The sequence below is a fragment of the Rathayibacter sp. AY1C4 genome, assembly GCF_002932195.1.
Taxonomy (GTDB): domain Bacteria; phylum Actinomycetota; class Actinomycetes; order Actinomycetales; family Microbacteriaceae; genus Rathayibacter.
Window position 1 is genome coordinate 57,672 of record NZ_PSWE01000007.1, and the last position, 56,225, is coordinate 113,896.

The window sequence follows — 56,225 nt, forward strand, 5'->3', positions numbered from 1 at the left end:
GCGGGTCGTCCTTCACTCCGTTCGTCGTGGTGACGGTCTTGACGGAGGTGGCGATGCGCCCGCCGGGCACGGCGAGGGTGCTGTCCCACGCGTAGGTCTGCCCGGCGACGGCTGCCTGGAGGCGGACGGCGACGGGAGCGGTGAGGCCCGAGAGGTTCACGGCGCCGGTGGAGGAGACGCGCGCGGCGCCGGCGCCGGAGGCGGTCCACGTCACGGTGTTCCCGAGGACCTGCGCGGGCAGGTCGCCGAGCACGGTCGTGGGGACGTCGAGGGCGGCGCGCAGGTCGGTCGCCACGGTGCTGCTCGTCGCGCCCAGCTCGGCCCCGGTCAGGGCGCGGTCGTAGACGCGCAGATTGTCGAGGAGTCCGGTGAAGTACTCCCCGCCGCCCCAGTTGGCCTTGCCGATCTGCAGGACTCCGCCGGTCGATCCGAGGACCGTCGCGAGCGAGGGGCCGGCCGTCGTGACGGCGACGGGCTTCGCGTCGACGTAGAGGCGGGCGGTGCCGGCGCTCAGCACGAGATCGACGTGCTTCCACTCCGTGCTGCTCGGGCCGGTGAGGTTGCCCGAGGAGTCGCGGGCGCCGCTGTTGGCGTACCGCTCGACGGTGATGCCGTTCGTCCTGTCGAGGACGCCGACGTACTTCTCCTGGGCGTAGTCCTGGGTCGCGGCCGAGCGAGCGGCGAAGACCGACCAGCCGACGTTGTCCGCGGCGGCGGGCTTGGAGTCGTACGACAGAGTGACGGAGTCGCGACCCTTCAGCAGCGGCTGCCCGTCGGTCGCGGTGAGGTCGAGCCAGAACGAGGACGACAGCGAGACGGCGCTGCCCTGCCCGGTGCGGCCGGCGACGAGGGTCGGCGTGCCCTTCACGGCGGCGCGGGTCGACCTGTCGGTGAAGGCGCCTCCGCTCGGGGCGGTGTCGAAGGTGAAGTCCGCGAGCAGGCTCTGCGCGGGAGTGGTCGCCGCTGTCGCGGCGACGGCGACCGGCACGGCGGCGCCGGCGGCGAGGGCGATCGTCGCGGATGCGGCGAGGGTGGCGGCGAGCAGGCGCGAGGGCCTGCCTCCGCCCGGGGGTCGTGACGTCATCGTCGACGTGTCCTCTCGGGTTCTGCAGCGAACCGGTGGGCGGACGGGGGATCCCGCCTGCGGTGTGGTCTTCGCACGGTACCGGCGATTGTTCACGGTAACAAGGGAGCACGACCGACAGTTGCGAAATTCCCACACCCGTCGGTCGGCCCTTTCACGCAGAAAGCCGTAGCGGGCGGACCGACAGCTCCGCGCCCGCCCCCGCCCCCGCCCCGCCCGGTCAGTGCCCGCGCGCGATCCACTCCTCGCGGTGCGGCGCCTCCGCTCCGATCGTCGTCGAGTCGCCGTGGCCGGTCCGGACCACCGTCGCGGCGGGCAGCGTCAGCAGGCGCTCCGTGATCGAGTCGATGATCGTCGGGAAGTCGCTGTACGAGCGGCCGGTGGCCCCCGGCCCGCCCTGGAAGAGCGTGTCGCCGGTGAACACCGTGCCGAGCGCCTCGGCGACGAAGCAGACGGCGCCGGGGGTGTGGCCCGGGGTGTGCCGCACCTCGAGCTCGACGCCGGCGACGGGCACGATCCGCCCGTCGACCAGACCGCCGCTCGGGGCCGTGCCGGGGTGCACGGCGTCCCACAGCATCCGGTCGGCCTCGTGGAGCAGCACCGGGGCGCCGGTCGCAGCGCGGACTCCCTCGACCGCGTCGAGGTGGTCGTCGTGCCCGTGGGTCAGCAGCACGGCGAGGAGTCGGCGCTCGCCGACGGCCGCGAGGATCGCGTCCGCGTCGTGGGCGGCGTCGATGACGACGCACTCGGAGTCGTCGCCGACGATCCAGACGTTGTTGTCGACGTCCCAGGTGCCGCCGTCGAGGCTGAAGGTGCCGCTCGTGACGAGCTGCTCGATCCGCGCGCCCATCAGAGCACCACCACCGAGCGGAGCACGTCGCCGCCGGCCATCGTGGCGAAGGCCTCCTCGATGTCCTCGATCCCGATCCGCTCGCTCACGAACTCGTCCAGGGGCAGGCGGCCCTGGAGGTAGAGGCCGGTCAGCATCGGGAAGTCCCTCTCCGGCAGGCAGTCGCCGTACCAGCTCGACTTCAGCGAGCCGCCGCGGCCGAAGACGTCGAGCAGGGGGATCTCGAGCGTCATCTCGGGAGTCGGCACCCCGACCAGCACCACGGTCCCGGCGAGGTCGCGGGCGTAGAACGCCTGGCGCCAGGTCTCGGGGCGGCCCACGGCGTCGATGACGACGTCCGCTCCGAAGCCGTTCGTCAGGGCCTGCACCGCCGCGACGACGCCCGCCTCGTCGAGGCCGCTGGAGTCGATGACGTGCGTGGCGCCGAGCTTCTCGGCCGCGACCAGCTTCTTGGGGTCCCGGTCGATCGCGATGACCGTGCCGGCGCCCGCGAGAGCGGCGCCGACCACGGCGGCCGTGCCGACTCCTCCGCAGCCGATGACCGCGACGGAGTCGCCGCGCGTCACGTTCCCGGTGTTCATCGCCGCGCCGAGGCCGGCCATGATCCCGCAGCCGAGCAGGCCCACCGCGGCGGGGTCCGCCTCCGGATCGACCTTCGTGCACTGCTTCGCGTGCACGAGGGTCTTCTCGGCGAAGGCGCCGATCCCGAGGGCGGGGCTGAGCTCGGTGCCGTCCTCCAGGGTCATCCGCTGCGTCGCGTTGAAGGTGTCGAAGCAGTACCAGGGCTCGGCCCGGGTGCAGGCCCGGCACTCGCCGCAGACCGCGCGCCAGTTGAGGACCACGAAGTCGCCGACCGCGACATGGGTGACTCCCTCTCCGATCGCGCTGACCCGTCCGGCCGCCTCGTGACCGAGGAGGAAGGGGAAGTCGTCGCTGATCCCGCCCTCGCGGTAGTGGAAGTCGGTGTGGCAGACACCGCAGGTCTCGATGTCGACCACGGCCTCGCCCGGGCCCGGGTCGGGGACGACGATGTCGACGAGCTCCACGGGAGCGCCCTTCGACCGGGCGATGACGCCGCGCACAGTGGTGGGCATGGGGGCTCCTTCGACGGGGGCGTGCAGGTCCGCTCCACAGTAACGACCGCGGGAGGCGGGTGCGCCGGATGGACGCGGGCGCTCCCGCCCACTCCTGGGCCGGGCCGCCCGCCTCGCGGACCGCGACCCTGACAGTCGGTAGGGTGCGGGCCATGCGCACTCTGTACCCCGAGATCGAGCCCCACGACTCCGGCATGCTCGACGTCGGCGACGGCCACTCGCTCTACTGGGAGGTCTCGGGCAACCCCGAGGGCAAGCCCGTCGTGTTCCTGCACGGCGGCCCCGGAGCCGGCACCTCGCCCGCCCACCGGCGGCTGTTCGACCCCGAGAAGTACCGCATCGTGCTGTTCGACCAGCGGATGTGCGGCCGCTCCACCCCGCACGCCGGCGAGCCGGAGGCCGACCTCTCGACCAACACCACCTGGTACCTGGTCGCCGACATCGAGCGCCTCCGCGAGCACCTCGGCGTCGAGCGCTGGCTCGTGCTCGGCGGCTCCTGGGGCTCGACCCTCGCCCTCGCCTACGCCGAGACCCACCCCGAGCGGGTCAGCGAGATCGTCCTCCGCGGGATCTTCACCCTCCGCCGCGCCGAACTCGAGTGGTTCTACGAGGGCGGCGCCGCCGCGGTCTACCCGGACCTCTGGGAGGGCTACACCTCCGTCGTCCCGGCCGACGAGCGGGGCAGCCTCATCGAGGCGTACTACCGCCTGCTCCACGACGCGGACCCCGCCGTGCACGGCCCCGCCGGCGTCGCCTGGACCACCTGGGAGGCGTCGACCATCACCCTCCTGCAGAAGCCGGAGCTGATCGCGGACTGGTCCGATCCCGTCTTCGCGCTCGCCTTCGCCCGCATCGAGAACCACTTCTTCGTGCACAGGGGCTGGTTGGAGGAGGGGCAGCTGATCCGCGACGCCGGCGTCCTCCGCGACATCCCGGCCGTCATCGTGCAGGGCCGCTACGACATGTGCACCCCGGCCTTCACGGCCTGGGACCTGCACCGGGCCTGGCCCGAGGCCGACTTCCGGATGATCGCCGACGCGGGCCACGCCTTCGACGAGCCGGGGATCCTCGACGCGCTGATCGAGGCGACGGACCGCTTCGCGTCCTGACGGGCGGGGCGGTCCGCGCCTCGCGGCCGGGATGCCCGGGCGCCCGTGCCTGAGCGTCCCGCGCCCGGTGCCGTCGTGTCCCGGGAGCGGGTCTACCCTGATCAGATGCGCGCGGACGACACCTCCGGGATGGAGGACTGGCCCACCGGCCGGCTGCTCTCCACCGCCTCCCGGATGGTCGAGCACGCCTGGCACGGCGCCCTCGCCGAGATCGGCCTCACCCACGCCGGCCTGATCGTGCTGCACCTCCTGCAGGCGGGTCCCGTCGCGCAGAAGGAGTTGGCCGCCGCGGCCCACGTCGAGGTGCAGACCATGTCGCGCACCATCGAGCGCCTCGAGCGCGAGGGCCACGTCTCGCGCACCACGGATCCGTCGGACCGCCGCCGGCAGCTCGTCGCGCTCACCGACGCGGGCGGCGAGGCCTGGCGCCGGGCGCACCGCCTCGAGGTCGACATGTTCCCGGGCTCGCTCGAGCACGGCCCCCTGCGCGAGGCGCTGCTCGAGATCATCCGCTCGGCCAGCGAGTCGCGCTGGGGCTGACCGCAAGCCCGAGCGGAGCCCGTCCGCGGAGCGCTAGCTTCGTCGGCATGACCTTCAACGACGACTCCCAGCTCAGCGGCGGCAAGGTCCGCCGTCGCGGCCGCACCACCGGCATCGCCGTCGGCGGGGGCGCGGTGGGCGTGGTCGTGCTCGCGCTGCTCTCGCAGCTGCTCGGCGTGAACCTCTCGGGCCTCGGCGAGGTGTTCGGCGGAGGCGGGTCCTCGCCGGAGGGCGTCACCTCCACCGCGGTGGCCTGCGACAGCGGCGCCGACGCGAACACGCAGGTCGACTGCCGCCTCGAGGGTGCGGCGGAGTCGCTCGACCGCTACTGGGGCGAGCAGACGCCGACACTCGGAGTCGCCTACACGACCCCGACCGGCGTCGACCTGTTCGAGGCCAGCACCACCACCGGCTGCGGGAGCGCGACCGCCGCGGTCGGCCCGTTCTACTGCCCGCCGGACCGGACGATCTACCTCGACACCGACTTCTTCGACGAGCTGCGCACCCGGTTCGACACCTCGGGCGGATCGCTCGCGCAGATGTACATCCTCGCCCACGAGTGGGGCCACCACATCCAGAACCTGACCGGCGCGATGGAGTCGGCGGACCGCTCCGGAACCGGTCCCGAGTCGGACTCGGTGCGCCTCGAGCTGCAGGCCGACTGCTTCGCCGGAGCCTGGGTGGGCGACGCCTCGACGGTGCCCGACGAGACCGGCACGCCCTACCTCAAGCCGGTGACGGCGCAGGAGTACCAGGACGCGCTCGGCGCCGCGGCCGCCGTCGGCGACGACCGCATCCAGGAGCAGGCCACCGGCACCGTCGATCCGGAGGGGTGGACGCACGGCTCGGCCGAGCAGCGCCAGCGCTGGTTCCAGGCCGGCTTCGAGGGCGACGCCACCAGCTGCGACACCTTCGCGGCCGCGCAGCTCTGACCGGACGCCGCTGAGGGCTCCTCGCCGCTGCCTGCGGACCCCCGCGGGTCAGGACACGGAGTCGGCCGGCTCCTCCATGTACCACTCGGTGAACGAGCGCGCCCGCCCGTCGGGGGCGAAGCGGATGACCCAGAGGTTCAGGTAGGTGCGGTCGCCCGGGTAGACGGTGCGCGCCTCCACCACGGCGGTCTCCTCCGTCAGCGCGACCAGGCCCCACGCGAACGTCGGGTCGGCGGGCTCCTCCTCCGCCAGCCACCACTCGACGATCGCGTCGCGCGGAGTGATCGCGTCGCGGTGCGGCGCCGTGAAGTACTCGGCGTCCTCGGTGAACAGTGCGGCCACGTCGGCCGCGTCGTCCGTGGCCCAGGCCTTCTCGTAGCCGGTGATCCAGCTCTCGATGTCGATCATCCGCCCATCCTCGTCCTGCCCGACGCGCGCGGGAAGGAGGAGGAGGGAACAAAGCGGCGGCCCGCGCTGTTGAGCCCCGAGCCGGTCGAAAGCAGAGCCGAGCGATACGATCCCGCCGACGACGGCCCGCCCGCCGCCGCGGTCCGGGTGCACGTCCGCCGCCGACACGAAGGACAGCCGTGCCCGACTCCGACAGACGCTCCCTGACCCGCTCGCCGGACCCGCGCCTCATCACCGCCGTCCTCGCCTTCGCGGGGATGAGCGCCTCCTTCATGCAGACGCTGGTCGTCCCGATCCAGTCCGAGCTGCCGACGCTGCTCGGCGCCGACCGCACCGAGACCGCGTGGGTGATCACCGCGACGCTGCTCAGCGCCTGCATCCTCACCCCGGTCTCCGGCCGCCTCGGCGACCTCTACGGCAAGCGGCGGATGGCCGTGGCCGCGCTGGTCGTGCTCGTGATCGGCTCGATCGTGTGCGCCTTCGCGGGGGACGTGTGGACGCTGGTCGTGGGCCGGGCCCTCCAGGGCGCGGTGATGGGCGTCATCCCGCTCGGCATCTCGATCCTCCGCGACACCCTCCACCGCGACCGGCTCCCCGGTGCGATCGCCCTGGTCAGCGCGACCCTCGGCATCGGCGGCGCGCTCGGCCTGCCGCTCAGCGCCCTCATCGCGCAGAACACCGACTGGCACGTCCTGTTCTGGATGTCCGCGGGCCTCGGCGTCCTCGACATCGTCCTCGTCCTCCTGGTCGTGCCGGTGTCGACTCTGCGCTCGCCGGGCACCTTCGACGTGGTCGGCACGATCGGCCTCGCCCTCGGACTGAGCGGCGTGCTGATCGCCGTCTCGCGCGGCAACGACTCCGGCTGGACCAGTCCCGCGATCCTGGGCTCCGGCCTCGGCGGCATCGCCGTCCTGCTCCTCTGGGGCTGGTACGAGCTGCGGCAGGAGAGCCCGCTCGTCGACCTCCGGGTGGCCGCCCGCCCCGCCGTCCTCTTCACCAACCTCGCCTCGGTGGCGGTCGGCTTCGCGTTCTTCGGCGCCCAGATCACGCTGCCGCAGCGCCTCGAGCTGCCGACCGCGTCCGGCGTCGGCTTCGGCCTGAGCCTGATCGTGGCGAGCCTCGTGCTCGCGCCCTCGGGCCTGGCGATGATGGCGACGTCCCCGCTCGCCGCCCGCCTCTCGGCGCAGTCCGGGCCGCGGCTCGTGCTGATCGCCGGCTCCGGGCTGATCGCGGTCTCGTACCTGCTGATCCTCCCGTTCGGCGGCGAGGTGTGGCAGATCCTGGTGATCAACGCCCTCATCGGCGTCGGCCTGGGCCTCGCCTACGCCGCGATGCCGACGCTCATCATGCACGCCGTCCCCGCCTCGGAGACCGCCGCCGCGAACGGGCTGAACTCGCTGATGCGCACCCTCGGCACGACGCTCTCCTCCGCCGTGACCGCGGGCGTGCTCGCGCAGCTGACCGTGTCCGTCGGCGACGTGCAGCTGCCGAGCTCGCAGGGCTTCGAGACCACGTTCGTGATCGGCGCGATCGGAGCGCTGGTCGCCGTCGCCCTCGGCCTGCTCATCCCGCGGGCGCCCCGCCCTGAGGCGCGACCCGCTCTGCCCTGACCGGACCGCGCGTCGTCGGCCGCGAGTGCTCCTCGCCGAGGAGACCTGGTCTCGGCCGGCGACGCGCGTCCGCTACTCGTCCTCGAGAAGCATCCGCTCGATCTGCAGCTCGCGCAGCCGCGTCGAGGCCTGCAGGTTCTCGCGCGCGGCGAGCACCAGGCGGCACAGCAGCACCAGCAGCACGATCGCGAGCACCGCGACCGCCGTCACGACGACTCCGTACAGCGCGGTCAGGACTCCCCAGGTCTGGATCATCCCTCGACGCTACGGAGCCGCGCCCGCCCTCGCGTCCCCCGCTCGGCGGAGAGCGCGGGGCGGGGCGGGCAGCCGGTGCAGGGGCAGTGGACGCGCAGAGCCCGGCCCGCGACGGCTCAGCCCGCGAACGCCCCGCGGTACGCCCGCGCCGGGTGCGTCGCCGGCAGCTCGTCCGTCCCGAACAGCTTGCGGCGCAGCGTCCCCTCGGCGTACTCGGTCTGCGCGAGGCCCCGCTCCTGGAGCACCGGCATCACCCGGTCGACGAACTCCTCGTAGCTGCCGGGCAGGATCCAGTTGACGACGTTGATCCCGTCGATCCCCGCGTCGCGCCAGCCCGCCAGGTGGTCGGCGATCTGCTCGGGAGTGCCGACGACCCGTCCGCGCAGCTTCGCCGAGAGCCGGGCCAGGTCGCGGACGGTCGGCTCGCGGTCGGGGGAGGCGTCGCGGATCCACTGCAGGTGGCTCTGGCCGGCGTAGGTCTCGATCGCCGAGAGCGGCAGGTCGGGGTCGAGCTTCTCGCCCGTCGCCGGGTCGAAGCCGAGGTTCGAGTGCACGAGGAAGGCGTCGGAGGAGAGGTACTCGTCGATCTCGCGCTCAGCGCGTCGCGCCTCCTCCTCCGTGTCGCCGGTGATGAAGGAGAGCCCCAGGTAGAAGGAGGGCGCACCCGCTCCGCGACCGGCCGCCGCGGCGAGGGCCCGCGTGTCCTCGATCAGCTCGCGGGTCTTCTCCGGCGACCCCGAGAACACGAACTGCGCCTCCGCGTTCCGCGCGGCGAAGCGCCGGCCCGCGGGGGAGGAGCCGGCCTGGAAGAGCACGGGCGTGCGCTGGGGCGACGGAGCCGAGAGGTGCGGCCCCTGCACGCGGTAGCGCTTCCCGACGTGGTCGATGCGGTGGATGCGCGCCGGGTCGGCGAAGGAGCCGCTCTTGTCGCGCAGGAGCGCGCCGTCGTCCCACGAGCCCTCCCACAGCTTGTAGACCACGTCGAGGTACTCCTGCGCCCAGGCGTAGCGCTCGTCGTGCTCCTCGAGCCGGTCGTAGCCGAAGTTGCGGGCCGCGCCGTCGAGGGCGCTGGTGACGATGTTCCAGGCGATCCGCCCCTTCGAGAGGTGGTCGAGGGTCGAGACCTTCCGGGCGAAGTCGAACGGATGCGACTGCAGCACCGAGCTCGTGAACGCGAAGCCGAGGTGCTCGGTGCTCACCGCCAGGGCCGAGAGCAGCACGGACGGGTCGTTGCTGGGCAGCTGCAGCCCCTCGCGGGCGTTGACGTCCCAGTCGCCGTCCGCCGGACCGTAGAGCCCCGCCACGTCGGCGAAGAACATCGCGTCGAAGCGGCCGCGCTCCAGCGTCCGGGCGAGGTCGATCCAGAGCTGCACGTCGTCGAACTCGTGCTGCCGGGCGTCGGGGTGGCGCCAGAGGCCGTGCTGGATGTGGGAGGCGGTGTTCATGACGAACGCGCAGAAGCGCAGCGGGCGGGGCTCGGTGATCACGCTCCCAGGCTAGGCCGGGTGCCTCCCACCGGTCTCGAACGACTCCGCGCGTAGGGTGTCCGACTGTGGAATCCCGCATCCCCGAACCCGCGCACGCCGTCCCTCCGCTGACGGACGCCGTCGCCGAGGCGCTCGACGCCACCACCGTCGCCGAGATCCGCGCACTGCGCGACGACTTCGCGCGCTTCATGCTCCAGTACAAGTTCGGGATGGACGAGATCGTCACGAAGGTGTCGATCCTGCAGGAGGAGTTCCGCGAGCTGCAGGAGTACAACCCGATCGAGCACGTCACGAGCCGGCTCAAGTCGGCCGACAGCCTGATCGAGAAGATCGAGCGCAAGGGCTGCGAGACGACCTTCGAGGGCATCGCCGACGCGATCACCGACATCGCCGGCGTGCGGATCACCTGCAGCTTCGTCTCGGACGTCTACCGCGTCTTCGACCTGCTCACCTCGCAGTCCGACGTGACGGTGCTCGAGGTGAAGGACTACATCGCCGAGCCGAAGGAGAACGGCTACAAGAGCCTGCACGCGATCGTCGAGGTGCCCGTGTTCCTCTCCGGCGGATCGGTCGACGTCTGCGTCGAGGTGCAGTTCCGGACCATCGCGATGGACTTCTGGGCGAGCCTGGAGCACAAGATCTACTACAAGTACGACCGCCAGGTCCCGCAGGAGCTCCTCGACGGCCTCGCCGACGCGGCCCGCACCGCCGCCACCCTCGACGCCGACATGGAGCGCCTCCACCGCCAGGTCCGCGGCCCGCTGCCCGGGGCGCGCACCTACGACGTCTGACGCGCCGCCCCACGCCCCCGATCGGGCCGCCCCGACTCCTGCCGATCGAGCACCCCGCGCAGCGGGCCTCTCGAGATCCCCCTACGGCGTCAGCAGCGGCAGCAGCGCCAGCAGCAGCACCGCGGAGCCGTTCAGCGTCGCGTGCGAGACGATCGCCGCTCCGAGCCGCCCGGTGATCGTCGCGATCCAGCCGTGCGCGAGTCCCGCGGTGACCGTGGTCACGCCGAGCGTCACGATCGTCGCCGGGTTCACCATCTGGTGCCCGTGCAGCAGGGCGAAGACCGCCGTGGACGCCAGGATGCTGAACACCATCGCCCAGACCCGGCGGCCGCGGGTGGGCGGCGCCGACTCCGCGGAGCCCCGGAGCATCCGGTTCCGCACCGCGCGCATCACGACGCCGCGGCAGAGGACCTCCTCGACAAGCGGCGCGACGACGACGGGGATGAGGACCGAGCTCAGCACGAACCACAGCGGGTCGGGGTCGATGTCGAGGTTCCCCTGCGCGTCCTGGAGGAGCGGAGCGAACGCGGCGAGCACGAACAGGATCACGACGCGCACCGCGATGCCGAGCCCGATCCCGATGGGCACGTCGATCCAGCGGAACCGCAGCCCGAAGTCGGCCGCCATCGTGCCCAGCCCGCGCAGCCGAGACGCCGCGAACGGGACGATCAGCGCGACGAGGTAGCTCGCGAGCGCCCCCGCGAAGGCGAGTCCGGCGGAGTAGGGGAGCACGCCGAACCCGAACAGCAGGATGAGCACGGCCAGCGGCAGGACGATCCCGACGATCGTGAGCACGGCGGTCGGCAGGCCCCAGCGGACCCGAGGATCGGGCAGGTAGAGGAGGGAGGAGTAGGGCGCGTGGACCGAGGGGAGGGGCTCGGCCGGCCACGACGTCGTCGCAGCGGAGTCGGGCGCGAGCGTCGCGGGATCGGGCGGCGGGAAGGCGTCGGGTTGCATGGCCGGGCCAGCCTACGCAGACCGCCTGGACAGGATCCGGGCTGCCGTCACTGCTCGGCGCGGGCCGGAACGGGAGGGATGTGCGGCGGATCGCGGCGGCGGGGACCTCCGGGTACGAAGAAACCCCCGCCATGTAGAAGCTAGGCGAGGGTTCCAGTGGCTCCGACGGGCGTCGATCCCGTGACCTCACGATTTTCAGTCGTGCGCTCTACCAACTGAGCTACAGAGCCGTTGCGACGTGATGTCGCTGGAGAGGTGATCTCCTGAAAAAGGCCCTTCCTCTCGGAAGGGCCTCTTTGCGACCCTGACGGGACTTGAACCCGCGACCTCCGCCGTGACAGGGCGGCACGCTAACCAACTGCGCTACAGGGCCTCGTTGCGAAGACAAGCATACTGCCTTCGAGGCTGTTCTATTTTCACGCCCCGACCCTCTCGAGCCGATGCACTTTCCGGTGGTGCTGTTACTTCTGGTGGTGCTGGTAGTACCGACCCATCCGTGACCCCAACGGGATTCGAACCCGTGCTGCCGCCGTGAAAGGGCGGTGTCCTAGGCCACTAAACGATGGGGCCGGAGACTCGCGGGGCGACCCTGCGGCCGACCCCCCATGACTACCGACACGCAAGCATAGGGGGCCGCGGCGCAGGATGCAAAATCGACGGTTCCGCAGGCGGCGTGCACCCCGTCCGGGGTTGACCCGGGTCTAGGAGATCGGGCAGGGCCGCGGTTAGGGTGGGGCGGAATCGCTCTTCCCCCCACCCGCGCGCCGGAGCCGCACCGCCGCGGAGGGAGGGCCCCCTATCCCCGAGGTCCCATGCCCTACTCCCTGCGCCGTCCGCGTTCCGCTCGCCTCCCCGGCGCGCCGCGACTCGGGCGACTCCGAGGTGCTGCCCTGGCCTCCGCCGTCGTCGCGCTCGTCGCCGGCCTGCTCGTCGCCACTCCCGCCCAGGCGGTCGAGTACCCGTCGTGGGCCGACGTCGAGGCGGCGAAGGGCGACACCGCCGCCGCGGCCGCTCAGGTCGACCGGATCACGTCCCTGATCGGCGACCTCCAGAGCGAGGTCGCCTCCGCTCAGCAGCTCGCGCAGCAGCGCGGCGACGAGCACTTCGCCGCTCAGCAGGCGTTCGACGAGGCCTCGGACCAGTCGAAGAAGCTCGAGGACCGGGCCGCCGCCAGCGCCGAGGAGGCCGACAAGGCCTCGCAGCAGGCGGGCCTGCTCGCCGCGCAGCTCTACCGCAGCACCGGCACCGACCTGTCCGTCAACATCTTCCTCGACCAGAAGGCCGGCCAGGCCGACCAGCTGCTGTCGAAGATCGGGAGCATGACCAAGCTGGTCGAGCGCTCCTCCGCGATCTACGAGCAGGCCAGCACCGCCCGGAACACCGCGTCGTCCCTCGCCGACCAGGCCGAGGTCGCGCAGACGGAGCGCGAGCGCCTCCGCGTCGCCGCCGAGCAGAAGCTGGCCGAGGCGACCGCCGCCCAGGAGGCGTCCGAGGCCGCGCTCGCCGAGCAGCAGGAGCAGAGCGTCGTGCTCGAGCAGCAGCTCGCCGCGCTCCGCGACACCGAGTCGAAGACCGTGGCCGAGTACGAGGCCGGCGTCGCCGCCCGCGAGGCCGAGCGCCTCCGGAAGCTCGCCGAGGAGGAGGCCGCCCGCCAGGCCGCCGCCCAGGCCGAGGCCGCGCGCCGCGAGGCCGCCCGGGCCGCGTCCAGCGGCGGCAGCGGTGGCGGCGGCGGGTACGTCGCCCCCTCGGGCGGCGGCGGCTCCAGCGCCGTCAGCGACTCCGGCTGGGTCCGCCCTGCCGGAGGCCGCATCACCGGCACCTTCGGCCCGCGCGACAGCATCTCGACCGGCGGAGGATCCTCCGGCTCGTACCACCGCGGCACCGACCTCGCGGGCGGCTGCGGCATCCCGATCTTCGCGGCGCACAGCGGCACCGTCTCCTACGCGGGCCCCAACGGCACCTACGGCAACTGGGTTCTGATCGACCACGGCAGCGGCATCAGCACCGGCTACGCCCACATCATGTCCGGCGGGATCTACGTCCGCGTCGGCCAGCAGGTCCAGGCGGGCGAGCAGATCGCCGCCGTCGGCTCGACCGGCGCCTCCACCGGCTGCCACCTGCACTTCGAGACCCGCGTCAACGGCTCCGCCGTCGACGCCCAACCTTTCATGGCCCAACGAGGAGTCACCCTTGGCTGACGCACAGACGACCGCACGCACCTTCACCCCGGCACCCCGGGAGCGCGCCTGGAAGGGCCGCCTCCCGCTCGTCATCTCCGCCGCCTTCGCGGTCACGGCGGTCACCGCGTCCCTCGGCATCACCCCGGCCCTCGCCGACGACGCGAAGTACCCCACGTGGGACGACGTGCAGAACGCCAAGAAGGACGAGGCGAGCAAGCAGGCCGAGATCGACTCGATCACCGGCCTCATCGCGAGCCTGCAGACCGCGGTCGACGAGAAGTCGATCACCGCGATGAAGAAGGCCGAGGCCTGGCGCCAGGCCAAGGAGGCGCTCGACGCTGCTGCGAAGGCCGTCGCCGACCTCGAGGAGAAGGCGACCACCGCCTCCGCCAAGGCCCAGACCTCGAAGATGCGCGCCGGCCTGCTGGCCGCGCACCTCTCTCGCGCCGCCGGCGGCGACCTCTCCGCCAGCCTCGTGGCCAAGGGCAAGGACGCGGGCGACCTGCTCTACCAGCTCGGCGCGATGTCGCAGCTCTCGGAGCAGTCGCAGAAGGTCTACGCCGACGCCCTCGCCGACAAGCAGAACGCGGAGTCGCTCGGCGACCAGGCCGACCGCGCTGTCACCGAGCACCAGGCGCTCTCGGACGAGGCCGACGCCGCCCGCAAGGACGCCGACGCCGCCGCCGAGTCGGCCCGCGCGTCGCTCTCGGCGCAGGAGGAGAAGTCGCAGGAGCTGGTCGCCCAGCTCGCGCTGCTGAAGGACTCCTCGGTCGAGGCCGAGACCCAGTACCTCGCGGGCGAGCAGAAGCGCCAGGCCGACGAGGCCGCCGCCCAGGCGCAGGCCGAGGCGGAGGCCGCCGCTCAGGCGCAGTCCACCGCCCGCTCCGCCCAGCAGCAGTCCTCGGCGCAGGCCGACACCGCCGCCCCGTCGCGTCAGACCGCGTCCCTCCCGCAGCCCGCCGCTCCGCAGCCCGCGCAGCAGCAGCCGGCTCCGGCTCCGGCTCCGGCCCAGCCCGCTGCTCAGCCGATCGCCCAGCCGGCGGCTCAGCCGCTCCCGCAGCCGGTCACCGCTCCGGTCCTGGTGCCGACCAGCGGCGCCGTCGAGAACGCGATCTCGTACGCGATGGCGCAGCTCGGCGAGGAGTACGTCCTCGGCGGCATGGGTCCGGACCAGTGGGACTGCTCGGGCCTCACCAAGGCCTCGTACGCGTCCTCGGGCATCTACATCGGCACCCACTCGGCAACGAACCAGTACAACACCATGGCCGGCGCCGGCAAGCTCGTCCCCTACAGCCAGCGCCAGCGCGGCGACCTGATCTTCTGGGGTGGCGGCGGGGACTACTACCACGTGGCCATCTACCTCGGGAACAACCAGATCATCGAGGCCGCCGACTACGGCAAGCCCGTGCGCATCTGGAACACCTGGGGCACGCCCGCCGGCATGGTCGGCCGCCCGGCCGCCTGAGCCGCGGCCGCACAGCACAACGAGAGAACCCCCTCCTGTCGAGACGACGGGAGGGGGCTCCTTCGTTGATGCGAGGGGTCAGTGACCCTCTTCGGCCAGCTTCTTGATGCCGTCCTGGACGATCTGCTCCGCCTCGGCGGCGTCGCCCCACGCGTCGACCTTGACCCACTTGCCGGGCTCGAGGTCCTTGTAGCGCTCGAAGAAGTGCTTGATCTCGTTCTTCGTCTGCTCCGGGACGTCGCCGATGTCCTGGATGTGCTGCCAGCGCGGGTCCTTCGCGGGGACCACGATCACCTTCGCGTCGGAGCCGGCCTCGTCGCTCATGTTGAGCACGCCGACCGGGCGGACGGAGACGCCCACGCCCGGGAAGACGGGGTACTCGAGCAGCACCAGCGCGTCGACGGGGTCGCCGTCGAGGCCGAGGGTGTTCTCGAAGTACCCGTAGTCCGTCGGGTAGACGAAGGAGGTGAAGAGCACGCGGTCGAGGTAGACGCGACCGGTCTCGTGGTCGACCTCGTACTTGTTGCGGCTCCCCTTGGGGATCTCGACGACGACGTCGTATGCGGCCATGCTCTCTCCTTGAGTCGGTGGCGCCGTGAGCGGCGCATCGGCGGACGGATCGGCCTCCGGAACGCTCGCGCGGGTGCGCGCGCGGGAGGGGCGGATCGCTGGCATTACGTTACTTGATGTGCCCGATCGCCCCCGCCTGACCCCCGCCGTCGCCGATCTGCGGCGGGCGGTGCGCGAGAGCCTCGACGGGCTCGACCCCGGAGCGCTCGTGCTGGTCGCGCTGAGCGGGGGAGCGGACTCGCTCGCGCTCGCGGCGGCGGTCGGCTTCGAGGCCCCGCGGGGCGGGAGGCGGGCCGGCGCGGTGATCGTCGACCACGGGCTGCAGGAGGCGTCGGCGGAGGTCGCGCGGCGGGCCGCGGAGCAGGCGCACGGGCTGGGGCTCGCGCCGGTGCTGCGCGAGGTGGTGACGGTGTCCGCCGAGGGCGGTCCGGAGGCGGCCGCCCGCAGCGCGCGCTACCGCGCCTTCGACGACGCGCTGACCGCGACGGGCGCCGCCGCGATCCTCCTGGGCCACACCCTCGACGACCAGGCCGAGACGGTGCTGCTGGGGCTCGCCCGCGGAGCCGGTGCGGCCTCGCTGCACGGGATGGCGCCGGTCAGCGGGCCGCTGAGGCGGCCGCTCCTGGGCCTGCGGCGCGAGACGACCCGCCTCGCCTGCGCCGACCAGGGGCTCGTGCCGTGGGACGACCCGCACAACGACGACCCCCGCTACTCGCGGGTCCGGGTGCGGAACCGCGTGCTGCCCGTGCTGGAGGACGAGCTCGGGCCGGGAGTGGCACAGGCTCTGGCGCGCACGGCCGAGCAGCTGCGGGAGGACGGGGACGCGCTCGACGCGCTCGCCCTCGACTGGGCGCTCGAGCTGGTGGGCCAGGACGAGGCGGGGCACGTCACGGTCGACGCGCGCGGGCTCGCCGCGGACCCGCCGGCGCTGCGGCAGCGGATCATCCGCCTGGTCGTGGCGAACGAGTTCGGAGTCGCGCTCTCGCGCTCGCAGACGCTGGCGGTCGCCGCGCTGGTCACCGACTGGCACGGCCAGAAGGGCGTCGACCTCCCCGGCGTCCTCGCCACCCGCCGCGGCACCACCCTCGTCTTCGCACCCGCCTCCTCCTGACCCCGTTTCCACGAGGCCGGTCCCCGCGGGGCGCCCGACCCCTCCCCGCGAGATGCCGCTCCGGCACGCGACTCGCCGACGGAGGTGTACGAGAGCGGAGTCTCGCGGAGGGGAGACGGGGGCCGGTCACCCGTAGAGTGGCCGGGTGGAAGCAGCCGACATCGCCGACGACATCACCGAGGTCCTCTACACCGAGGCCGAGATCCACGAGCGGATCCGCGACCTGGCCCGCGCCATCGAGCGCGACTACGCGGGTGAGAACCTGCTCATCGTCGGGGTGCTGCGCGGCGCCGTGATGGTGATGGCCGATCTGGCCCGCGAGCTCAAGCTCGACATCGTCATGGACTGGATGGCCGTCTCGTCCTACGGGAGCGGCACCAAGTCGTCCGGCGTGGTGCGGATCCTGAAGGACCTCGACTCCGACATCACGAACCGCAAGGTGCTGATCGTCGAGGACATCATCGACTCCGGCCTCACGCTCTCGTGGCTGCAGGGCAACCTCCGCAGCCGCGGCGCCGGGTCCGTCGAGATCTGCGCGCTGTTCCGCAAGCCCGCGGCCGCCAAGGTCGAGGTCGACGTGGCCTACGTCGGCTTCGACATCCCGAACGAGTTCGTGATCGGGTACGGGCTCGACTACGCCGAGCGCTACCGCAACCTCCGCGATGTCGCCGTCCTCGCCCCGCACGTCTACGAGTAGCCCCGCGGACACTGCGCAGGAGAGCCTCGAGCGGCTCTTCGCGGTGCCGCTGCTGGGCTATCACATGAGCTACCCGACCTCGCTGCGGGCCGACCTCGAGTTCAACTACTGGTGGCTCGCGCACGCGATCGACGCGGCCGTCGACGCCTTCGAGCGCACGGGCGACGAGGCGCACCTGGAGCGGGCCCGGCGGATCCACCGCGCGATCCGCCTCCGCAACGGCGGGCGCCTGGTGAACGGCTACTTCGACGACATGATGTGGCTCGGCGGCGCGCTCGCCCGCCTCGGGGAGGCCTCCGGCGACCCGCGCTTCCTCGACCGGGCCGACCGCCTGTGGCGCTTCGCCGTCGCGAAGGGCTGGAACATCCGCCACGGGGCGAGTCTCGCCTGGCGCCGCCGGCAGCTCGACTACAAGAACGCGCCCGCGAACGGCCCGTTCGCGATCCTCGGCGCGCGCCTGGAGCGGCTGCGGCCGGACGGCCGGGAGGAGCTCTCGCGCGCCGCCCTGGACTGGATGCACGTGCGCCTCCGCGACGACGACACCGGCTTCGTCGCAGACGGCATCGGCCGCGAGGGAGGTTCCGCGCGCGACGACTGGGCCTTCAGCTACAACCACGCCGTCTACATCGGCGCGGCGCTCGCCCTGCACCGCCTGCGGCCCGACCCCCGCCTGGTCGCCCACGCCTCCCGCACGGCCGAGGACCTGCTGGACCGGCTCGCCCCCGATGGCGTCTTCGTCGACCAGGGATCGGGGGACGGCGCCCTCTTCGGCGGCATCGCCTACCGGCACCTCGTCGACCTCGCCACGACGCGCGGAGTCGCGCCCGCGGTGGCCGCCCGCCTCCGCGGCTTCGTCGCCGGCAGCGTCGCCGCACTGCAGAGCTCGAGCGTCCGCCGCGGGGTGCTGCTGGCCGGGCCCCGCTGGGACGCGCCTCCGTCGCTGCCCGCCACGCTCTCGGCCGAGATCGGCGCCGTGCTCGCCCTGGAGGCGTCAGCGCGACTGGACCGGTCGCCGGTGCCGTCAGACTGACGGGGTGAAGGCACCCGAGAAGCGCACCGTCGCCGTCGTGATCAACCCGAGCAAGTTCGACGACGTCGGCGCCGCGGAGGACCTGGTCGCGACGATCGCGCGCCGCCACGGCTGGAACGAGCCGCTCTGGTTCGAGACCAGCCCGGGCGACTCCGGTGCCGCCGCGGCCCGCGCCGCACTCGAGGCGGGCCCGGACCTGGTCTGCTCGATGGGCGGCGACGGCACCGTCCGCGCCGTCGCCACGGTGCTGCGCGGGACCGGCGTCCCCTACGGCCTGCTGCCCAGCGGCACCGGCAACCTCCTCGCGCGGAACCTCGGGATCCCGCTCGGCTCGCTGCCCGAGGCGGTCGAGATCGCCCTGCTCGGGCAGGACCGCGCCATCGACGTGGGCACGGCCGCGTTCGACGACGGCGAGGAGCGGGTGTTCATGGTGATGGGCGGGGTGGGCCTGGACGCCGAGATCATGGACAAGACGGACGAGGAGCTGAAGAAGCGGGTGGGCTGGGGCGCCTACTTCGCGGCGGGCGCGCCGGCGATGTTCAAGGCCGGATTCGAGGTGACCCTCACGATCGACGGCGCTGAGGAGCCTCCGCAGCGCTGCTTCATGGTGCTGGCCTGCAACTGCAGCTCCGTGGTCGCGAACATCGAGCTGGCCGCCGGAGCCGTGCTCGACGACGGCGACCTGGAGCTGGTGCTGCTGCGTCGGCGCTTCGGCCTCGCGCTGGATGTCGCGACCGGCAACCGCAACGGGCTCGCCTCGCTCCGGCAGTGGCCCGGCCGCGAGTTCTCGTTCGAGCTCGACCAGCCGGTGCTCGCCGAGCTGGACGGCGATCCGGTCGGCCGCACCCGCTCCGGGCGCTTCGGCGTGGATCCGGGCGCCCTGCTCGTGCGCCTGCCGGTGCCGACGCCGCGGAGCCCGGGACTGACTCCGCACGACTCGGTGATCGTCGACACGTCCGCCATCGCGACGCTGCTCCCGGAGCCGCCCTCCTCCTGACGCTTGCGCGCTCTTCTTTACGGTTGTAAGTTATCTGACGGACGTAAAGAAGGCGCTCCTCGCGCCGGGAAGAAGGACCCCGTGACCGATCCGCGGCTCACCCGCTCGCGCGAGCTCCTGCTCACCGCGATCACGACGGCCCTCGACCGCCCGGGCGACGACCAGCCCTCCATCACGGAGCTCTGCGGCGCCGCGGGCGTCAGCCGCCCCACGTTCTACCAGCACTTCGGCGATGTGCCGTCCCTGATCGAGGCCGCCGCGGTGGAGCGGATGCACGCGCTGTTCGGCGACGTCGCTCCCGGCACCGCCCCCGCCGACTGGGAGGGCGCGGTCCCCCGCATCGTCCGCGGGCTCCTCGAGGGCCTGCTCGTGCACGCCGACTTCTACCGCCGCGTGCTGAGCGGAGGCACGGCCCGCGCCGTGCAGGAGTCGGTCGTCGCGTTCCTCGCGCAGCGGCTCCTCGCCTTCTCGCCCCTCGCCGAGCGCGGATCGGGCGGCGGCGACCACGACCGCGTCGAGCGCTTCGCCGTCCTCCTCGCCGCCGGCACCACCTGGCTGGTCGTCGGCTGGCTCCTCGACGGCGACGCCCGCCGTCCCGTGGCCTCGGCCTCCGCCGACATCGCCGAGCTCCTCGTCACCGGAGTCGCCTCGCCGCGGCTCGCCGCCCTGCACTCCACGAAGTAGAAGGACCATGACCACCTCCCCGCTCCGCCGCGCCCTGCGCGCCGTGAACCCGCGCCTCGTCGTCGTCTTCGCCGCGATCGCGCTCATCCCGCTGATCTACGCGGGACTGCTGACCTCGGCCAACCTCGATCCCACGCACCACCTCGACACGGTGCCCGCCGCGATCGTCAACGAGGACACCGGCGCGACCGCCTCGGACGGCTCCGCGCTCGCCCTCGGCGACGACCTGACCGAGCAGCTCACCACCGACACGTCCGGCTCGGACTTCGCCTGGACGGCGACCGGTGCCGACGAGGCGTCCCGCGAGCTCGCCTCCGGCGACGTCCTCGCCGTGCTGACGGTGCCGGCCGGCTTCTCGGCCGACGTCGCCTCCGTCGGCGGCGACGACCCCGCCGCGGCCGTGCAGGCGAAGCTGTCGATCGAGACGAACGACGCGGCCAACCTGATCGTCGGCAACATCGCCTCCACCATCGGCACCACCGTGACGAAGACGCTGGAGGAGAAGGTCGGCGCGACCTACCTCGAGAACGTCTACCTCGGCTTCACCGACGTGCACTCGAGCCTCGAGCAGGCGGCCGACGGCGCCGCTCAGCTGGCGGACGGCGCCGGGACCGCCGCGTCCGGCTCCTCCGAGCTGGTCGTCGGGCTCGCGCAGCTGCAGGACGGCACCGCGCAGCTGGCGACCGGCGCCGACTCCCTCCGCTCGGGCGCGGGGAGCGCGGCCTCCGGAGCGTCCGACCTCTCGTCGGCACTCCAGCGGATCGCGAGCGGGACCGGTCAGCTGCCCGACCAGGCGGCGGCGCTCGACATGGGAGCCCGCACGGTCGCCGACGGCGCCCAGCAGCTCGACGGCGGAGCGGCGTCGCTCGCCTCGGGCGCCACCGACCTCGCCGCGGGGACGTCGACCCTGAAGGACGGCGCGGTCTCGGCGGCATCCGGTGCCGCGGCGCTGGCCACCGGTTCCGCCTCCCTCTCCGACGGAGCGGGGAAGGCCCTCGCAGGAGCCCAGCAGCTCGCGACCGGCGCGGGAGCGCTCGCGACCGCCACTCCGCAACTCGCCACCGGAGCGACCGGAGTCGACTCCGGCCTCGCCTCCCTGCTCTCGCGGTACGACTCGCTGTCCGACGCCCAGCGCGTGGCCGAGCTGACCGCCCTCGAGCAGGGTGCGGCCGCTCTCGCGGGCGGAGCCGCCTCGGCGGACGCGGGCGCGCAGACGCTCGCCGCCGGTGCGACCGCGCTCGTCGGCGACGACGGCAGCGGACTGACCGCGCTCGCCGCCGGTGCCGCCACGGTCTCGGGCGGAGCCGCCGACCTCGCGACCGGCACCGCCGCTCTGGCCACCGGGGCGACCTCCGCCGCCGACGGCGCCCAGAAGCTGCAGACCGGAGCGCAGGCCCTCGCCCAGGGAGCTGCGACCCTCGACGGCGGAGCCGCGCAGGTCGCCGGCGGAGTGGACACCCTCTCCGGCGCGGTCGGCCCGCTCACCAGCGGCATCGCCTCCGCGGCTGCCGGCGCCTCCGACCTCGCCTCCGGGACGGCCGCCCTCGCGACGGGCGCCTCGGACCTCGCGGACGGCGCCGAGACCGCCGCGACCGGCTCGGCCGACGCGGCCACCGGTTCGCAGGACCTCGCCGACGGGATCGACTCGCTCGCCTCCGGATCGCGCACCCTCGACACGAAGCTCTCGGACGGCGCGGACGACGTGCCCACCTACACCGGCGAGCAGGCGCAGGAGCTCAGCACCGTCGCGGCCGCCCCGGTCGGGATCGACGCCGAGCGGATGAACCGCGTGCCGTCCTACGGCTACGGCCTCGCCCCCTACTTCATGGCGCTCGCGCTCTGGGTCGGCGCGCTCGCCTTCTACCTGATGAGCGCCCCGCTCAGCTCCCGCCTCCTCGCCGCGCGCCGTCCCGCCTGGGTCATCGCGCTGCGCAGCTACCTGCCCGGCGCGCTGATGGCGGTCGCCCAGGGCGTCCTGGCCGCGCTCGTCATCCGCTTCGGAGTGGGCGTCGAGGCGTCGAACCTGCCCGGGCTGATCGGGATCGCCGTGCTCACGAGCCTCACCTTCGTGGCGATCAACCAGGCGCTGATCGCGCTGCTGGACGCCCCGGGCCGGTTCCTGGCGCTGCTGATGATCGTGCTGCAGCTGTCCTCGGCCGGAGGCACCTACCCGGTCGAGACCGCTCCCGCCTTCTTCCAGGCGATCCACGGAGTGCTGCCGCTGACCTGGACGGTGGAGGCGTTCCGCTCGCTGATCGCCGGCGGCAGCATCGGAGTCGCGCACGCGGTCCTGGTGCTCGTGCTCTGGCTGGTCGGGGCGCTCGCCGTGACCGTGCTGGCCGCCGCCCGCCGCCGCCGCGGCCTCGTGCCCGTCCTCCGCGACCCGGAGCCCCTCCTCGAGTCGGCCTGACGCGGGCCGGGCGGGCCCGTCCGTCCGTCCGCGCCTGCTGCCCCTCGTCGCGGCACGCCCCGCCCGGACACCTTCGCCCCCTCCGAGACCGCCGTAGTCGTCGCTGTCGAGCTCGAGTGCGACAACTCCTGCGTTCTCGCGGCGCGCCCCGCTCGAACACCTTCGCCCCCCACCGAGACCGCAGTAGTCGTCGCTGTCGAGCTCGAGTGCGACAACTCCTGCGCTCTCGCGGCACGCCCCGCCCGGACACCTTCGCCCCCTCCGAGACCGCAGTAGTCGTCGCTGTCGAGCTCGAGTGCGACAACTCCTGCGTTCTCGCGGCGCGTCCCTACCGCCGAAGCGCCGATCCCCGCGACCTCCACCCGCAAGGCAGAGGACGCGGACCGGGAAACGCGTGCCAGCGTTTCCCGGCAGTCCGACGCACCCCGCTCTGCGGAACGCACCATCTCGCGAAGCCGACCGCGCGCGGGGATGCGGCCCGCCGCATCCCCGCCAGACCACACAGCCCGCGGCCGTTCGGCCCACGGCGAACGCGTGGGCGGCGCTCAGAGTGCGGGAGGTAGCCTGGCAGGCACAATCTCCTCGTCAGAAAGGCGCCGGGTGTCGCACCCGCAACAAGCATGAACGTGAAGCGCATCTTCCGGGGTCCCATCCTCTACGTCGTCCTGGCGATCGTCGCGGTGTGGATCGGCTCCTCGCTGATCACCATGTCCGGCTTCCGGCCGGTCACGACGCAGGAGGGTCTCGACCTCCTGAAGGACGGCAAGGTCGACTCGGCGAAGATCGTGGACGGCGAGCAGCGCGTCGATCTCACGCTCAAGCAGGCCGACGGCGACAACGGCACGCAGGTGCAGTTCTACTACGTGGCCCCTCGCGGCGCGGAGGTCGTCGACGCGGTGTCCGCGGCCGATCTCGGCAGCACCGGCTACAACGACGAGGTCCCGCAGACCAACTGGTTCCTCTCGGCTCTCGGCTTCCTGCTCCCCATCCTGCTGATCGGCGCGTTCTTCTGGCTGATGCTCTCGGGCATGCAGGGCGGCGGCAACCGCGTCATGCAGTTCGGCAAGTCGAAGGCGAAGCTCGTCTCGAAGGAGTCGCCCAAGGTCACGTTCGGCGATGTCGCCGGCGCCGACGAGGCGATCGAGGAGCTGCACGAGATCAAGGAGTTCCTCAAAGAGCCCGCGAAGTTCCAGGCCGTCGGCGCCCGCATCCCGAAGGGCGTCCTGCTCTACGGCCCTCCCGGCACCGGCAAGACCCTGCTGGCGCGCGCGGTCGCGGGCGAGGCGGGCGTCCCCTTCTACTCCATCTCCGGATCGGACTTCGTCGAGATGTTCGTCGGCGTCGGCGCGAGCCGGGTCCGCGACCTGTTCCAGCAGGCGAAGGAGAACTCGCCGGCCATCATCTTCGTCGATGAGATCGACGCCGTCGGCCGCCACCGCGGCGCCGGCATGGGCGGCGGTCACGACGAGCGCGAGCAGACCCTCAACCAGCTGCTGGTCGAGATGGACGGCTTCGACGTCAAGACGAACGTCATCCTGATCGCGGCGACGAACCGTCCCGACATCCTCGACCCCGCGCTGCTGCGTCCGGGCCGCTTCGACCGCCAGATCGGCGTCGACGCCCCCGACCTGCTCGGCCGCAAGCGGATCCTCGAGGTCCACGGCCGCGGCAAGCCGCTCGCCGGGGGAGTCGACCTCGAGGTCGTCGCCCGCAAGACCCCGGGCTTCACCGGCGCCGACCTGGCCAACGTCCTCAACGAGGCCGCGCTGCTCACCGCCCGCTCCAACGCGCAGCTGATCGACAACCGCGCGCTCGACGAGGCCATCGACCGCGTCATCGCGGGGCCGCAGCGCCGCACGCGGGTCATGCGCGACAAGGAGAAGCTGATCACCGCCTACCACGAGGGCGGACACGCTCTGGCGGCGGCGGCGATGCGCCACACCGACCCCGTGACCAAGGTCACGATCCTTCCGCGCGGTCGTGCCCTCGGCTACACGATGGTGCTCCCGCTGGAGGACAAGTACTCCACGACCCGCAACGAGCTCCTCGACCAGCTCACGTACGCGATGGGCGGCCGCGTCGCGGAGGAGATCGTCTTCCACGACCCCACCACCGGAGCGTCGAACGACATCGAGAAGGCGACCTCCATCGCCCGCAAGATGGTCACCGACTACGGCATGTCCGCGAACGTCGGAGCGGTCAAGCTCGGCCAGTCGTCAGGCGAGATGTTCCTCGGCCGCGACATGGGCCACCAGCGCGACTACTCCGAGCAGATCGCCGAGACGGTCGACGCCGAGACGCGCCAGCTCATCGAGCAGGCGCACGACGAGGCGTGGCAGGTCATCAACGACAACCGCGACATCCTCGACCGCCTCGCGATGGAGCTGCTCGAGAAGGAGACGCTCGACCACGACCAGCTGGCCGAGATCTTCAAGGACGTCCGCCGCATCGACGAGCGCCCGCAGTGGCTCTCGAGCGACAAGCGCCCCCTGTCCGACCTGCCGCCCATCGCGGTCCCGGTCGCCAAGGCGCCGATCGACTCGGGTGCGACCGACGGGGGAGTCTCCTCCGCTGGTGCCGACGAGGTCGCGCCGAAGCGCCCGCCGCTGATCAACCCGCGCCCCGCGACGGCGTAGCGCGCGCGTGCCCGTCGACAAGGCGCGCATCGAGGCGGCCGTCGCCGAGATCCTCGCGGCCATCGGGGACGACCCGGGCCGCGAGGGACTCCTCGACACGCCGCGGCGGTTCGCCGAGGCGTACGAGGAGTTCTTCGGCGGGTTCGACGACGACGCCGCAGCCCAGCTGACCGAGACGTTCGCGGTGGTCGAGGGCGGCCAGGAGTCGCCGCTCGACCAGACGGTGATCGTGCGTGACCTCGCCTTCCGCTCCGTCTGCGAGCACCACCTCCTGCCGTTCCTCGGTGTCGCGCACATCGCCTACCGGCCGCGCGAGCGGGTCGTCGGCCTCGGCCGGCTGCCGCGCGTGGTCGAGACGGTCGCATCGCGACCGCAGATCCAGGAGCGGATGACCGAGCAGATCGCCGACGCGCTCGAGCAGGGCCTCGCTCCCGAGGGAGTGCTCGTCGTGGTCGACGCCGAGCACGGCTGCGTGCGGATGCGCGGGCCGCGCCAGACCGCGAGCTCGACCGTGACGGTCGCCGCCCGCGGCTCCCTCGCCGACCCGGCCGCCCGCGCCGAGATCGTCGCGCTGATCGGCGCCGCGCGGGGGGAGTGACGTGGACACCACCGTCGCCGACCTCACGCCGACCGGACGCGCCGCGCTCCTCGGGATCCTCAACGTCACTCCGGACTCGTTCAGCGACGGCGGCCGCTGGCTGTCCGTCGACGACGCCGTCCGCCACGGCCTCGACCTGACCCGGCCCGCCGGGGACGGACCCGCCGCGTTCGGCGCGGACCTGGTCGACGTCGGCGGCGAGAGCACCCGCCCCGGTGCGGCGCGCGTCGACTCCGCCGCCGAGCAGGGCCGCGTGCTGCCCGTCGTCCGCGCCCTCGCCGCGGAGGGGGTGCGCGTCAGCATCGACACGATGAGCGCCGCCACAGCGGAGGCCGCTCTGGACGCGGGCGCCGTCGTCGTCAACGACGTCTCCGGCGGCCTCGCCGATCCGCGGATGCTCCCGCTCGTCGCCGAGCGCGGCGCCGTCTACATCGCGATGCACTGGCGCGGGCACAGCGCGGGCATGACCGCTCTCGCGTCCTACGGCGACGTGGTGGCGGACGTCCGCGGCGAGCTCGAGCGCCGCGTCGACGCCGCCCGTGAGGCCGGGATCCGGGACGACCGCCTCCTGCTCGACCCGGGCCTCGGCTTCGCGAAGGTCGGCGCACACGACTGGGCGCTGCTGGCCGGCCTCGACGCGATCGTCTCGCTGGGCTTCCCGGTCCTGGTCGGCCACTCGCGCAAGCGGTTCCTCGCTCCGTTCGCCCCCGCCGGCGCCCCGGCCGCCGAGCGCGACGAGGTCTCCGCCATGCTGAGCCTCGTCGCAGCCGAGCACGGCGCCTGGGGCGTCCGGGTCCACGACGTCCGCTCGTCCGCCCGCGCCCTGGCCCTCGCCGCCCGACTCCAGGAGGAGACCCCGTGACCGCGATCGACCCCGCCGCCCTCGCCGTGCGCGACTCCATCACCCTCACCGGGCTGCGCGTGCGCGCGCACCACGGCGTCTTCGACTTCGAGCGCGAGAACGGCCAGGACTTCGTGATCGACGCGACGGTCTGGCTCGACACCGCGCCGGCGGCCGAGGGCGACGCGCTGGCCGAGACGGTGCACTACGGCGACCTCGCGATCGCCCTGGCCGACGCGGTGACCCGCGACCCGGTCGACCTCATCGAGACCCTGGCCGAGCGCCTCGCCCGGGTCGCCCTGGGCTTCGCCGCCGCCGACGTCGTCCGCATCACCGTCCACAAGCCGGACGCGCCGATCCCGCTGCCGTTCGAGGACGTCGCCGTGCAGATCACGAGGACCCGCTCGTGAGGCCGCGGCAGGAGCGCGTCCGCCCGGTGCGCCACGTCGTGCTCGCGCTCGGCAGCAACCTCGGCGACCGCCTCGCGCACCTCGAGGAGGCGCTGCGGGCCCTCGCCACGACGCCGGGCCTGCGCATCGAGGCGGTGTCCAAGGTCGTCGAGTCGCCCGCGTGGAAGCCCGAGGGCGTCGACGAGGACGGGCCCGGGTACCTCAACGCGGTCGTGACCGGCTCGACCGTCCTCGAGCCCGACGACCTGCTCGCGGCGACGGCGGCGATCGAATCGGCCGGCGGCCGGATCCGCGGCGAGGGCGAGGAGCGCTGGGGCGACCGGACCCTCGACATCGACGTGATCGCGGTCGGCGGCGTGCTCCGCGACGACCCGCACCTGACCCTCCCGCACCCGCGGGCGGCCGAGCGGGCGTTCGTGCTCGAGCCCTGGCTCGACGTCGAGCCGGCGGCGGTCCTTCCCGGAGCCGGACCTGTGGCCGAGCTGCGCGCACGGGCGACCGACCGCGTGACCGACCACCCGGCCGGGCTGACCTGGCCGGGGCGCGACTCCGCCCGCGGCAGCACCGCCGACCCCGAGAGCAGGACCCCGTGAGGCGCACCCGCATCAGCACCCTGCTCGGACTCGGCCTCGCCGGGGCCGTCGCGGGGTTCCTCCTCGACCTCGCGATCGCCGCCGCCGGCCGCCCCGTGCTCATCCCGCCGCTGACGGTTCCGCTGACCCTGATCGTGGTCGCGGCCCTCGTGCTCGGCTTCGCCGTCCCGATCCACCGCGCCACGAAGGGCACGCTGCGCCGGCCCATCGATCCGTTCCGGGCGATGCGCGTCGTGGTGCTGGCGAAGGCGTCCAGCCACGTCGGTGCTCTGCTGCTCGGAGCCTCCGGCGGCATCCTGGTGTACCTGCTGAGCCGTGCGATCCCTTCGCTAGGCTCCGTGTGGCAGGACGTCGCGACCATCGTGGGTGCGCTCGTCCTGCTGGTGGCCGGCCTGGTCGCCGAGCACCTGTGCACCATCCCGCCGAGCGACGACGACGACACCGCCGTCGGCGAGGTGAACCACGCCTGACGCCGACGCCCGGATCGCCGCGGGCAGTGAGGACGACGCCATGCCCGCCGAGCCCGAGGACGCGTCGCCGACGACCCGCCGCGACGCGAGGGGACGCCGGCGGGACCGCCTCGACATCACGGGGGAGTGGCGCCGCGTCTCGCCCCGGTACGTCGCGGTCGAGATCGTGTCGGCCGTCGTGTCGAGCGTGCTGCTGCTCGCCGTGCCCGTGGTGCTGATGCTGATCGGCCTGCCGTGGGGCTGGATCCCGCTGGCCGCCGCGGCCGCCCTCGCGGTGACCCTCCTGATCGTGGCCCCGCGCCGTGCGCGCGCCTACGGCTACCTCCTGCGCCAGGACGACCTCCTCTTCCGCCGCGGCATCATGTTCCAGCGCTTCGTGTCGGTGCCGTACGGGCGGATGCAGCTCATCGACGTCAACCGCGGGCCGCTCGCCCGGGCGCTCGGCCTCGCCGACCTCCGCTTCGTCACCGCCGCCGCGGCGACCGGCGTCAGCATCCCGGGCCTGGCCGAGCAGGACGCGGAGGAGCTCCGCGACCGCCTGGTCGAGCTCGCCGAGTCGCGCCGGGCCGGCCTGTGACCGAGCTCCGCGCCGTCGAGACGGACCTCGCCGACGGGGAGTGGCACCGCCTCCATCCCGCGACCCCGGTCCTCAAGGGCGGGATCGGCCTGCTGGTCGTCCTCGGCATCGTGATCACGAACCTCCGCGAGCGCCTGGTCGAGCTGTTCCTGCCCGGGCCGGAGGGGTTCGAGAGCGGCGATCCGGTCGATGAGCTGCTGCGCCGCGGCCTCGTCGGCTGGGCGCTGCTGGCGGTCGCGGTGGGCCTGGCGGTCGCCGTCTTCGCGTTCTGGCTGTCCTGGCGGATGCACACCTTCCGCATCACCGACGAGGTCGTCGAGGTGCGCTCCGGCGTGCTCTTCCGGACCAACCGGCGGGCGCGGCTGGACCGCATCCAGGGCATCGCGGTGCAGCGTCCGCTGTTCGCCCGGCTGTTCGGGGCCGCGAAGCTCGAGGTGAGCGTGGCCGGGCAGGACGCGAACGTCCAGCTGTCGTACCTCGGCTCGCGGCTGGTGGACGCCCTGCGCCGCGACATCCTGCGGCTCGCCTCCGGGGTGCGCGAGCGGGAGGCGACGGTCGACGGCGCGGCGCCCGCGGGCGGGTTCCTGGCGCGGCGGCTGGAGGAGTTCGGCGAGCCTCAGGACGAGACGCCGCCCGAGTCGGTCGTCTCGATCCCGCCGGGCCGGCTCCTCGGCTCGCTCGTCTTCAGCGGCTTCACCCTGTTCCTGGCCGCCTCGGTCGTCGCCGTGGTGTTCGTCGCCGTCTACGGCTCGCCCTACGTGCTCTTCGCGATCCTGCCGGGCCTGATCGGCTCGGGCAGCTACTACGTCCGCCAGTTCGTGCGCTCGCTCCGGTACTCGATCGCCGCGACGCCCGACGGCGTGCGGGTCGGCTACGGCGTGCTCTCGACCAGCAGCGACACGATCCCGCCCGGCCGGATCCACGCCGTCGAGATCACGCAGCCGCTGCTCTGGCGCCCCTTCGGCTGGTGGCAGGTGCGGATCGACCGCGCCGGCCACGCGGCTTCCCGCGGGGCGAACGGCGAGCCGAACACCACGATCCTGCCCGTGGGCGACCTCGCCGCCGTCGAGCGCGTCCTCGCCCTCCTGCTGCCCGGACCGGCCGAGGGAGCGGAGTCGACGCCCGTCGGAGACGCGCTTCGGCACCGCGACGCGGCCGGCTTCACCCGGGCGCCGCGCTCGGCGGTGTGGCTCCGCCCCTTCTCGTTCCGGAGGACCGGGTACCGGCTGACGGACGAGGTCGCGATCCTGCGCAGCGGAGCGGTCTGGCGGCGGGTCGCCGTGGTGCCCCTGGCGCGGATGCAGAGCGTCGGGGTCCAGCAGGGACCGCTCCAGCGCCTGCTCGGGCTGGCCTCGGCGCGCGTGCACACGGTGGCCGGCCCCGTCACTCCGCTCGTGCCGGTGATGAGCGCGGCAGACGGACTCGCCTTCTTCGAGAGCCTCGCGACGGCCGGAGTGCGGGCCGCCGACCGCGACGCGAGCCACCAGTGGGGGCGGCGCGCCGCCGCGCCCGCCCTGCCCGACTGGCCCGCTCCGGAGGGGGAACCGCATGCCTGAGAACCGCCGCGACGGACGCCTGGGCGTCGGCGTGATCGGTGCCGGACGCGTGGGCCCGGTGCTGGGTGCCGCGCTCGCCGGGGCCGGCCACGCCGTGATCGGGATCGCCACCACCAGCGAGAGCGGCCGCGAGCGCGCCGACGCGCTGCTCCCCGGAGTCCCCGTGCTCGCGATCCCCGAGCTCGTCGAGCGCAGCGAGCTGGTGATCGTCGCCGTCCCCGGGAGCGAGATCGCTGCCCTGGTCGCGGGGCTCGCCGCGACCGGAGCGTGGCAGCCCGGCCAGCTGGTGCTGCACACGGCACCCGAGCACGGCTACGGGGTGCTCGCGCCGGCGCTCGCCTCCGGGGTCATCCCCCTGGCAGTCCACCCGGCGATGGCCTTCAGCGGCACCAGCCTCGACCTGGCGCGCCTCGCCGAGACCTACTTCGCCGTGTCGGCACCGGGCCCGGTGCTGCCGATCGCGCAGGCGCTGGTGGTCGAGATGGGCGGGGAGCCGGTCACCGTGGCGGAGTCGGACCGCGCCGCCTACGCGGAGGCGGTCTCGACCGCCACGACCTTCTCGACCGCGATCGTCGACCAGGCGGCGGGACTGCTGGCAGGCATCGGCGTCGAGAAGCCGGGCTTCTTCCTCTCCAGCCTCGTCCGCTCCTCCGTCGACGACGCCCTGCGCCGCGCGGCGGGCTGACGGGCGGTGCCGCTCGTGACGCCGCTCCGCGGGTGGGACGCCGCTCGGGAGGCGGTGCCTCGCGGAGGAGCACGGCGTCCCGGTGCCGAGGGCCCCGGTGGTCGCGGGCCCGCCGGTAGCATCGTCGGGTGATCAGCACCCTCCACCGCATCGGCGACCTCCGCGAGCGGCTGCAGGAGGCGCGGCGGGCCGGTCGGCGCATCGCGCTCGTGCCGACGATGGGCGCCCTGCACGCCGGGCACCTCGCCCTCGTCGAGCGGGGTCGCGAGCTGGCCGACGTCGTCGTCGTGTCGGTGTTCGTGAATCCGCTGCAGTTCGGTCCGACCGAGGACCTGGACCGCTACCCGCGCGACCTCGAGGGCGACACCGCCCTGCTCGACGCGGCTGGGGCCGACCTCCTCTTCGCTCCGGGAGTCGCCGAGATGTATCCCGACGGGCCGTCCTCGACGCGGGTCGTCGCGGGCGAGGTCGGCGGCCTCTACGAGGGGCGCGCGCGGCCGGGGCACTTCGACGGGATGCTCACCGTCGTCGCCAAGCTCCTGAGCATCGCCCAGCCGGACGTCGCGGTCTTCGGGCAGAAGGACGCGCAGCAGCTGTTCCTCGTGCGCCGCATGGTCCGCGACCTCGACCTGCCCGTGGAGATCGAGGGCGTCGGCATCGTGCGGGAGGAGGACGGGCTCGCCCGCTCCAGCCGCAACCGCTACCTCGACGAGGAGCAGCGCCGCGCGGGCCTCGTGCTGCCGCGCCTCCTCGCGGCCGCCGCGGAAGCCGCGGACCGCGGTGCCGCCGCGGCGATCGAGGCCGCCGAGGCCGTCGCGCACGCCGAGCCGCTCGTTAAGCTGGACTACCTCGTCGTCGTGGATCCCGCGACGCTCCTCCCGGTCGACGCCGACCACCGCGGCCCGGCACTCGTGCTCGTCGCCGCGATCGTCGGCACCACCCGCCTCCTCGACAACGCCCCGATCCTGCTCGCCTGATCGCGGCCGTCCGCCCCGAACCGAAAGCACCGCGACCCCTCATGGCCGACACCCCCGACGTCCCCGAGTCCACGACCCCCGCCGCCGAGCAGTCCGACTCCGAGCAGGCCGCCGCCGAGCGGGCCGCGCAGCAGGAGGCCTCCGAGCAGAAGGCCGTCCGCCTCGCCAAGCGCGAGCGCCTGCTCGAGCTCGCGGGCGACGACCTCGGCGCCGGCGCTTACCCCGTCGCGGTCGGAGTCACCGACACCATCGCGGCCGTCCGGGCGCGCCACGAGGGCATCGAGCCGGACGTGAAGACCGGCGAGCGCGTCGGCCTCGCGGGCCGCGTGGTGTTCCAGCGCAACACGGGCAAGCTCTGCTTCGCGACGCTGCAGGCCGGCGACGGCGAGCGGATCCAAGCCATGGTCTCGCTCGGCGACGTGGGCGAGAAGTCGCTGGCGGCGTGGAAGGAGCTCGTCGACCTGGGCGACCACCTCTTCGTCGAGGGCGAGGTCGTCTCGAGCAAGCGCGGCGAGCTGAGCGTGTGGGTGTCGGAGTGGACGATCGCCGCGAAGTCGATCCTGCCGCTGCCGAACCTGCACAACGAGCTCGGCGACGAGACCCGGATGCGCCAGCGCTACCTCGACCTGATCGTGCGCCCCCAGGCCCGCGAGACGGTCGTCACCCGCGCCCGAGTGAACGCCTCCCTCCGCGACACCTTCGCCTCCCACGAGTTCCTCGAGGTCGAGACCCCGATGCTGCAGGTGATGCACGGCGGCGCCTCCGCCCGCCCCTTCGCCACGCACTCGAACGCGTTCGACACCGAGCTGTACCTGCGCATCGCGCCCGAGCTCTACCTCAAGCGGGCGGTCGTCGGCGGCATCGAACGGGTCTTCGAGATCAACCGCAACTTCCGCAACGAGGGCGCCGACTCCACCCACTCGCCCGAGTTCGCGATGCTCGAGGCCTACCAGGCGTACGGCGACTACAACTCGATCGCCGACCTCACCCAGGAGCTGATCCAGAACGCGGCGCAGGCCGTCGCGGGCTCGCACGTGGTCACCTGGGCCGACGGCACCGAGTTCGACCTCGGCGGCCGGTGGGACCGCATCTCGATGTACGAGAGCCTGTCGCTCGCAGCCGGCATCGCGATCACGCCGGAGACGGAGCTCGCCGAGCTCGAGACCCTCGCCGCGCGCGAGGGCGTCGAGGTGCACGTCCCCACGCACGGCAAGTACGTCGAGGAGCTGTGGGAGCACTTCGTGAAGGGCGGCCTGACGCGTCCGACCTTCGTGATGGACTTCCCCGTCGACACCTCGCCGCTCGTGCGCGCGCACCGCAGCATCCCGGGCGTCGTCGAGAAGTGGGACCTCTACGTCCGCGGCTTCGAGCTGGCCACCGGCTACTCCGAGCTGATCGACCCGGTCGTGCAGCGCGAGCGCTTCGTCGAGCAGGCCCGCCAGGCCGCCGCGGGCGACGACGAGGCGATGCGCCTGGACGAGGACTTCCTCCGCGCCCTCGAGCACGGCATGCCCCCCACCGGCGGCATGGGCATGGGCATCGACCGCCTCCTGATGGCGATCACCGGCCTCGGGATCCGCGAGACGATCCTGTTCCCGCTCGTCAAGTAGGGTCGCAGGAGCCGAGGGGGAGACATGGTCAGGGCATCGAGCATCGTCGCGGCCGTCGCGGCGGGCGTCCTCACGATCGCGCAGTTCGGAGTGGGGACCGCGGTCGCCGCGAGCGTCCTCACCTCCTCCGGCGCCGTCGGCACCGCGCTGGCCGACCGGCGAGCGGCCGAGGCGTTCACGCCCGACCCCACGATCGCCGGCTTCGCGGAGCGGACCGCCATGTCCGACCGCGGCCGCGCCCTCTACTACGCGTCGAGCCCGTCGGTCGAGCCGACCGCCGGCTTCAACGACCTCTGCGGCTACGGCGCCTCCGACGACATCGTCCTCGGCTGCTACACCGGCACCAGCATCTACATCTCGGACGTCGCCAATCCCGACCTCGACGGGATCCGCGACGTGACGGCGGCCCACGAGATGCTGCACGCCGCGTGGGTGCGGCTCGACGCGGAGGAGCAGGCCGAGCTGGGCGACGAGCTCGAGGCCGCGTACGAGACCCTCCCGCAGGACGGCACGATCGCCGAGCGCCTCGAGCTGTACCGCACCGGCGGCCTCGGCGAGCGCGTCAACGAGCTGCACTCGATCCTGGGGACCGAGGTGGCCGACCTGCCGCCGGCGCTCGAGGCGCACTACGCCGAGTTCTTCGACGACCGCTCCGTCGTCGTGGGCCTGAACGCCCGCTACGAGGCGGTCTTCACCGATCTCGAGAACCGCATCGAGGACCTGGTCTCCCGGATCGAGACGATGTACGCCGACCTCACGGCGCGAGTCGACGCGAACAACGCCGAGTACGACGCGCTCAACGTCGAGATCGACGACTTCAACTCGCGCGCCGACAGCGGCGACTTCGGATCGACGGCCGAGTTCGAGGCGGAGCGCGCCGATCTGCTCGCCCGCAGCCAGGCCGTCGACGCCACCCGCGCCGCCATCGACGCGGACATCGCCGTGTACGACGGCCTGCGCTCGGAGCTGGAGGGCCTCAACTCCGATGCCGCGGCGCTGAACAAGTCGGTCGAGAGCCAGTAGCGCCCAGCGCCCGCGAAGGCCGCTGGGCGCACGGGCCCCCGGGCTCACGGCTCCCGCGCCGGTGCCGCGGGTAGGATCGCCGCATGGACTGGGAGCTGTGGAACCAGGGGCTGTGGGCCCTCGTGCCGACGATCACGGTCGGAGCCATCTTCTGGTTCGTGATGCGCGCCCTCATCCGCTCGGACCGCAACGAGCGCCGAGCGTACGACCGCATCGAGGCCCGCGAGCGCGAGCGCCGCGGCCTGCCTCCCCGCGACGCCTCCTGACCACCGCCGCCGCGCGGGTGCCTTCCACGCCCGCTGAGCGGCTCCGCACGACGAACGAGGAGGCGCGGTGCCCGCACCCGACTGGGCGGTGATCCTCCCGATCGCGGCCGTCGTCGTCGAGCTCGTGGTCCGCGTGATCGCCGTCATCGTCGTGCCGCGGAACCGCCGTCCGACCACCGGCCTCGCCTGGCTGATGGCGATCTTCCTGATCCCGTACGTCGGCATCCTGCTGTTCCTCTTCATCGGGAGCTACCGGCTGCCGCGCAAGCGCCGCCGGAAGCAGCAGGAGATCAACCGGTTCATCCTGGAGTCGACCGACGGCATCGACCGCGTCGCCCGGGAGCACCCGTGGCCGCAGTGGCTGGAGTCGGTGGTCACCCTCAACCGCAACCTCGGGGCGATGCCGCTGGTCGGCGGGAACGACGCGCGCCTCCAGGGCGACTACGAGCAGACCATCCGCGCGATGGCCGCCGAGATCGACCGCGCCCGCCGCTACGTGCACTGCGAGTTCTACATCCTCGCCGCCGACTCGACCACCGCGCCCTTCTTCGACGCGCTCGACCGCGCGGTGGCCCGCGGGGTGCGGGTGCGGATCCTCCTCGACCACATCGCGTCGATCCGAGTGCCCGGCTACTACAGCGGCACCCACCGCCGGCTGCGCGCCCTCGAGCGGGCGGGCGCGTCGTGGTCGTACATGCTCCCCGTGCGGCCGTGGCGCGGGCAGTACCAGCGGCCGGACCTTCGCAACCACCGCAAGCTGCTGATCGTCGACGGCAACGCGGCCTTCATGGGCTCGCAGAACGTCGTCGACTCCAGCTACAACAAGCGCGGCAACATCCGCCGCGGCCTGCACTGGCACGACCTGATGGTGCGCCTCGAGGGGCCGGTGGTGCAGGGCATCAACGCCATCTTCATCACCGACTGGTACAGCGAGACCGACGAGCTGCTCCTGCGGGAGTCGGAGCCGATGGAGGCGCTGCAGCAGCGCGACACCATCGACTGCCAGGTGGTGCCGAGCGGCCCGGGGTTCGAGGGCGAGAACAACCTGCGCCTGTTCCTGACGCTGCTCTACTCGGCGCAGAAGTCGATCATCATCACCAGCCCGTACTTCGTGCCCGACGAGGCGATGCTCTACGCGATCACCACGGCGACCCGGCGGGGCGTGCACGTGGAGCTCTTCGTCTCCGAGATCGGCGACCAGGCCGTGGTCTACCACGCCCAGCGCTCGTACTACGAGACGCTGCTGACCGCGGGCGTGCGCATCTGGATGTACCGCAAGCCGACCATCCTGCACGCGAAGCACTTCACGATCGACGACGACGTCGCCGTGATCGGCTCGAGCAACATGGACATGCGCTCCTTCACGCTCAACCTCGAGGTCTCGCTGATGGTGCGCGGCTCGGAGTTCGTCGAGGACCTGCGCCAGGTGCAGCAGGACTACCGCGAGCACTCCCGCGAGCTGACCCTCCGCGAGTGGCGGCAGCAGCCGCTCCGCTCGACCCTGCTCGACAACCTGGCGCGGCTCACTTCGGCACTGCAGTAGCGCGGCTCCCGTCCGCCCGCAGGCGGAGGATGCGCGGCCCCGGCTCGTCGCGCAAGGCCCTGTGCGGGCCGCCGCGCCCCGCGTAGCGTCGGAGCGTCCTCAGCACCATCCGGTTCCGCCTGCCCGGCGCCGGGTTCGAGAAGGGAACGGACATGACGGCATCCCGTACGACGCGCATCCTCATCCTCGGCGGCGGCTACGTCGGCCTGTACACGGCCTGGGGCCTCGAGAAGAGGCGGGGGGACGCGCCGATCGACGTCACCGTCGTCGAGCCGAACCCCTACATGACCTACCAGCCGCTGCTGCCCGAGGTCGCCGGCGGGCACGTCCAGCCGCGCCACGTCACGGTGCCGCTGGTCTCCGCGCTCAAGCGCACCCGCGTGATCCGCGGCGCGATCACCGGCGTGAGCCTCGCCGAGCGCAGCGCCACCGTCGCCGCGATGGACGGCTCCACCCGCACGATCGAGTTCGACCAGGTCGTCTTCGCGCTCGGAGCCGTCACCCGCACCTTCCCCACGCCGGGCCTCGCCGAGCACGGCATCGGCTTCAAGACGGTGGAGGAGGCGGCGCACCTGCGCGACCGCGTCATCGAGAACATCGCGAAGGCGGCGCTCACCACCGATCCCGCCGAGCGCCGGCGCCTGCTCACCTTCGTCTTCGTCGGCGGCGGCTACACCGGCGTCGAGGCGCTGAGCGAGTTGCTCGACCTCAGCCGCAAGACTCTCGCCGCACAGCCCTCCCTCTCGATGGGCGACGTCACCTGGCACCTCGTCGAGGCGCTGGACCGGGTCGCCCCCGAGGTCGGTCCCGAGCTCTCGAAGTGGACGCTCGACCACCTCCGCTCGCGCGGCGTGCACGTGCACCTGAAGACGACGATGCCCTCCTGCGAGGACGGCGTCGTGGAGCTCTCCTCGGGCGAGCGCATCCCGACGGCCACGATCGTGTGGACCGCCGGCGTGAAGCCGAACCCGATCCTCGACGCGACCGACGCGCCCCGCGGGCCGAAGGGCCACGTCATGGCGGATGCGCGCCTGCGGGTCATCCGCGAGGACGGCGAGCCGGTGGGCGGCGCCTGGGCGGCCGGCGACGGCGCGCAGGTGCCGGACCTCACCAGCGAGAAGCAGCCCGCGTACTACCCGCCGAACGCGCAGAACGCGGTCCGGCAGGCCAAGCTCCTGGCGCGCAACATCATCGCCGACCTCACCGGAGGCACCGTGGAGGAGTACCGCCACGCCTCCGTCGGGACCGTCGCCGAGTACGGCATCGGCAAGGGCGCCGGCCTGATCAAGGGCGTGAAGCTGCGCGGCCTCCCCGCCTGGCTCGCGCACCGCGCCTACCACGGAGCGGCGATGCCGACCCTGGACCGCAAGTGGCGGATCATCACGGGCTGGCTCGTCGACGCCGTCACTCCGCGCGACCTCTCGCCGATGAGCGCGCTGCAGGATCCGCGCCGCGCCTTCCGCGAGACGGCCGAGGCCACCGATCGCGAGGCCGCTGCGAAGGCCGCCGCGAAGAAGGAGTCGGACGCGTCCTGACGCGCCGGTGAGAGCGCGGGAGTCGCGGTGGTCGAGCGGGATCATCGCGACTTCCGCGCTCCCGCGTCGGCGGCCCCGCCTCGGAGCGCCTCGGCCTGACGGTCTCGGCTCAGGCCCGGCGGCGCGGCTTCAGGCGCACGGTCGGCAGCACGGGCGCGGGGAGCGCGCGTCCGCCGTACCCGTCGACGGTGCCGAACGGTCCCGCGGGATCCGCCCCGGCGATCACGTCGGACTGCCAGCGCGCGCGGGCGGCCGCCACGTCGTCGTGGCTGCGGCCGACGAAGTTCCACCACATCACCAGCTCCTCGGCGAACGGCTCGCCGCCGAGCAGCACCACGCGGGCGCCCGCGTCCCCGGCGGTCAGCATCAGGTGCGAGCGGCCGGGCGCCAAGTAGGCGAGGTCCGAGCGCGGGACGTCCGCGCCCTCGACCGCCACCGGGCCGGCGTCGACGAGCACGCCGTACTCCCACGACTCCTCGACCGGCAGCTCGACCCGGGCACCCGGCTCGAGGTCGATCTGAGCGGCGACCAGCGGAGTGAAGGTGCTCGCGGGCACCGACGCGCCCAGCATCCCTCCGACGAAGACGCGCACCAGCGCGCCGGGCAGCTCCACGGGCACGCCGCGGTGGTGCTCGAAGAACGGATCGACGAGCCGCGCCTCCTCGGGCAGCGCGACCCAGAGCTGCACCCCGTGCAGAACGGGCGCGCCCCCGGTCGAGACCTCCGAGTGCGAGATGCCGCGTCCGGCCGTCATCAGGTTGAGCTCGCCCGGGCGCACCACGGCGAGGCTGCCGACGCTGTCACGGTGCTCGATCTCGCCCTCGAAGAGCCAGCTCACGGTCTGCAGGCCGGTGTGCGGGTGCGGCGGGACGTCCATCCCGGCCTCCTCGCCGAGCCGCACCGGGCCGTAGTGGTCGGCGAAGCACCATGCGCCGATGGTCGAGCGCGAGCGCTGGGGGAGGGTGCGGCGCACCTCGATCGCACGCGGACCGCCGAGCGGGACGAGCCGTGCCTCCAGGATCTCGACCGCGCCGGGCTCGCGAGGGACCGGCTCCGCGGCGACGGGGAGCTCGTCGGGATGCTCCTCCAGGTTGCTCATGCGGGAAGTGTATGCCTTCGCATGGACCGGTGGGCGGGACCGCCGCCCGCACCCCTCCGGATCGCGTGCACGCCCAGGGCGAACAGGCCTGCTCACCGGGGGGAGCGCTGGTTACAGTCGACGTATCGGAGCCCACCCCTGCGGGTTCTGTAGGGAGTGACAGCATGTTCGAGAGATTCACCGATCGCGCGCGGCGCGTCGTCGTCCTGGCCCAGGAAGAGGCCAAGATGCTCAATCACAACTACATCGGCACGGAGCACATCCTGCTCGGCCTGATCCACGAGGGCGAGGGAGTGGCCGCCAAGGCGCTCGAGTCCCTCGGGATCTCGCTCGACGCTGTGCGCGAGCAGGTGCAGGACATCATCGGCCAGGGGCAGCAGCAGCCGACCGGCCACATCCCCTTCACGCCTCGGGCGAAGAAGGTCCTCGAGCTGTCCCTGCGCGAAGCGCTGCAGCTCGGCCACAACTACATCGGGACCGAGCACATCCTGCTCGGCCTCATCCGCGAGGGCGAGGGCGTCGCCGCTCAGGTGCTTGTCAAGCTCGGTGCCGACCTGAACCGCGTGCGCCAGCAGGTCATCCAGCTGCTCTCCGGCTACCAGGGCAAGGAGCAGGTCGCCGTGGGCGGTGAGCAGCAGCAGCCTCAGGGGGGATCGCAGATCCTCGACCAGTTCGGCCGCAACCTCACCCAGGCGGCGCGCGACAACAAGCTCGACCCGGTCATCGGGCGCGAGAAGGAGATCGAGCGGGTCATGCAGATCCTCTCCCGCCGCTCCAAGAACAACCCCGTCCTGATCGGCGAGCCCGGCGTCGGCAAGACCGCCGTCGTCGAGGGCCTCGCCCAGGCGATCGTGCGCGGCGACGTGCCCGAGACGCTGAAGGACAAGCAGCTCTACACGCTCGACCTCGGGTCGCTCATCGCCGGATCCCGCTACCGCGGTGACTTCGAGGAGCGCCTCAAGAAGGTCACGAAGGAGATCCGCACCCGCGGCGACATCATCACCTTCATCGACGAGATCCACACCCTCGTCGGCGCAGGGGCCGCTGAGGGCGCGATCGACGCCGCCTCGATCCTCAAGCCGCTGCTCGCCCGAGGCGAGCTGCAGACCATCGGCGCGACCACGCTCGACGAGTACCGCAAGCACTTCGAGAAGGACGCCGCTCTCGAGCGCCGCTTCCAGCCGATCCAGGTGGCGGAGCCGTCGCTGCCCCACACGATCAACATCCTCAAGGGCCTGCGCGACCGCTACGAGGCGCACCACAAGGTGTCCATCACCGACGGCGCGATCGTCTCGGCGGCCAACCTGGCCGACCGCTACATCAGCGACCGCTTCCTCCCCGACAAGGCGATCGACCTGATCGACGAGGCCGGCGCACGCCTGCGCCTCTCGATCCTCTCGGCGCCGCCGGAGCTGCGCGACTTCGACGACCGCATCGCCGTGGTCCGCTCCGCCAAGGAGGCCGCGATCGAGGACCAGGACTTCGAGAAGGCCGCGTCGCTCCGCGACGAGGAGAAGCAGCTGCTCGGTGAGCGCCTGCGCCTCGAGAAGCAGTGGAAGTCGGGCGACGTCAAGGCCACCGGCGTGGTCGACGAGGGCCTGATCGCCGAGGTCCTCGCCCAGGCGACGGGCATCCCGGTCTTCAAGCTCACCGAGGAGGAGTCCTCGCGGCTCGTCTTCATGGAGAAGGCCCTCCACCAGCGCGTCATCGGCCAGGAGGAGGCCATCGCGGCCCTCTCGCGGACGATCCGCCGCACCCGCGCGGGCCTCAAGGACCCCAAGCGCCCCTCGGGCTCGTTCATCTTCGCCGGTCCCACGGGCGTCGGGAAGACCGAGCTGGCCAAGGCGCTCGCCGAGTTCCTCTTCGACGACGAGAACGCGATGATCTCGCTCGACATGTCGGAGTACGGCGAGAAGCACACCGTCTCGCGGCTGTTCGGCGCCCCTCCCGGGTTCGTCGGCTTCGAGGAGGGCGGCCAGCTCACCGAGAAGGTGCGCCGCAAGCCGTTCAGCGTGGTCCTCTTCGACGAGATCGAGAAGGCGCACCCGGACATCTTCAACTCGCTCCTCCAGATCCTGGAGGAGGGTCGACTGACCGACGGCCAGGGCCGTGTCGTCGACTTCAAGAACACCGTCATCATCATGACCACCAACCTCGGTGCTCGTGACATCGCCGGTGGTCCCGTCGGGTTCCAGATCGAGGGCGACAACGCCACCGGGTACGACCGCATGCGCGGCAAGGTCAACGAGGAGCTCAAGAAGCACTTCAAGCCCGAGTTCCTCAACCGCGTGGACGACGTCATCGTCTTCCCGCAGCTGTCGAAGCCCGAGCTGCTCCAGATCGTCGACCTCTTCATCAAGCGCCTGGGCGACCGCCTGCTCGACCGCGACATGACGGTGGAGCTGACGCAGCCGGCCAAGGAGCGCCTGATCGAGGTCGGGTTCGACCCGGCCCTCGGTGCGCGCCCCCTGCGCCGCGCGATCCAGCGCGAGATCGAGGACCAGCTGTCCGAGCGGATCCTGCACGGCGAGCTCGGCGCCGGAGACCACATCCACGTGGACTTCGCCGACAACAGGTTCGTCTTCACCACGACCCCGCGTCTGATCTCGATCAGCGCCGGCGCGTCCACCGGAGCGGCCACGGCCGGCCCGGCGACGCCCGACCTGATGTCGTAGCAGGCTCCCGGACGACCCCGTGCCCGTCCCCTCTCGCGAGGGGGCGGGCACGTCGTCGTCCGGGGGTGGGCGCCTGCTCGCAGGATCCCGCGCCCGGTGCGGCCTAGGCTTGTCGAATGGCCGATTGGAAGTACCCGGTGCGCCGCGCGCGCACGAGCGATGTCCCCTTCATCCAGGAGCTCAGCGAGCCGCTCGTGAACGAGCGCATCCTCCTGGGCAAGGACCGCGTGGTGCTCTACGGCGCCGTGCAGGAGTTCCGCATCGCCGAGGACGGCCACGGGACGGCGATCGGCTGCGGTGCGCTCCATGTGATGTGGGACGACATCGCGGAGGTGCGCACCCTCGCGGTCGCGCAGGACTGGCTCGGGAGGGGCGTGGGCCACCACATCCTGGAGCGCCTCGAGAACGACGCGCGCGAGCTCGGCCTGAAGCGCCTGTTCTGCCTCACCTTCGAGGTCGACTTCTTCACCCGTCACGGCTTCGAGCCGATCGGCGAGAAGGTCGTCGACCCCGAGGTCTACGCCGAGCTGCTCCGCTCTCCCGACGAAGGAGTCGCCGAGTTCCTCGACCTCGCCCGAGTGAAGCCGAACACGCTCGGCAACACCCGCATGCTGAAGACGCTCTGACCGCCACCACGTCGTAGCCTGTCCCGGTGACTCCGCCGCCCCGCCGCCTGCCCTCCCGGGTCTACCGGCGACGCCGCGCCGGAGTGCTGCTCGCGCTGGTCGTCATCGTCGCGGGCCTGGCGGTGGTGCTGTCGCTGCTCCCGCGGATGACCGGCTCCGACGCCGCGTCGAGCCCCACGCCGACCGTCGTGCTGCCGACGCTCTACCCGACCACCTCGCCCGGTGCGACGCCCGGCGCCGCACCCGCCTGCTCGGCCGACTCCGTCGCCGTCACCGCGGTCACGGACGCCACGAGCTACGCGCCCGGCGAGGATCCGCAGCTCTCGCTCTCGCTGGCCAACATCTCGAGCACCGACTGCGTGATCGACGCGGGCACGAGCAAGCAGGTCTTCACGATCACGAGCGGCTCCGAGCAGATCTGGACCTCCGCGGACTGCCAGACCGGCGCGGCCGATCTGCCGGTGCTCCTCCAGGCGGGCCGCTCGGTGATGGGGAGCGCGCTGACGTGGGATCGCACCCGCTCCTCCGCCGACACCTGCTCCGGCGGACGCGAGGCGGTCGAGGCGGGCGGCGCCGCCTACAACCTGTCGGTGTCGGTCGCCGGCATCCCCTCGGGCTCGCCCACGCAGTTCCTGCTCCAGTAGTCCGCCCGGGGGACGTGCCGGGCGTGCGTCGGCGCGTAGCATCGCAGGCATGTGGGGGCTGCTCGGCACGATCCTGTCCGCCTCGACCGGCCGGGCGGGGGTGGTCGCACGGCGAGCGGCGGCTGCGGCCCTCGCGGTTCCGCTGCTGGTCGGCGGGGCGGCGGCGCAGGCCGTGGCGGCTCCGCAGCCCGTCGCGGCTGCGCAGCCCGTCGCGGGTGTCCTGCGCGCGGATGTGGACGGCTTCCGGTTCTCGGAGTACTCGGCCGACTTCCGCCTCGACCGCGACGAGGAGGGCCGCTCGACGCTGACCACCGTCGAGACCTTCGTCGCCGAGTTCCCGCCGTCGCAGAACCGCGGCATGCAGCGTGCAATCCCGCTCGACTACGAGGGGCACCCGACCGACGTCGACCTGGTGTCCGTCACCGATGGCGACGGGGCGGCCCGGCCGGTCGACACCGAGCGCGAGGACGGCTTCCTCCTGGTGACCAGCGCGGCGGACGAGTTCGTCAGCGGCAGCCAGACCTACGTCTTCACCTACACGCAGCACAACACGACCCTCCCTGGATCCGGCACGCGCAGCGGCGAGGACGAGTTCTACTGGGACGTCAACGGCACGGGCTGGCGCCAGTCCTTCGACCGCTACGACGTGCGCGTCGAGCTCGCCGGGTCGCTGGCCTCCGCCGCGACGGGGACCGTCAGCTGCTACCGGGGACCGGAGGGCTCGACGACGCCCTGTCCGATCGGCCGCGACGGAGCGGTCGTCACGGCATCGGGGGAGTCGCTGGCTCCGGGGGAGAACGTGACCGTGGCGCTCGGCTTCGCTCCCGGGACCTTCACGCCGCGCGACGACCGCTACCTCGCCTCCGGCTGGTCCTGGGTGCAGCTGGGCGGCCTCGCCGCGGTCCTGATCGGCCTCGCGCTCGCCGTGCGCCGGCGCCGGACCGTGCTCCGCGACGCTCCCGGCCGCCCGACCGTCGTCGCCGAGTACGACCCGCCCGCGGAGGGGCTGTTCCTCTCCGCCGCGCTGCTGCGGAAGACGTCGAAGGCCCCCGCGGCCGGACTCCTGGACGCCGCCGTCCGCGGTCTCGTCCGCATCGAGGAGACGGGGGAGGGGCGGAAGCAGGAGTACGCCGTGCGGGTGCTCGACCCTGCGACGACGCCGACGCGACGCGCGGGACGCCCGCGGCCCCTCGCCTCCGACGACCGCGAGTTCCTCGACATCGCACTCGGCCAAGTGCCGGGGACGGTGCGTGAGCTCTCCGGCAAGGACAAGGAGTTCGGCAAGGCCGTCGGACAGTTCCGGACCGCGCTGGGCAACCGGGTGACCGAGGCGGGACTGAAGAAGGCCGGGACGATCGGCGGCAGCGTGCTCGTGATCGTCCCGCTGCTGCTGGGTGTCATGGCCGCTTTCCTGGGCGCGATCCTCCTAATGACCGGCTCCTTCGGCGGAGCGCTCCCGCTCGTGCTGATGCTGGTCGCGATCGTCGCGGCCGTCGTCGGGACGATCCTGGTCTCGAGGGTGCCGCTGACGGCCGCGGGCGCGGAGCTGCGCGACCATCTGCGCGGGCTCGAGCTGTACATCCGCCTGGCCGAGTCCGACCGGATCGCGATGCTGCAGTCGCCCCGCGGGGCGGACCGGCGCACGGTCGGACCGGTCGAGGTGGTCGAGGTGACGGAGCGCCTGCTGCCGTGGGCCGTGCTCTTCGGTCTCGAGAAGGAGTGGTCGGCGGAGCTCGGGTCGGCCTACGAGCGCACCGGCGAGGAGCCGGTCTGGTACTCCGGACCGAACGGCTTCCACGCGGCGGCCTTCGCTGGCAGCGTGTCCTCGTTCTCGTCGTCGACGTCGAGCTACGTCGGATCCTCGTCGAGCTCCTCGAGCGGCGGCGCGGGCGGCGTCTAGGGGCAGGCTGCGACGGGCGGCCGCGGCGGAGCGGACGCGTGCGGTGGTCGCGCGGAGCTGTCGGCCAGTGCCCACGGAGCCCGTGTTCGCCTCCGGTGGCGATCCTCGACCATGCGGTGGATGGGGGCACCCGCGGCTCCGACCGGTGGACGGGTGCCTGTGCAGCGTGCCGGGGACGCGGCCGTCAGTGCGTGGGGACCCGCTCCGGACGGATGCGCTCGGGAACGGGGACGAGCGCGTGGGTGATCGCGCTCGAGAGGGTGAAGGCGCTGGAGTCGAGGTGCGAGGAGTGCCCGAGTCGTGTCGCTTCGGAGGCGCGCTGCTTCGCTCCTGAGGCGGGCCGGATGTCTCCCGAGAGGCTGATCTCGCCGAACGCGGCGATCCCGGGCCGCAGCGGCGTGTAGGCGTGGGCGGAGGCGATGGCGACCGCGATCGCCAGGTCCGCCGCCGGCTCCATGAGCTTCACGCCGCCGACGGTCGACACATAGACGTCGCAGCGCCGCAGGGGGATGCCCGCCTGCCGCTCGAGGACCGCGAGGATCATCGCGACCCGGGACGCGTCGACTCCGTTCGTGACGCGGCGGGGGTGCTCGCCGTCGTTCGCGATCACGAGCGCCTGGATCTCGACGGGGAGCGCGCGGCGTCCCTCCATCGCGACCGTGACGCAGATGCCCGGGGTGGGGAAGCGGGTGCGGCTGAGGAACAGACCGCTCGGGTCGGGGATCTCGGCGATGCCCTCGGCGGTCATCTCGAAGCAGCCGACCTCGTCCGTCGGGCCGAAGCGGTTCTTGAGCGAGCGGACGAAGCGCAGCGCCGTCTGCCGGTCGCCCTCGAAGTGGCAGACCACGTCGACCAGGTGCTCGAGCAGGCGCGGCCCCGCGATGGAGCCGTCCTTCGTGACGTGTCCGACGAGCACGAGGGGGAGCGCCCGCTCCTTGCAGACGCGGATGAGGGTCGCGGCGACCTCGCGGACCTGGCTGGGACCGCCGGGCAGGCCGTCGACGGTGTCGCTCGCGACCGTCTGCACCGAGTCGACGATGAGCAGGTCCGGCCGGACCTCGTCGATCTGGCCGAGGACGGTGGCGAGGTCGGTCTCGGCCGCGAGGAAGAGGCTGTCGTGCATCGCGCCGGTGCGCTCGGCCCGCATGCGCACCTGCGCGGCCGACTCCTCCGCGCTGACGTAGAGGACCCGCTGGCCCTCGGCCGCGGCGCGGCTCGCGACCTCGAGCAGGAGGGTCGACTTGCCCACGCCGGGCTCTCCAGAGAGGAGCACGACCGCACCGGAGACGATCCCGCCGCCGAGCACGCGGTCGAGCTCGCCCACGCCGGTGGGGCGGTGCGCCGCCGACGTGGTCTCGATCTCGGTGATGGGCCGCGCGATGCGGCCGGCGGCCGGAGCCACAGCGGCGACCGCGCGGACGAGGCCGGTGCGCTCGGTGCTCTCGATCACGGAGCCCCACTGCTGGCACTCGCCGCAGCGGCCTACCCACTTCGCGGTCGTCCATCCGCACTCCGAGCAGCGGTACGGGGCGGTGCGCGTCTTCGAGGAGGCCATGAGGTCCTTTCGGGGCGGAGGAGGGGGACGAGCGCGACGCTACGGGGGACCCCCGACACCGCCGCTCGTTCGAACGTGTCTTCGACAGTACAGTCCACCACCGTTGCCGCGAGCGGGGCGCGCCAGGCCGGGGGAGAGGTCGCGTGGAAGCCGTCTGTTGAGGAGCGTCGTCGCGGGGGAGCGGAGGCGGAGGATCGCGCCTCGGAAGACGACTCCCGAGCGCCGCTCCGTCGGCGTCGGACGTCTGCGGGAGACTGGGGGACATGCCCTCGACAGTGCACGTCCTCAAGTCCGGCCGCCCGCTCGGAGTCAGCTGGTCCGGCCCCGAGGGCGCCGAGCGGGTCGTCGTCCTGGCGCATCCCGCTCCCGGCTCCTCGGACTTCGACCCCGACCCGGAGGCGACCGCGCGCCACGGGGTGCGCCTGCTCTCGTTCGACCGCCCGGGCTACGGCGCCTCCTCCCTCCTGACCGACCTCGACCCCGCCGGAGCGGGCGTCGGCGCCAGCCCCGAGCAGGCCGCCGCCGACATCGCCGAGTACCTCGCGACCGTCGGCATCGCCTCCGTCAGCGTCGCCGGCTGGTCGGCGGGAGGCCGCGTGGCCCTCGCGCTCGCCGCGAACTACCCCGGCCTCGTGGAGCGCGTCGCCGTGATCGGGACGCCCGCTCCCGACGACGCCGTGCCGTGGGTCGGCGACGACAACCGCGCCGAGCTCGCCCGCCTCGCCACCCTCCCTCTCGACGAGGCCGTCCGCTCGCTCACCCGCACCCTCGAGGGCGCCTTCGGCCCGACCCCCGCCCTGGACGCCCTGCTCGGGATGCTCGGCTCCGGCGACGCCGACACCGCGGTGCTCGAGGCCCCCGGAGTCCGCGAGCGGCTCTCGCGCATGCTCGAGCGCGCCGCCGCCCAGGGCGCCCTCGGCATGGCCGCTGATCTCATCGGCTACGGCGTGCAGGAGTGGGGCTTCGCCGTCGAGTCCGCCGAGCCGCCCGCGCTCCTCCTCTACGGCGCCGAGGACGCGGTCGCCGGTCGCCGCCACGCCGAGTGGTACGCCGCCCGGCTGCCCGACTCCCGCCTCGAGGTCGTGCCCGGCCGCGGCCACCTGCTCGCGATCCCGGAGTGGGACCGCGTGCTCGGCTTCCTCCTCCCCGCCTGACGGCGGCCCGTCCGCTCGATTGGCGCGACTTCCGGCCGTCGCGTACACTCGACCCCGGTACCGTGTCCGAGCGGCCGAAGGAGCATGTCTCGAAAACATGTGTGGGCTTGCGTCCACCGTGGGTTCAAATCCCACCGGTACCGCCAACGAGAAGGCCCCCTACATCCCAGTGATCTTGCGGAAGTAGGGGGCCTTCACGTTAATTAGCCGGACGTGTGGCAACGTTTCAGGAGTTGCAGAAGGTCCTCGCGGAGGACGCTCCCACACCGGGCGTGGCGGTCAAGCTTCAGACCTTTACCCGGTTCCGCTTTGGGCCAGAAAGCTTCGGCGCCCGCCTCACAATTCGCAACGGCGACGCGGAGTTCCGAGACCGGATCACAGGAGTTCAAATCAAGGTCACCCGCGAGGACGGAGTCACCGCGACTCCGGCGATGGGGAAGAGGCAGAACGACCCTTCGCATGCCCTGTTAGACGTCGTTGTCGCGCTTGCAGACAGCACGCGCGCTCAGAAGCGCCTTTAAGTCACTTGCTGGGCCCGCGCTGAGCGATGCCCCTCCTCCGGAGCCTGGCAGGTAGGGGCGTTGTGCCCGTTGCCAGCTCCGTCGCCCTAACCGCGCTGCTACGATCGCCGATCACCGCGATCTCACAGGAACCTGCACCCGTTCGATCAGTACGCCCTTAAACGAAAAAACCCGGCCCACGAGGGACCGGGTGTGGATGAAACAAGCGTAGGGACCAAGATCATGTTTGGCAAGTTTCATGGCGAACGCGTCGCGGCCGCCTGCAGTTGTCACCAGCCCACCGGTTTTGTGTAACCACCGGCAGGGTCGGGGAGCTGGTTCCCGGTGTAGTCCCCAGCTCCGAGCTTGAGAAACCAGTGGTCTCCGACGCCGTCGGAGGCGTGACCAGCGAGCGCGCCGGCGTGACGAGCGTCGCGCGGATTGACCAAGCCGATGGGTACCAAGGTGCGAGCGGTCTGCACTGGGAAGCCGAGGTCGCTGTCGTTCGATACGACGACCGCAGCGTCGACTGATCCCCGCAGGATGTCAAGGAGCAGATGCGATGCAACGTTCACGTCGCTGCCCTTCTCTTCGTTGTGTAGGTAGGAGACGAGGAACCGCGCATCCTGAACGGCGTTGCCAGTGGGATCTTGGATCATGAGCGGCCACGCGGACGTGCTAACCACTGGCTTGCCATTCGGCCCCCGCGTCGCCAAAGCACTCGTCTTCACGCGTGAGACGTAGTTCCCGTACTCAATCCGATCGACGCTACGCGCCTTCACCAAAGCCTTCAAATACACGTCTTGATCCTGGGCTCCGGAGGGATTCGTTGTTGCGGCGATGCGTGCGGTGCAGTAGACGATGCGCTCAATGGTCGCGCCCGCCCAGCCCGCTTGAGCACCGACGAGGGCATCCGCAAGCCTGCGAACATCAAGCCACCGCCAGCCCGGTGCAGACCTACCACACTGCTCGCGGCCGCCGTAGTACAGGTTGTAGCCGTCGATGTAGACCCCTATGCGCATGGGATCACGCTAGAGGCCGATGCCCGGCTTTAGGTAACCCGTACGACGATGCAGACAAATTCACTAGCCAACTGAGATCACGAGGCGGCATAAAACTCGCTCGCGCGAATGCCGTCGAGGATCTAGAGAGCCTCCTGATCGGTCGGCCCGGAAGATGCCGCCTCAAGGCGTAGCTCCGTACTCGAGACGAGCTGGCGAGTGGTCTATCGACTCCCAAAGCACCGGCACGTTGCTACGACCGCCCTGCTTTCCGGCATCCAGGGCCAGGGCGACAGCGCGTTTGCGCCCCGTGTAGACGTTGGCAGCACCGCGACGCTGCACGCATTCGAGGTAACCGCTGAACAGTAGTCAGGGAGGGCAGTCAGGGGCAGTCAGATCCAGCACCACTTGGCGGCTGGGGAAGCGCTCGGATCGGGGACACTTCCGGCGGGAACGGTGCAACGAGAACACCGTCATGGAGAAGGACCTAACGGGTAGGAATGCCCTTGCTCGAACGCTCTCACTGATGCTCCCGGAATCCTCGCCGGTTCCGATACAGCAATACGTCCAATCCGTTTCAAGGGCGGTAAGACCTGAACCGTCTTCCGCGAGCATTGGATAGAAATCAACGTATGGATCGCCCTCGACGGAATTGATGAAGAAGGTAAGGACCGGCTTTCGGTACAGCGTCAGCATGCGCCCCTGGGCCGCGAGCGGCGAAGGGTCAGGCGTGGCAGCAACGCCGCAAATTCCCTCGAAAATGTGTGGCGCGGCAAGCTCACCTTATTCGTCTCCTGTACTCCTTTGGCGCGATGTCCCTGTTCCGCATGCGGATCGCTTGCGGTAACTTGGGGGCAACAGACAAGGGGACGTGTATGAGACGAGTGTCGTATGGAAGCCGCGGGCGACCGACGAATACGGCCATTAACCTTGAGGAGTTGGTCCTCATACTTCAAGGCGCGATCGAGTCCGTGGATGCCGAGCGTTTTGTGCTTGAGCGCGACGAGGCCGAGATCCCTCCGCAGTTGAGGACATTCGCGCGATCGAGTAGCTACGAGGTTTCGGTCGTTGGTCGCTTCCACACTTTGGCGCAGCGCTGGGCTGAGCGGCAGCGACTGTCGGCCTTCTGGGAGAGACCGGTCACGCACCGAGCGGAGGGATCGGGCCGCCAGCCGACCATTGACATCTCGCTTTTCGGGGCGCCTCCAGCTCCGGCCGCTCCCGGCGTTACACCGTCGCGGCGACGCGAGGTGCGACTGGAGTTTGGTTTCTTCAAGGTAGCCAGCCCACAGCGCGAACGGACAAGACGTGTAGATCACGCCAAGATCAAACTGGACGCCGAAAAGCTTCATCAGCTCATGGGCGAGACTGCTCCTGTTCCCGGGTTGTTTGAAGTCGAGAACTACATGCTCCTGTGGCGCATCGCGAACGAGCGCAACACCGGCAGTCGGCTTGACTGGCACCGGCGCGCCCTCACGGCGGCTGCCGCAGCGGCGGTGGCTGAGTCGAGCCGGGCGGGATTGACCATCGATCACCTCCTCACATCGTCGGTCGATCTCATTGCGGCGAAGACGAACGAGCATCGGGTCGCTTACGTTGGGGCTTTCCGAGTGAGCTGAGCGAATCGGCTACTCGACGGAACATCGACCATCCTCTGTGGGCAGGGCGATCGCCGTGGCAACGGACCGTTTGCCTCGTGCCAAGCGTTGCAGTCCAGGCCGCCATAACGTTCATAGGTCGATTGTGGCGCGGCTGACGCGGTCACCCTGAAAAACACGCCTCTCGACCCCAAATCGCAGATTACCGATGAGAACTTGCACTGCCGAGTTCATAGCGTATGGCCAGAATGAACCGCAACTTCAGCCTGCTCTAGCACGACCGGAAAAATGCAGATATCAACTTCTAACCCCTAATCAACCCGACTTCGGCGCGTCGCAAATCGGCGCCCTGAACCTGATGAATTAAACGGGACTACTGCCGAACCATCAACAGCGTCCTCGTCGGCCTGCGGTCGGCCTGTCCCGGTGACCTTCGCCCCCGATGCCGTCGAGAACCTCACCAAGATCCATCGGAAACTGTCGGCGATAACAGGTCGAGGGGAGGATGCGCCACTAGTGGCACATAGTTCAAATCCCACCGGTACCGCCAACGACGAAGGCCCCCTGCTTCCACGGAAGCAGGGGGCCTTCGTCGTTTCCGGCGAGCTCCGGCGGTCGCGACGTGCGGGTCAGCCGGCGCGGAGCAGCCAGGAGCGGCCGGCGCGCAGGGCCCGGTACAGGCGCGTGACCGCGTGGTCGGCCTCGGCCGAGCCGACGTCCGAGAAGGAGCCCGCCCCGCCCCAGAGCCCGAGCGCGTCGGCGGCCGCCGCCCGCACCTCTCTGCGGGTCGTCGCTCCGGCGAACAGCTCGTCGAGCCGGTCCGCGACGCGGGCCCGCGCGCCGTCCTGCTGCGACCGTGCGACGTCGCGCACCTCGGCGACGGCCGCCGTGATCTCGGCGAGCACAGCGGGGATCGTGCGGTCCATCCTCCTGAGCCTAGGAGCGGGAGCGCGAGCGCTGCGAGGCGGCGTGGGTCAGGAGCGTCGCCACGACTCCGACGAGCACGCCCAGCGCGGTCTCGAGCGCCCGGTCGCGCAGCAGCATGAGCTCGTCGACGGGATGCGCGAGCTCGACCATGAGGATCGCGAGCGGAGTGACGAAGGCGAGGGTCAGGCCGTAGTTGCGGCCGACGACGAGCTCGGCGGTCATCTGGAGGAGCACCACCACCACGATCACGGCGAGCGGGGAGAGCGGCAGGGCCAGGAGCGCGGCCGCGATCAGCACTCCGACGATCGTGCCGAGCATCCGGTGGCCCGCCCGCACGAGCCGGGCGCCCGCATCCGCTCCCGAGACGGCTGCGACGGCGGAGACCATCGCCCAGTAGGGGTGGCCCAGGCCCGTCGCGGTCGGGATGGTGCCTGCCACCAGGACGACGGCCCCGAAGCGGAGCAGGGCGGCGCGCGTCGCCGGACGGGCCGCCGCCGCGCGGAACGAGGTGCGCCACGGCGTCGGGGCGAGGCGGCGTGCGCGGGGGAGCGCGAGACCGCTCAGGCCGACGACGAGCGAGAAGGCGGCGGAGCCCGCGGCGAGAGCGACGGCGAGCGGGATCCGCGAGGGCTCGGACGGGACGGACGCGCACGCCGTGACGGCGAACACCGGGAACAGCGGGCCGGGCGGGTGCCAGTGCAGGGCGTCGCTGAGGTAGGCCGCCGCGACGGTCACGGCGACCACGACGGGGATGATCAGCCAGTCGCGGTGAGGAGAGAGGGAGACGACGGTGCCGAGGGTCACGGTGGTGACGAGGAACGCGGCTGCCGACAGCTGCATCAGCAGGCGCGGCCGGTGCGTGTGCTGGCGACCGTAGAGGGCCGTGAAGGCGCCGAAGGTCGCGTAGAGGGCGAGATCGGTGCGGCCGAGCGCCCAGAGGACGAGCAGCGGGACGGCGATCGAGACGCCGGCGCGCAGGGCGACGCGATGGGCGCCGGCGTGCGGGCCGAAGGCGAGGAGCTCGCGGGGGTGGGGCAGAACGGGGGTGGCGGCCATCGGGTCCTCTGATCGGGGTCCGAGCGGCGGCGGCCGGAGAAGTGTTTCACGGGTGAAGCAGATATACTTTACGTGTGAATCAGTCTGAAAGCCAGCCGGGCGACGCGGTCGACGAGATCAGGGCGGGCTGGGCGGTGCTGCGGCCCGAGCTCGACACCTCCGCCGTCGACGTCGTCGGGCGGGTGATCCGCGCCTCCGCGCTGATCGTGCGGGCGACGGAGGAGCTGCTCGCCGCCCACGGGCTGACTCGCGGCGAGTTCGACGTGCTCTCCACGCTGCGTCGCGCCGGCGCTCCGCAGTCGCCGACGACCCTCCGGACGATCGCCCTCGCCTCCGCTCCCGCGATCACCAAGCGCGTGCACTCGCTGGAGCGGCGGGGCCTGGTGCGGCGGGCCGCGAACCCGGCGGACGGGCGCGGCTCGCTCATCACGCTGACTCGCGAGGGGGAGGAGCTGGTCGACCGGGCCTTCCCCGAGGTGCTCGCCGCCGAGCGGGCGTTGCTCTCGGGGGTGCCCGCCGATCTGCGGGCGGAGGCGTCGCGCTCGCTCCGCGCGGTGCTCGCGAGCGTCGAGGCGGCCGCGAGCCGGTGATGCGCGCGGGGACCGCGAGGCGGCGGGCGCTCGCTACCGTGGTCCCATGCGCCTGACCTCGAGCTTCACCGTGCCGACGCGGCCGCCGGTGCTGCAGCTGGTCAAGACGGCGGCGGCCACGGTCGTCACCTGGCTCCTCGCCGGCGTCGTCTTCCCGGGGACGCTGCCCGTCTTCGGTGCGATCGCCGCGCTCCTCGTCGTCGCGCCGAGCATCAACCAGTCGTTCTCCAAGGCACTCGAGCGCTCGGTCGGCGTCATCATCGGCGTGATCGTCGGATCAGTGATCGGCACGGTGCTCGGCGGCGAGAGCATCATCGTTCTCCTCGCGATCGTGGCCGCGATCGCCGTCGGGTGGGCCGTGCGCCTGACCCCCGCCTCCGCGGTGCAGATCCCGATCAGCGCGATGCTCGTGCTCTCGGTGGGCGCGGTCACGCCGAACTACGCGCTCGACCGCATCCTCGAGACCCTGCTGGGCGCGGCGGTGGGAGTCGTCATCAACGTGCTCATCGTCCCTCCGGTCGTGCTGGCACCGGCCGAGCGGGCGATCGGAGACCTCACCGCTCAGCTCGCCGCCGCCCTCGACGACCTCGGCGACGCCCTCCAGGCCCCCGTCCCGCGACGCCGGCTCGACGAGCTCCTCATCAACGCCCGGTTGCTGCAGACCATGCAGAGCAAGGCGGAGGAGGCGATCGCGACCGGCGAGGAGTCCCTCCGCCTCAACCCGCGCCGCTCCGCCCACCGCGACCGGCTGCTGGCCCTCGACTCCGTCGTCCCGCGGCTGGGGCGCATCGTGACCCGGGTCCGCGGCATGACGCGGACCGTGCACGACCTCTACGACGACGAGCTCGTCGGGGAGCCGACGATCGCCGACATCGCCGTCCAGCTGCACCGGGCCGCCCACGATCTGCGGCTCCTCGTGCAGTCCTCGGTCGACGTTCCCGAGCCGGAGGCGATCACCGACGAGCTGCCCGCTCTCACCGCGCCGCTCGTGATCGCGACTCCGCATCCGCAGCACTGGATCCTGCTGGGGGCGCTCGCCGAGGACCTGCGGCGCATCCGCGAGGAGATCGTCGGCGCGGAGTCCTGACGGGCGGGCGCGGAGTGGCGTCGGCGGGAGGGCTGCTCTTGCTGCGCTCGGCGTCTCACGCCGCGCGACGTGCGGGTCGTGGTGGCCTGTGGTGGTCAGCCGTCCTGCTCGCCGTCCTCCCTCGATCCGCCGCCCTCGACGAGCTCGCCGTCGCCCGCGTCCGGAGCGACCTGGTGCAGTGCCTCCGGATCGCTCGCCTCGGCGTGGAGGGTCTTGCCCTCGGCGATGAGGGAGTCGTCGTCCACGAGGATCCCGGCCAGCTCGGTGATGCGTCCCCGGAGAGCGCCGATCGGGTCCTCGGTGGGCGCGTCCTCCTCGGAGTGGTCGACCTCCGAGTCGGGGTAGCGGCGGAGGGCGGCCTCGTCCCGGTCGGGCTGCGGCGCCCGCGCGTGCTCGACGCAGAGGCGGGCGACCTCCTCCGCGTGCGCATGCATCACGGAGTGGGAGGCGTCGGGGATCTCCCAGGCCCGCGCGTGCGGCATCGACCGGGCGATCTCCTCCGCCCACTCGCGCGGAACGAGCCGGTCGAACTCGCCGCGGATGACGAGGGCGGACGCGCGGATCCGGGGGACGGTCTCCTCGATCCGGTAGTGCATCATCTCGGGCAGCACGCGGGAGAACCAGCGCGGTCCGCAGAGGAGGTAGGCGCCCGCGGCGAGGATCGCGACCTTGAGGGGCTCGCGGACGCTCGACTGGGCGAAGCGGAGCGCGGCGGTCGGGAGGCGGCGCTCGTGCCGGTTCATCACGGGTCCGAGCAGGACGATGGTGGTCAGCTCCGGACGGCGCGCGGCGAGCTCGGCCACCACCTGCGTCCCCATCGAGTGGCCGAGGACGACGGGATCGTCGAGGCCGAGCTCGTCGATGACGGCGCCGACCAGCTCGGCGTAGTCGCCGATGTCCATGCGCCGCGCGTCGATCGGGTGCGGTACGCCGCCGAAGCCCGGCAGGTCGAGAGCGTGCACCGGACCGAACTCGTTGAGCGCGGGCGCGAGGCGCTCGAAGTAGGTGGCCGCGACTCCGATCCCCGGCACGAGGACGAACGTGCGCTCGCCGTCGCGCCCCACTGTGCTCACCCGCGCCCAGACGTCTCGGTGGTGCACCCGCTGGACCGAGACGTCGGTGCTGCGGGTGCGGCGGTGCGGATCCCGCCCCCGGGAGCGCGTGGTCGCGAAGACGTCGCGGACTCCGCGCCGCAGGGTCGTGGCGAGAGTGGGGAGGAGGTCGCTCGGGCGGAGCACGGGGCCTCCTTCGATCGGGGGAGTCGGTCGCTGCGAGCCTAGGCGCTCGCCGCCGGGCTCAGATCAGCATGTCGTCCGACCTGTGGAGGATCAGACGGGCCGGCCCGGTGTGGAGGACGCCGTTGGTCAGGGGGGCGGTGCGGACGCCGCCGCGCCTCCGCATCGCCCGGAACGCCCCGGGGGCGAGCACGACGTCCATCCAGGCGCAGGGGTTGGCCGGTCGTCCGCCCTGGAACTCGATCCGCTCCCCGCCCTGCTCGATCGCGAACGTGCGGCCGGCGAGCGCATCGACGTCGGCGCCGCGGACGATGATGTTGCGGCGGGCGTCGGCGGGGTCGAAGGGCCCTGCGCCGAGCTCGGCGGCGATGTGCTCGAGGGTCTCGACCGCGAAGAGCGTGATCGCCGCGGGGCGGTGCGCGCGCTGGGCGAAGAAGCGGTCGCCGACGATGCCGAGGCCTGCGCGGATGTCGATCCGCTCGGGCTGCTCGTTGCCCTCGGACGGCACCGGGCCATCGGCGGGGCGGCCCTCGTAGCGGTGCAGCGGAGAGACGACGAAGCCCACGAGCTCGATCGCGGCGGCCTCCATGAGCCCACGGTACGCCGTGAGGGGGAGCAGCGGCGTCCGCCCGTCGGAGGCTCTGCGGCGCGTTCCGGGACACCGCGACGGAGCCTGGGTTCTCGTGGCTGCGGCGGCGTCCCGAGACGGAGCCGTCTGCGCCGCCGCCGCCGATTCGCGGAGGGGGCTCCCGGCATGTATAGTCGTACCTCGTTGCGTGCGCCTCTGGCCCGCGCGATGGACTGCGCCCGTAGCTCAACGGATAGAGCATCTGACTACGGATCAGAAGGTTGGGGGTTCGAATCCCTCCGGGCGCACTCTGGTTGAGACAGAGCAGAACGGCCCGCTTCGGCGGGCCGTTCTCGTTTTAACGGTCGCTCGTTCCGGTGGCTGTCGGCGTCGGTCTCCCGGAGAGCGCAGGGCGTCGGAACGGCCGGT

The 56,225-nt window shown here is 72.3% G+C and carries 51 protein-coding genes and 5 tRNA genes (1 of these 56 only partly in view); 38 read left to right on the forward strand and 18 right to left on the reverse strand.

The features are described from left to right. The 3 genes from C5C99_RS05165 to C5C99_RS05175 form a co-directional block, all read right to left on the reverse strand. A protein-coding gene (locus C5C99_RS05165) for a family 43 glycosylhydrolase (RefSeq protein ID WP_104287746.1) crosses the window boundary here: on the reverse strand, positions 1 to 1,084 show its 5' end (the start). It extends 2,228 nt beyond the left edge of the window; only the first 1,084 of its 3,312 coding nucleotides appear in the window; the start codon lies at positions 1,082 to 1,084; the stop codon falls past the left edge of the window. A gap of 220 nt (positions 1,085 to 1,304) precedes the next feature. After that, positions 1,305 to 1,934, reverse strand: a complete 630-nt coding sequence (locus tag C5C99_RS05170; RefSeq protein WP_104262335.1) for an MBL fold metallo-hydrolase — start codon at positions 1,932 to 1,934, stop codon at positions 1,305 to 1,307. Next, the gene (locus C5C99_RS05175; RefSeq protein WP_104226021.1) at positions 1,934 to 3,028 is read right to left on the reverse strand and encodes an S-(hydroxymethyl)mycothiol dehydrogenase; all 1,095 of its coding nucleotides are present in this window, start codon (positions 3,026 to 3,028) and stop codon (positions 1,934 to 1,936) included. Before C5C99_RS05175 ends, C5C99_RS05170 begins: the two co-directional genes overlap by 1 nt. A 152-nt stretch (positions 3,029 to 3,180) precedes the next feature. Between C5C99_RS05175 and pip the strand changes: the two genes are divergently transcribed. The 3 genes from pip to C5C99_RS05190 all read left to right on the forward strand — a co-directional run bounded on the left by pip (position 3,181) and on the right by C5C99_RS05190 (position 5,609). Next, positions 3,181 to 4,137, forward strand: a complete 957-nt coding sequence (gene pip, locus C5C99_RS05180; RefSeq protein WP_104338399.1) for a prolyl aminopeptidase — start codon at positions 3,181 to 3,183, stop codon at positions 4,135 to 4,137. A 105-nt stretch (positions 4,138 to 4,242) separates the two neighbouring features. Continuing rightward, positions 4,243 to 4,677, forward strand: coding sequence for a MarR family winged helix-turn-helix transcriptional regulator (locus C5C99_RS05185; protein WP_104338400.1), 435 nt, complete (start codon positions 4,243 to 4,245; stop codon positions 4,675 to 4,677). A gap of 47 nt (positions 4,678 to 4,724) precedes the next feature. Then, complete coding sequence (locus tag C5C99_RS05190) at positions 4,725 to 5,609, forward strand: neutral zinc metallopeptidase (protein WP_104338401.1); 885 nt, start codon at positions 4,725 to 4,727, stop codon at positions 5,607 to 5,609. 48 nt (positions 5,610 to 5,657) lie between these two features. Here the strand turns inward: C5C99_RS05190 and C5C99_RS05195 are convergent, their stop codons facing one another. Continuing rightward, complete coding sequence (locus tag C5C99_RS05195; RefSeq protein WP_104249695.1) at positions 5,658 to 6,017, reverse strand: nuclear transport factor 2 family protein; 360 nt, start codon at positions 6,015 to 6,017, stop codon at positions 5,658 to 5,660. 179 nt (positions 6,018 to 6,196) lie between these two features. Between C5C99_RS05195 and C5C99_RS05200 the strand changes: the two genes are divergently transcribed. Further along, complete coding sequence (locus C5C99_RS05200) at positions 6,197 to 7,627, forward strand: MFS transporter (protein WP_258062342.1); 1,431 nt, start codon at positions 6,197 to 6,199, stop codon at positions 7,625 to 7,627. Between the two features lie 72 nt (positions 7,628 to 7,699). On the opposite strand, the gene C5C99_RS05205 is transcribed toward C5C99_RS05200, so the two are convergent. Continuing rightward, entirely contained in the window at positions 7,700 to 7,882 is a 183-nt protein-coding gene (locus C5C99_RS05205) for a hypothetical protein (protein ID WP_104224402.1), read from the reverse strand. Between the two features lie 116 nt (positions 7,883 to 7,998). Further along, positions 7,999 to 9,327, reverse strand: a complete 1,329-nt coding sequence (locus C5C99_RS05210) for an NtaA/DmoA family FMN-dependent monooxygenase (protein WP_374953130.1) — start codon at positions 9,325 to 9,327, stop codon at positions 7,999 to 8,001. A 230-nt stretch (positions 9,328 to 9,557) separates the two neighbouring features. On the opposite strand from C5C99_RS05210, the gene C5C99_RS05215 reads away from it, so the two are divergent. Then, positions 9,558 to 10,160: a GTP pyrophosphokinase family protein gene (locus C5C99_RS05215; RefSeq protein WP_104234325.1), complete on the forward strand. Its 603-nt coding sequence runs from the start codon at positions 9,558 to 9,560 to the stop codon at positions 10,158 to 10,160. 81 nt (positions 10,161 to 10,241) lie between these two features. Here the strand turns inward: C5C99_RS05215 and C5C99_RS05220 are convergent, their stop codons facing one another. From C5C99_RS05220 to C5C99_RS05235, 4 genes are all read right to left on the reverse strand, one after another. Next, positions 10,242 to 11,117 carry a CPBP family intramembrane glutamic endopeptidase gene (locus C5C99_RS05220; protein WP_104224403.1) on the reverse strand — a complete coding sequence of 292 codons (876 nt, stop codon included), beginning with the start codon at positions 11,115 to 11,117 and terminating at the stop codon, positions 10,242 to 10,244. A 157-nt stretch (positions 11,118 to 11,274) separates the two neighbouring features. Further along, positions 11,275 to 11,347 (reverse strand) — tRNA-Phe (locus C5C99_RS05225). A 69-nt stretch (positions 11,348 to 11,416) separates the two neighbouring features. Further along, positions 11,417 to 11,490: transfer RNA gene (locus C5C99_RS05230), tRNA-Asp, on the reverse strand. Positions 11,491 to 11,614: 124 nt separating this feature from the next. Continuing rightward, positions 11,615 to 11,687: transfer RNA gene (locus tag C5C99_RS05235), tRNA-Glu, on the reverse strand. A gap of 242 nt (positions 11,688 to 11,929) precedes the next feature. On the opposite strand from C5C99_RS05235, the gene C5C99_RS17615 reads away from it, so the two are divergent. Together C5C99_RS17615 and C5C99_RS05245 are read left to right on the forward strand one after the other, a co-directional pair. Continuing rightward, a complete protein-coding gene (locus tag C5C99_RS17615) occupies positions 11,930 to 13,315 on the forward strand; it encodes a peptidoglycan DD-metalloendopeptidase family protein (RefSeq protein WP_104339711.1) in 1,386 nt (461 codons plus the stop codon). Then, positions 13,308 to 14,762, forward strand: a complete 1,455-nt coding sequence (locus tag C5C99_RS05245) for a C40 family peptidase (RefSeq protein ID WP_104339712.1) — start codon at positions 13,308 to 13,310, stop codon at positions 14,760 to 14,762. The genes C5C99_RS17615 and C5C99_RS05245 overlap by 8 nt, the downstream gene beginning before the upstream one ends. 78 nt (positions 14,763 to 14,840) lie before the next feature. Here C5C99_RS05245 and ppa read toward each other — a convergent pair whose 3' ends face one another. Continuing rightward, the gene (gene ppa, locus C5C99_RS05250; protein ID WP_068255683.1) at positions 14,841 to 15,332 is read right to left on the reverse strand and encodes an inorganic diphosphatase; all 492 of its coding nucleotides are present in this window, start codon (positions 15,330 to 15,332) and stop codon (positions 14,841 to 14,843) included. 118 nt (positions 15,333 to 15,450) lie between these two features. Between ppa and tilS the strand changes: the two genes are divergently transcribed. The 21 genes from tilS (at position 15,451) to C5C99_RS05355 (ending at position 37,581) form a co-directional block, all read left to right on the forward strand. Continuing rightward, entirely contained in the window at positions 15,451 to 16,443 is a 993-nt protein-coding gene (gene tilS / locus C5C99_RS05255) for a tRNA lysidine(34) synthetase TilS (RefSeq protein WP_104339713.1), read from the forward strand. A 145-nt stretch (positions 16,444 to 16,588) separates the two neighbouring features. Continuing rightward, complete coding sequence (gene hpt / locus C5C99_RS05260; protein WP_104339714.1) at positions 16,589 to 17,140, forward strand: hypoxanthine phosphoribosyltransferase; 552 nt, start codon at positions 16,589 to 16,591, stop codon at positions 17,138 to 17,140. Between the two features lie 64 nt (positions 17,141 to 17,204). Beyond that, positions 17,205 to 18,170, forward strand: coding sequence for a glycoside hydrolase family 76 protein (locus tag C5C99_RS05265; RefSeq protein ID WP_181074547.1), 966 nt, complete (start codon positions 17,205 to 17,207; stop codon positions 18,168 to 18,170). Positions 18,171 to 18,174: 4 nt separating this feature from the next. Then, entirely contained in the window at positions 18,175 to 19,167 is a 993-nt protein-coding gene (locus C5C99_RS05270) for a diacylglycerol kinase family protein (protein ID WP_104234307.1), read from the forward strand. 81 nt (positions 19,168 to 19,248) lie between these two features. Then, positions 19,249 to 19,851 (forward strand): TetR/AcrR family transcriptional regulator, encoded by a 603-nt coding sequence (locus tag C5C99_RS05275; RefSeq protein WP_104339716.1) that lies wholly within the window; start codon positions 19,249 to 19,251, stop codon positions 19,849 to 19,851. A gap of 7 nt (positions 19,852 to 19,858) precedes the next feature. Next, entirely contained in the window at positions 19,859 to 22,261 is a 2,403-nt protein-coding gene (locus tag C5C99_RS05280) for a YhgE/Pip domain-containing protein (RefSeq protein ID WP_104339717.1), read from the forward strand. Positions 22,262 to 22,881: 620 nt separating this feature from the next. Beyond that, a complete protein-coding gene (ftsH, locus tag C5C99_RS05285; RefSeq protein WP_104224104.1) occupies positions 22,882 to 24,897 on the forward strand; it encodes an ATP-dependent zinc metalloprotease FtsH in 2,016 nt (671 codons plus the stop codon). A gap of 7 nt (positions 24,898 to 24,904) precedes the next feature. Continuing rightward, the gene (folE, locus tag C5C99_RS05290; protein WP_104282504.1) at positions 24,905 to 25,495 is read left to right on the forward strand and encodes a GTP cyclohydrolase I FolE; all 591 of its coding nucleotides are present in this window, start codon (positions 24,905 to 24,907) and stop codon (positions 25,493 to 25,495) included. Between the two features lies 1 nt (position 25,496). After that, on the forward strand, positions 25,497 to 26,357 hold the full coding sequence (gene folP / locus C5C99_RS05295) for a dihydropteroate synthase (RefSeq protein ID WP_104339718.1): 861 nt from the start codon (positions 25,497 to 25,499) through the stop codon (positions 26,355 to 26,357). After that, entirely contained in the window at positions 26,354 to 26,746 is a 393-nt protein-coding gene (folB, locus tag C5C99_RS05300; RefSeq protein WP_258063638.1) for a dihydroneopterin aldolase, read from the forward strand. Before folP ends, folB begins: the two co-directional genes overlap by 4 nt. After that, positions 26,743 to 27,339: a 2-amino-4-hydroxy-6-hydroxymethyldihydropteridine diphosphokinase gene (gene folK, locus C5C99_RS05305; RefSeq protein WP_104339719.1), complete on the forward strand. Its 597-nt coding sequence runs from the start codon at positions 26,743 to 26,745 to the stop codon at positions 27,337 to 27,339. The genes folB and folK overlap by 4 nt, the downstream gene beginning before the upstream one ends. Continuing rightward, a complete protein-coding gene (locus C5C99_RS05310) occupies positions 27,336 to 27,809 on the forward strand; it encodes a DUF3180 domain-containing protein (RefSeq protein ID WP_104224100.1) in 474 nt (157 codons plus the stop codon). The genes folK and C5C99_RS05310 overlap by 4 nt, the downstream gene beginning before the upstream one ends. Positions 27,810 to 27,849: 40 nt before the next feature. Continuing rightward, entirely contained in the window at positions 27,850 to 28,386 is a 537-nt protein-coding gene (locus tag C5C99_RS05315) for a PH domain-containing protein (RefSeq protein WP_104234302.1), read from the forward strand. Further along, positions 28,383 to 29,942: a PH domain-containing protein gene (locus C5C99_RS05320; protein WP_104248064.1), complete on the forward strand. Its 1,560-nt coding sequence runs from the start codon at positions 28,383 to 28,385 to the stop codon at positions 29,940 to 29,942. The genes C5C99_RS05315 and C5C99_RS05320 overlap by 4 nt, the downstream gene beginning before the upstream one ends. Then, on the forward strand, positions 29,935 to 30,627 hold the full coding sequence (locus C5C99_RS05325) for a Rossmann-like and DUF2520 domain-containing protein (RefSeq protein WP_104224097.1): 693 nt from the start codon (positions 29,935 to 29,937) through the stop codon (positions 30,625 to 30,627). The genes C5C99_RS05320 and C5C99_RS05325 overlap by 8 nt, the downstream gene beginning before the upstream one ends. Positions 30,628 to 30,755: 128 nt before the next feature. Next, positions 30,756 to 31,604 carry a pantoate--beta-alanine ligase gene (panC, locus tag C5C99_RS05330; RefSeq protein WP_104339720.1) on the forward strand — a complete coding sequence of 283 codons (849 nt, stop codon included), beginning with the start codon at positions 30,756 to 30,758 and terminating at the stop codon, positions 31,602 to 31,604. Positions 31,605 to 31,645: 41 nt separating this feature from the next. Then, positions 31,646 to 33,214 (forward strand): lysine--tRNA ligase, encoded by a 1,569-nt coding sequence (gene lysS, locus C5C99_RS05335; RefSeq protein WP_104339721.1) that lies wholly within the window; start codon positions 31,646 to 31,648, stop codon positions 33,212 to 33,214. Positions 33,215 to 33,238: 24 nt separating this feature from the next. Beyond that, the gene (locus tag C5C99_RS17045; RefSeq protein ID WP_181074548.1) at positions 33,239 to 34,237 is read left to right on the forward strand and encodes a hypothetical protein; all 999 of its coding nucleotides are present in this window, start codon (positions 33,239 to 33,241) and stop codon (positions 34,235 to 34,237) included. A gap of 83 nt (positions 34,238 to 34,320) precedes the next feature. After that, the gene (locus C5C99_RS05345; protein WP_104224094.1) at positions 34,321 to 34,503 is read left to right on the forward strand and encodes a hypothetical protein; all 183 of its coding nucleotides are present in this window, start codon (positions 34,321 to 34,323) and stop codon (positions 34,501 to 34,503) included. Between the two features lie 67 nt (positions 34,504 to 34,570). Continuing rightward, positions 34,571 to 36,046: a cardiolipin synthase gene (gene cls / locus C5C99_RS05350; RefSeq protein WP_104224093.1), complete on the forward strand. Its 1,476-nt coding sequence runs from the start codon at positions 34,571 to 34,573 to the stop codon at positions 36,044 to 36,046. Between the two features lie 152 nt (positions 36,047 to 36,198). Further along, on the forward strand, positions 36,199 to 37,581 hold the full coding sequence (locus C5C99_RS05355) for an NAD(P)/FAD-dependent oxidoreductase (protein ID WP_104249708.1): 1,383 nt from the start codon (positions 36,199 to 36,201) through the stop codon (positions 37,579 to 37,581). 109 nt (positions 37,582 to 37,690) lie between these two features. Here C5C99_RS05355 and C5C99_RS05360 read toward each other — a convergent pair whose 3' ends face one another. Then, a complete protein-coding gene (locus C5C99_RS05360; protein ID WP_104249709.1) occupies positions 37,691 to 38,680 on the reverse strand; it encodes a pirin family protein in 990 nt (329 codons plus the stop codon). 164 nt (positions 38,681 to 38,844) lie between these two features. Between C5C99_RS05360 and C5C99_RS05365 the strand changes: the two genes are divergently transcribed. The 4 genes from C5C99_RS05365 to C5C99_RS05380 all read left to right on the forward strand — a co-directional run bounded on the left by C5C99_RS05365 (position 38,845) and on the right by C5C99_RS05380 (position 44,525). Beyond that, positions 38,845 to 41,355: an ATP-dependent Clp protease ATP-binding subunit gene (locus C5C99_RS05365; protein WP_104234294.1), complete on the forward strand. Its 2,511-nt coding sequence runs from the start codon at positions 38,845 to 38,847 to the stop codon at positions 41,353 to 41,355. 116 nt (positions 41,356 to 41,471) lie between these two features. Then, positions 41,472 to 41,981 (forward strand): amino-acid N-acetyltransferase, encoded by a 510-nt coding sequence (locus tag C5C99_RS05370; RefSeq protein ID WP_104234293.1) that lies wholly within the window; start codon positions 41,472 to 41,474, stop codon positions 41,979 to 41,981. Positions 41,982 to 42,007: 26 nt separating this feature from the next. Continuing rightward, positions 42,008 to 42,625 carry a hypothetical protein gene (locus C5C99_RS05375; protein WP_104339722.1) on the forward strand — a complete coding sequence of 206 codons (618 nt, stop codon included), beginning with the start codon at positions 42,008 to 42,010 and terminating at the stop codon, positions 42,623 to 42,625. 49 nt (positions 42,626 to 42,674) lie between these two features. Continuing rightward, positions 42,675 to 44,525 carry a DUF2207 domain-containing protein gene (locus C5C99_RS05380; protein WP_104339723.1) on the forward strand — a complete coding sequence of 617 codons (1,851 nt, stop codon included), beginning with the start codon at positions 42,675 to 42,677 and terminating at the stop codon, positions 44,523 to 44,525. Positions 44,526 to 44,709: 184 nt separating this feature from the next. Here the strand turns inward: C5C99_RS05380 and radA are convergent, their stop codons facing one another. Further along, the gene (radA, locus tag C5C99_RS05385; protein WP_104224086.1) at positions 44,710 to 46,080 is read right to left on the reverse strand and encodes a DNA repair protein RadA; all 1,371 of its coding nucleotides are present in this window, start codon (positions 46,078 to 46,080) and stop codon (positions 44,710 to 44,712) included. A 263-nt stretch (positions 46,081 to 46,343) separates the two neighbouring features. Between radA and C5C99_RS05390 the strand changes: the two genes are divergently transcribed. Then, positions 46,344 to 47,234: an alpha/beta fold hydrolase gene (locus tag C5C99_RS05390; protein WP_104307943.1), complete on the forward strand. Its 891-nt coding sequence runs from the start codon at positions 46,344 to 46,346 to the stop codon at positions 47,232 to 47,234. A gap of 56 nt (positions 47,235 to 47,290) precedes the next feature. Continuing rightward, a tRNA-Ser gene (locus tag C5C99_RS05395) sits at positions 47,291 to 47,380 on the forward strand. A gap of 644 nt (positions 47,381 to 48,024) precedes the next feature. Here C5C99_RS05395 and C5C99_RS05405 read toward each other — a convergent pair. Further along, positions 48,025 to 48,756, reverse strand: coding sequence for an NYN domain-containing protein (locus tag C5C99_RS05405; protein WP_104339725.1), 732 nt, complete (start codon positions 48,754 to 48,756; stop codon positions 48,025 to 48,027). 950 nt (positions 48,757 to 49,706) lie between these two features. Between C5C99_RS05405 and C5C99_RS05410 the strand changes: the two genes are divergently transcribed. Next, positions 49,707 to 50,354: a hypothetical protein gene (locus C5C99_RS05410; protein ID WP_146085467.1), complete on the forward strand. Its 648-nt coding sequence runs from the start codon at positions 49,707 to 49,709 to the stop codon at positions 50,352 to 50,354. 608 nt (positions 50,355 to 50,962) lie between these two features. Here the strand turns inward: C5C99_RS05410 and C5C99_RS05415 are convergent. Both C5C99_RS05415 and C5C99_RS05420 read right to left on the reverse strand, forming a co-directional pair. Then, positions 50,963 to 51,259, reverse strand: coding sequence for a hypothetical protein (locus C5C99_RS05415; RefSeq protein ID WP_104225999.1), 297 nt, complete (start codon positions 51,257 to 51,259; stop codon positions 50,963 to 50,965). 10 nt (positions 51,260 to 51,269) lie between these two features. Beyond that, complete coding sequence (locus tag C5C99_RS05420) at positions 51,270 to 52,316, reverse strand: FUSC family protein (RefSeq protein WP_104327757.1); 1,047 nt, start codon at positions 52,314 to 52,316, stop codon at positions 51,270 to 51,272. Positions 52,317 to 52,390: 74 nt separating this feature from the next. Between C5C99_RS05420 and C5C99_RS05425 the strand changes: the two genes are divergently transcribed. Together C5C99_RS05425 and C5C99_RS05430 are read left to right on the forward strand one after the other, a co-directional pair. Next, positions 52,391 to 52,906, forward strand: a complete 516-nt coding sequence (locus C5C99_RS05425) for a MarR family winged helix-turn-helix transcriptional regulator (RefSeq protein ID WP_104339727.1) — start codon at positions 52,391 to 52,393, stop codon at positions 52,904 to 52,906. Positions 52,907 to 52,952: 46 nt separating this feature from the next. Beyond that, on the forward strand, positions 52,953 to 53,993 hold the full coding sequence (locus C5C99_RS05430) for an aromatic acid exporter family protein (RefSeq protein WP_104225996.1): 1,041 nt from the start codon (positions 52,953 to 52,955) through the stop codon (positions 53,991 to 53,993). A 95-nt stretch (positions 53,994 to 54,088) separates the two neighbouring features. Here C5C99_RS05430 and C5C99_RS05435 read toward each other — a convergent pair whose 3' ends face one another. After that, a complete protein-coding gene (locus C5C99_RS05435; protein WP_104339728.1) occupies positions 54,089 to 55,231 on the reverse strand; it encodes an alpha/beta fold hydrolase in 1,143 nt (380 codons plus the stop codon). 58 nt (positions 55,232 to 55,289) lie between these two features. Further along, the gene (locus C5C99_RS05440; protein ID WP_104339729.1) at positions 55,290 to 55,817 is read right to left on the reverse strand and encodes an MOSC domain-containing protein; all 528 of its coding nucleotides are present in this window, start codon (positions 55,815 to 55,817) and stop codon (positions 55,290 to 55,292) included. A gap of 214 nt (positions 55,818 to 56,031) precedes the next feature. Between C5C99_RS05440 and C5C99_RS05445 the strand changes: the two genes are divergently transcribed. Continuing rightward, positions 56,032 to 56,104 (forward strand) — tRNA-Arg (locus C5C99_RS05445). Positions 56,105 to 56,225: the final 121 nt, after the last annotated feature.

What these genes read in the sequence shown, in the direction of transcription:
- C5C99_RS05170 (WP_104262335.1), bottom strand. Translation starts at nt 1,934, where the DNA reads ATGGGCGCGCGGATCGAGCAGCTCGTCACGAGCGGCACCTTCAGCCTC.
- C5C99_RS05175 (WP_104226021.1), bottom strand. Translation starts at nt 3,028, where the DNA reads ATGCCCACCACTGTGCGCGGCGTCATCGCCCGGTCGAAGGGCGCTCCC.
- pip (WP_104338399.1), top strand. Translation starts at nt 3,181, where the DNA reads ATGCGCACTCTGTACCCCGAGATCGAGCCCCACGACTCCGGCATGCTC.
- C5C99_RS05185 (WP_104338400.1), top strand. Translation starts at nt 4,243, where the DNA reads ATGCGCGCGGACGACACCTCCGGGATGGAGGACTGGCCCACCGGCCGG.
- C5C99_RS05190 (WP_104338401.1), top strand. Translation starts at nt 4,725, where the DNA reads ATGACCTTCAACGACGACTCCCAGCTCAGCGGCGGCAAGGTCCGCCGT.
- C5C99_RS05195 (WP_104249695.1), bottom strand. Translation starts at nt 6,017, where the DNA reads ATGATCGACATCGAGAGCTGGATCACCGGCTACGAGAAGGCCTGGGCC.
- C5C99_RS05205 (WP_104224402.1), bottom strand. Translation starts at nt 7,882, where the DNA reads ATGATCCAGACCTGGGGAGTCCTGACCGCGCTGTACGGAGTCGTCGTG.
- C5C99_RS05210 (WP_374953130.1), bottom strand. Translation starts at nt 9,327, where the DNA reads ATGAACACCGCCTCCCACATCCAGCACGGCCTCTGGCGCCACCCCGAC.
- C5C99_RS05215 (WP_104234325.1), top strand. Translation starts at nt 9,558, where the DNA reads ATGCTCCAGTACAAGTTCGGGATGGACGAGATCGTCACGAAGGTGTCG.
- C5C99_RS05220 (WP_104224403.1), bottom strand. Translation starts at nt 11,117, where the DNA reads ATGCAACCCGACGCCTTCCCGCCGCCCGATCCCGCGACGCTCGCGCCC.
- C5C99_RS17615 (WP_104339711.1), top strand. Translation starts at nt 11,930, where the DNA reads ATGCCCTACTCCCTGCGCCGTCCGCGTTCCGCTCGCCTCCCCGGCGCG.
- ppa (WP_068255683.1), bottom strand. Translation starts at nt 15,332, where the DNA reads ATGGCCGCATACGACGTCGTCGTCGAGATCCCCAAGGGGAGCCGCAAC.
- C5C99_RS05265 (WP_181074547.1), top strand. Translation starts at nt 17,205, where the DNA reads ATGAGCTACCCGACCTCGCTGCGGGCCGACCTCGAGTTCAACTACTGG.
- C5C99_RS05280 (WP_104339717.1), top strand. Translation starts at nt 19,859, where the DNA reads ATGACCACCTCCCCGCTCCGCCGCGCCCTGCGCGCCGTGAACCCGCGC.
- ftsH (WP_104224104.1), top strand. Translation starts at nt 22,882, where the DNA reads ATGAACGTGAAGCGCATCTTCCGGGGTCCCATCCTCTACGTCGTCCTG.
- C5C99_RS05315 (WP_104234302.1), top strand. Translation starts at nt 27,850, where the DNA reads ATGCCCGCCGAGCCCGAGGACGCGTCGCCGACGACCCGCCGCGACGCG.
- C5C99_RS05325 (WP_104224097.1), top strand. Translation starts at nt 29,935, where the DNA reads ATGCCTGAGAACCGCCGCGACGGACGCCTGGGCGTCGGCGTGATCGGT.
- lysS (WP_104339721.1), top strand. Translation starts at nt 31,646, where the DNA reads ATGGCCGACACCCCCGACGTCCCCGAGTCCACGACCCCCGCCGCCGAG.
- C5C99_RS17045 (WP_181074548.1), top strand. Translation starts at nt 33,239, where the DNA reads ATGGTCAGGGCATCGAGCATCGTCGCGGCCGTCGCGGCGGGCGTCCTC.
- C5C99_RS05345 (WP_104224094.1), top strand. Translation starts at nt 34,321, where the DNA reads ATGGACTGGGAGCTGTGGAACCAGGGGCTGTGGGCCCTCGTGCCGACG.
- C5C99_RS05355 (WP_104249708.1), top strand. Translation starts at nt 36,199, where the DNA reads ATGACGGCATCCCGTACGACGCGCATCCTCATCCTCGGCGGCGGCTAC.
- C5C99_RS05360 (WP_104249709.1), bottom strand. Translation starts at nt 38,680, where the DNA reads ATGAGCAACCTGGAGGAGCATCCCGACGAGCTCCCCGTCGCCGCGGAG.
- C5C99_RS05365 (WP_104234294.1), top strand. Translation starts at nt 38,845, where the DNA reads ATGTTCGAGAGATTCACCGATCGCGCGCGGCGCGTCGTCGTCCTGGCC.
- C5C99_RS05370 (WP_104234293.1), top strand. Translation starts at nt 41,472, where the DNA reads ATGGCCGATTGGAAGTACCCGGTGCGCCGCGCGCGCACGAGCGATGTC.
- C5C99_RS05380 (WP_104339723.1), top strand. Translation starts at nt 42,675, where the DNA reads ATGTGGGGGCTGCTCGGCACGATCCTGTCCGCCTCGACCGGCCGGGCG.
- radA (WP_104224086.1), bottom strand. Translation starts at nt 46,080, where the DNA reads ATGGCCTCCTCGAAGACGCGCACCGCCCCGTACCGCTGCTCGGAGTGC.
- C5C99_RS05390 (WP_104307943.1), top strand. Translation starts at nt 46,344, where the DNA reads ATGCCCTCGACAGTGCACGTCCTCAAGTCCGGCCGCCCGCTCGGAGTC.
- C5C99_RS05405 (WP_104339725.1), bottom strand. Translation starts at nt 48,756, where the DNA reads ATGCGCATAGGGGTCTACATCGACGGCTACAACCTGTACTACGGCGGC.
- C5C99_RS05415 (WP_104225999.1), bottom strand. Translation starts at nt 51,259, where the DNA reads ATGGACCGCACGATCCCCGCTGTGCTCGCCGAGATCACGGCGGCCGTC.
- C5C99_RS05420 (WP_104327757.1), bottom strand. Translation starts at nt 52,316, where the DNA reads ATGGCCGCCACCCCCGTTCTGCCCCACCCCCGCGAGCTCCTCGCCTTC.
- C5C99_RS05430 (WP_104225996.1), top strand. Translation starts at nt 52,953, where the DNA reads ATGCGCCTGACCTCGAGCTTCACCGTGCCGACGCGGCCGCCGGTGCTG.
- C5C99_RS05440 (WP_104339729.1), bottom strand. Translation starts at nt 55,817, where the DNA reads ATGGAGGCCGCCGCGATCGAGCTCGTGGGCTTCGTCGTCTCTCCGCTG.